The following is a 54,734-nucleotide window of genomic DNA, read 5'->3' as shown; positions in this document are numbered from 1 at the left end:
GGGCACCTCCAGGCAGGGCTTCGACACCGCGCAGGAATCGTGCAAGCGGAGCCTGGACCGGCTCGGGCTGGACTACCTCGACCTCTACCTGATCCACTGGCCGGCACCGAAATTGGGTAAGTACGTGGAGAGTTTCGAGGGCATGAAGGTGGCCCGCGACGAGGGACACGTGCGCTCGATCGGCGTATGCAACTTCACCGAGGACCTGCTGGCAACCGTCATCGAGGAAACCGACGAGGTGCCCGCGGTGAATCAGGTCGAGCTGCACCCGCGCCTCAACCAGGCCGAGCTGCGCCAGGCGCACGCCCAGCACGACGTGACGACGCAGTCCTACAGCCCGCTGGGCGTCGGCCGGCTGATCGAGGAACCGGTGGTGACGTCCATCGCCGCCGAGTACGGCCGCACCCCCGCGCAGGTGCTGGTGCGCTGGAACCTGCAGTTGGACAACGTCGTCGTGTCGCGGTCGTCCAGGCCCGAACGCGTCGCCCAGAACCTGGACGTGTTCGACTTCACCCTGGACCCCGAGCACATGGCGGCCATCGAGGGATTGCACGACGGCACCCGCGTGCTGCACGACCCGATGACCTTCATGGGGACCTGAGCCAGTCCACCGGCGGGCCGTGCGGATGGCATTGGCCGAGCAGCTGCGGATCGCCGTCCGGCCAGACGCGGGCGCGCACCACGAACTTGATCGGTGCGCCCGGGCCGGCGCGCGTGGGCTCCATCGTGAGGTGGGCGAACGGCGCGCGCGCGTCGGCCCGCGCGGCCAGGGCGTGAACGTGGGCCCGCACCGCGCCGCGTTCCTCGGCGGACAGGTACTGCCAGGTGATCGAGTGCCACAAGACCGTCAGCGCACCGTCGGCCGGCGTCAGGCCGGCGACGGCGTCGGCCGCCGTCTTGCGCTCGAGCGCCGCCGGGACCCGGCGGGCGATGTCGATGGCGCCGCGCAGCCGGGCCAGTCGGGCGTCCTGGTCGGGCCACACGTAGCTCAGCACCGTCATCTCCCCGTCGGTGGTCGCGACGTCGATGGGCGCGATGTCATACCCATGGCGCGCCACGATCGGCACGTCGCGGCGGGGCGGCAGCGCGCCGCGCCACGCGTCGTCGATGGTCACCGGCGAGCCGGCCGGTCCCCACTGGCCGCCGGCGAAGAGGTAGCGGTAGCGGTCGGCACGCAGGTTCAGTCCCGCGCTCGAGCCGATCTCGAAAAGCCTTATCGGTAAGCCGAATTCGTGATTGATGCGCAGCAGTCCGCCGATCAGCGCGGCTGATCTGCCCACCTCGTTGGTCTGCGGTGGGTGGGCCAGCGCCGCGCGCAACGCCTCGACGTGACCGGCCGCGGTGTCCAGGATTTCACGCCACGCGCGGTCGGCATCCCACACGCCGCCGGTGCTGGGATAGAAGCGGCGCAACCGCGCCGCCCGGCCGTCGAGCACCAACCGGTGCAACCCGCCGAGCAACCGCAGCGGCACCGCGTCGCGCGACGGGGCGTCCTCGCGCCCGGACAGGACGGTCGCGAACACGCCGCCGGCTTCCACGTCGCCGGCCACCAGTTCGAACAGCTCGCCGTACATCCTCGAACCCGACGACGCGCAGAATTTGCCCTGAGACCGCAAGGTGTGCACCAGGTGCTCGGCCGTCACCTGTCCAGCCCGTCCAGCCCGGCGCCGACGGCGTCGAAGGCGTTGCCCAGGGCGACCGGCAGCGGGACGGATTCGTCGCTCAGCCAGTGCTCGTAGGCCGACAGTGCCACGCCGAGCATCGTCCAGGCGACGGTCTGGGGCAGCAGATCGGTCGTCTTGCAATCCAGGCGGCGGGCCACGAACCCGGCGATCACCTCTCGCCAGCCCGCGTACATCGTCATCGAATACGCTTGCAGCTCAGCGGTTTGCAGGATCACCCGCATGCGCTGGCGGTGCCGGGCCGTCTCGGATTCATCAAAGGTGTTGAACGCCAACAGCGCAGCGCGTAGCGCATCGCCCAGGCGCACGTCGGAATCGACGTTGTCGAGCAGATCACGCAGGTGCGCAAGGTGATTGTCGAAGTCGCCCCAGGGGATGGCGTTCTTGGACGCGTAATACCGGAACAGCGTCCGGCGGGAGATGCCGGCGGCCTGGGCGACATCGTCGACGCTCACGTCGGCGAAACCGCGCGCGCTGAACATGTCGATGGCGACGTCGGTGATGTGGTGCGGGGTGGTCGAGCGGCGCCTGCCCACCCGCGGCTGCGGCATCATCGGACCCCGCCCTTCCATTTCGGCACTCGATGCCATATTCTGACGGCGAGTGTGACTCAGATCCCATCGTTGTCAAGACCGCACGAAAGGCAAGGCCCCGTGGACCACGAGACCGAAACTGACACCCAGCTCGTCACCGAAACCCTGGTCGAAGAGGTATCGATCGACGGCATGTGCGGGGTCTACTGACCGTGCCCGCGCCCGCGCAGGCCCGGACGGCACCCCCGTTCGATCCTGATCGCGGCTGGCGGCTGCACCCGCAGGTGGCGGTTCGGCCGGAACCGTTCGGCGCGCTGCTCTACCACTTCGGTACCCGCAAGCTGTCGTTCCTGAAGAACCGCACCATCCTCACGGTGGTGCAGTCGCTGGCCGACCACCCCGACATCCGGTCCGCCTGCCGCGCGGCGGGAGTTCAGGACGCCGCGCAGGCGCCGTACCTGCATGCGCTGGGTGTGCTCGTCGATTCCAACATGCTGGTGCCCCGGGAGGACAACCAATGACCGCGCCATCGCAGGCACCCGTGCCGCGACTGATCGAGCAGTTCGAGCACGGGCTCGACGCACCCATCTGCCTCACCTGGGAGCTCACGTACGCCTGCAACCTGGCTTGCGTGCACTGCCTGTCCTCGTCGGGCAAGCGGGACCCGCGCGAGCTGTCCACCCGTCAGTGCATGGACATCATCGACGAGCTGGAACGCATGCAGGTGTTCTACGTCAACATCGGCGGCGGGGAACCCACTGTGCGCCCGGACTTTTGGGAGCTGGTCGACTACGCGACCGCCCACCACGTCGGGGTGAAGTTCTCCACCAACGGTGTGCGGATCGCGCCCGAGGTGGCCGCGCGGCTGGCGGCCAGCGACTACGTCGACGTCCAGATCTCGCTGGACGGCGCCACCGCCGAGGTCAACGACGCCGTGCGCGGACCCGGGTCGTTCGACATGGCGGTGCGGGCGCTGCAAAACCTTGCCGACGCCGGCTTCTCCGACGCCAAGATCTCCGTGGTCGTCACCCGGCACAACGTTGACCAGCTCGACGAATTCGCCGCGCTGGCAAGCCGTTACGGCGCCACGCTGCGGATCACCCGGCTGCGCCCGTCCGGGCGCGGCGCCGATGTCTGGGAAGAACTGCACCCCACCGCCGACCAGCAGGTCCAGCTGTATGACTGGCTGGTCGCCAAGGGCGAGCGGGTGCTCACCGGCGACTCCTTCTTCCACCTGGCCCCGCTCGGCGGGTCCGGCGCCCTGGCCGGCCTGAACATGTGCGGAGCCGGGCGCGTCGTGTGCCTGATCGACCCGGTCGGCGACGTCTACGCCTGCCCGTTCGCCATCCACGACCGCTTCCTGGCCGGAAACGTGGTGTCCGACGGGGGATTTGACAACGTCTGGAAGAACGCCCCGTTGTTCCGCGAGCTGCGCGAGCCGCAGTCGGCCGGCGCCTGCGGCAGCTGCGGGCACTACGACAGCTGCCGGGGTGGATGCATGGCCGCCAAGTTCTTCACCGGGCTGCCGCTGGACGGGCCGGACCCCGAATGCGTCCAGGGGCACAGCGCGGCGGCGCTGGCGCACGACCGCGAGACGCCGCGCCCCCGGGCCGACCACTCCCGCGGCAAGCGCATCCGCCAACCGGTGCCGCTCACCCTGTCGCTGCGGCCGCCGGCCATCACGCCGGCGACACCGCCGGCCCGCATGTGTAACGAAAGTCCGGTGTAACCATGGCCGACGCATGGTTTGAAACCGTCGCCATCGCGCAGCAACGCGCCAAGCGCCGGTTGCCGAAATCGGCGTATTCGTCGTTGATCTCGGCCAGCGAAAAGGGAGTCACGGTCTCCGACAACGTGGCAGCCTTCAGCGAACTCGGATTCGCCCCACACGTCATCGGCGCGCAGGAGAAGCGCGACCTGTCGACCAGTGTTATGGGACAAGACATTTCGCTGCCGGTGCTGATCTCGCCGACCGGCGTGCAGGCGGTGCACCCCGACGGTGAGGTCGCCGTCGCGCGGGCCGCCGCCGCCCGCGGCACCGCCATGGGGCTGTCCTCGTTCGCCAGCAAGCCGATCGAAGAGGTCATCGCGGCGAACCCCAAGGTGTTCTTCCAGGTGTACTGGCTGGGTGATCGCGACGCGATCGCCGCGCGGGTCGAGCGCGCCCGGGCGGCCGGGGCCGTGGGACTGATCGTGACCACCGACTGGAGCTTCTCGCACGGCCGGGACTGGGGCAGCCCGTCGATCCCGGAGAAGATGGACTTCAAGACCATCGTCAAGATGAGCCCGGAGGTCATCACCAAGCCGCGGTGGCTGCTGCAGTGGGCGAAGACCATGCGACCGCCGGAGCTGCGCGTGCCCAACCAGGGCCGTCGCGGCGAACCCGGCCCCCCGTTCTTTCAGGCCTACGGGGAATGGATGGGTACGCCGCCGCCGACCTGGGAGGACATCGCCTGGCTGCGGGAGCTGTGGGGCGGGCCCTTCATGCTCAAGGGCGTGATGCGCGTCGACGACGCCAAAAGGGCGGTGGACGCGGGGGTTTCGGCCATTTCGGTGTCGAACCACGGCGGCAACAATCTGGACGGCACCCCGGCCTCGATTCGCGCCCTGCCCGCGGTGGCCGCGGCCGTCGGCGACCAGATCGAGGTGGTTCTCGACGGCGGTATCCGGCGCGGCAGCGACGTCGTCAAGGCGGTGGCGCTGGGGGCGCGCGCGGTGATGATCGGCCGGGCCTACCTGTGGGGTCTGGCCGCGGCCGGGCAACCGGGTGTGGAGAACGTGCTCGACATCCTGCGCGGTGGCATCGACTCGGCGCTGATGGGTCTGGGCCTGTCCTCGGTGCACGACCTCGGACCGGACCACATCCTGGTCCCACCCGGGTTCACCCGGGCGCTGGGCGTGCCCTCAGGCGGCGCTTAGCGCAAGCCCGGTTATCCAGGGCGGATATATCCGGATTAAGTGACGCTCGCGCAAATCGTGATACGGGCGGGGTAACCGTGACGGACGAGCCCACGATTCGAACGCCCGATGAACGACCGAAGAAAAAAAGTCATTTTGAAGCTCCAACAATCGGTGCACGCCAGGTGAATTCGTCCTACCATCACCGAGTGCCCGTACTCGGCGACTTGGGAACCGCGACGTCGAGCCAGCTATCAGACAAGGCGGCCTCGGTAATGGTTCCGCTGGGGTCGACCGAACAACACGGTCCCCACCTGCCGCTGGACACCGACACCCGGATCGCAACGGCGGTCGCCCGCGGCGCTCGAGGCCGTCTCGGCCACGAGTGGCTGGTGGCGCCGCCCCTGGCCTACGGAGCCAGCGGCGAGCACCAGAGCTTCGCCGGAACGATCTCGCTGGGCACCGAGGCGCTGACCACCCTGCTGGTCGAGTACGGCAGGTCAGCGGCCGAATGGGCCCGGCGGATCGTGTTCATCAACGGCCACGGCGGCAATGTCACCGCGCTGCGCAGCGCGGTGGCCCTGTTGCGCACCGAGGGCCGCGACGCCGGCTGGTGCCCCTGCCTGGCCACCGGTGGCGACGCCCACGCCGGCCATACCGAAACATCGGTGCTGCTGCACATCTCGCCGGCCGATGTCCGGACCGATCGGCGGGTGGCCGGCAACACCGCACCGCTGCCCGAGTTGCTCGGGTCGATGCGCCGCGGGGGAGTGGCGGCGGTCAGCCCGGTCGGCGTCCTCGGTGACCCGACCACCGCCACCGCCGCCGAGGGCGAGCGGATCCTCACCGAGATGGTCGACGGCTGTGTCCGGCGAGTCGCCCGCTGGCGCCCCGGGCCCGACGGGATGCTGGCGTGACCGCGCCCCGGCTGCCCAACGGGTTCGCCGTTCAGGTCGATCGCCGGGTGCGGGTGCTCGGCGACGGCTCGGCGCTGCTCGGCGGTTCGCCCACCCGGCTGCTCAAGCTCGCTCCCGCCGCCCAGGACATGCTCTCGGACGGCCGGCTGAAGGTGCGCGATGAGCTGTCCGCCCAGCTGGCCCGCACCCTGCTGGACGCGACGGTGGCGCATCCCCGGCCCGCGGGCGGCCCGTCGCACCATGACGTCACGGTGGTAATTCCCGTGCGGGACAACCCATCTGGTGTGCGACGCCTGGTGAGTTCACTGCGCGGCCTGCGCGTCGTCGTGGTGGACGACGGCTCGTTTCCCCCGATCGTCCCCGACGACTTCGTCGGCGCGCATTGCGACATCGAGGTGCTGCGACACGACCGCAGCAGGGGCCCGGCGGCGGCCCGCAACACCGGGCTCAGGGCGTGCCGGACGGACTTCGTCGCCTTCTTGGACTCCGACGTCGCCCCGCGCCGGGGCTGGCTGGAGGCCCTGCTCGGGCACTTCTGCGATCCCACGGTCGGCCTCGTCGCGCCCCGCATCGTCGGCCTGTCGCACAGCGAGAACGTGGTGGCACGCTACGAGGCGGTGCACTCCTCGCTCGACCTCGGTGAGCGCGAAGCGCCCGTGCTGCCGCACAGCACGGTGTCGTATGTGCCCAGCGCGGCGATCATCTGCCGGTGCTCGGCGATCCGGGAGGTCGGCGGGTTCGACGAGACCCTGCAGTCCGGTGAGGACGTCGACCTGTGCTGGCGGCTCATCGAGGCGGGCGCTCGGCTGCGCTACGAACCGATCGCCCTGGTCGCCCACGACCACCGCACCGAATTGCGGGATTGGCTGGCGCGCAAAGCCTTTTACGGCGGCTCGGCGGCCCCGCTGTCGGTGCGCCACCCGGACAAGACGGCGCCGGTGGTGATCTCCGGCTGGGCGCTGATGACCTGGATCCTGATGGCCTTCGGGTCCACCCTGTCGCGGCTGGCGTCCATCCTGCTCGCCGTGGTGACCGGTCGGCGGATCGCGCGGGCGATGCGCACCGCCGAGACGTCGATGACCGACGTCGCGATGATCGCGGGCCGCGGCCTGTGGTCGGCGGCGCTGCAGCTGGCGTCGGCGCTGTGCCGGCACTACTGGCCACTGGCACTGGTGGCCGCCACCATGTCGCGTCATTTCCGGCGGGTGGTCCTGGTCGCGGCCGTCATGGACGGGGTGGTCGACTGGCTTCGCCGCCGCGACGCCATCGGCGACGATGTCGAACCGATCGGGCTGCCCACCTACCTGTTGCTCAAGCGCGTCGACGACCTCGCGTACGGGCTCGGATTGTGGTGGGGTGTGCTGCGGGAACGCAACGTGCGAGCCCTAAAACCCCAGATCCGGAATTAATCGCACCTTGACCCGCCCTTGAGTAAGGCCGTCTCGCACAGCGACGTGCTGATCGTCGGCGCGGGTAGCGCAGGATCGGTTGTTGCGGAACGTCTTTCCGCCGATCCGCAATGTTCGGTGAGCGTCCTGGAGGCGGGCCCGGCGCTCGACGACCCGGGGCTGCTCGCCCAGACCACCAACGGCTTGCAATTGCCGATAGGCGTCGGCAGCCCGCTGGTCCGGCGGTACCAGACCCGGCTCACCGACGAACCCGCCCGCCAGCACCCCATCGTGCGCGGGGCGACCGTGGGCGGATCGGGCGCGATCAACGGCGGCTACTTCTGCCGGGGGTTACCGCGCGACTTCGAGCGCATGGCCATACCGGGCTGGGGCTGGCCCGACGTGCTGGACAGCTTCCGCGCCATCGAGACCGACCTGGACTTCGACGGTCCGGTGCATGGGCGCAGCGGCCCCATCCGGGTGCGCCGCACGCGCGACATGACCGGGACCACCGAGCGTTTCATCGGCGCCGCCCAGCGCGCCGGGTTCGACTGGATCGCCGACCTCAATGACGCTGCACCAGAACCGGTTTCGGGAATCGGCGCCGTCCCGCTCAACATCGTCGACGGCGTGCGACGGGGTTCCGGGTCGGAATACCTCATCCCGGCGCTGCGCCGGCCGAACCTGACCGTGCATGCGCGGACCCGGGCGGCCCGCCTGCGTTTTTCCGGCACCGCCGCGGTGGGCGTGGACGCGATCGGCCCGCACGGCCGGGTGGCCTTCACCGCCGACCGGGTGGTGTTGTGCGCGGGCGCGATCGAGACGGCGCACCTGCTGATGCTCTCGGGCATCGGTGACGAGGCCATGCTGACCGCCGCCGGCGTGCCGGTGCTGGCGCCGCTGCCGGTGGGGACGTCGTTCAGCGATCACGCCGAATGGGTGCTGCCCACGGATTGGACGGTGGCCCCCGGCCGGCCGGTGCTCGAGGTGGTGCTGTGCACCGCCGACGGTCTCGAGATCCGGCCGTACACCGGTGGATTCGTGGCGATGACCGGTGACGGCACCGCCGGACATGCCGACTGGCCACACCTCGGGGTGGCGCTGATGCAACCAGGCGCGCGGGGGCGCATGATGCTGGTCTCGGCCGATCCCGAGGTGTCGCCGCGCATCGAACACCGCTACGACAGCGAGCCCGACGACGTCGCGGCGCTGCGCCGGGGCAGCGAGCTGGCCCGCGAATTGGCCGGTGGCACAGTCGATGCCACGGCGGTGGTCTGGTCGACCTCGCAACATCTCTGCGGCACCGCACCGATGGGTGCCGACGGCGACCCGCGGGCCGTCGTCGACCCGCGGTGCCGAGTCCTCGGCATCGACAACCTGTGGGTGATCGACGGCTCGATCCTGCCGGCGATCACCAGCCGCGGGCCGCACGCCACGATCGTGATGATCGGGCATCGGGCCGCGCAGTTCGTCCAGTGAAGGCCGGTGGGCGGGCCGCGACGCGGTAACCGAAATCCTCGGCACCGCGGCGGCCCGCCCGAAGAGGCGGCGACTCTCATGCGGTCCACGTAGATGGCCACGACAAGTGGCTGTGCGCGCGCAGATGTGCGTCGCGCGAACAATGCGTCGCAATATTCGTGGACGGCACGACCGCCATCTCATTCCTCGATAGCCCGTGCGTGTCTGTTGTCAGTTACCTCCTTTCGCCGGACTGCGAACGACGTTGGCACGGCGGAGGGGAACGCTGCCGTGCCCACACCAGGGAGGCCGGCCATCGGCCATCGGCGGCACGCGGACGCGTCGAGCGCGTGACGCGCGTCGGCGCGATGGAGACCAGGGTGGACGTGCGGCGCCGCTCACGGCGCGCCGCGGGCAACTCGCAGTTGGGGTATCGAACCGGCACGTTCGGTCGCCGCAGGCGCATCCATTCGGCCTCCACGATCGCCGCCGCCTCACGGATCGCCGCGCATGCCGGCTCGACCCCGCTCGTAACGCCCATCAACACCACATCCACCTCGGGAGTACAGAGATGACTTGTATCTGTCGATATACATCTCTGATACCAGAATCGGCGGGCCGTTGCAAGGCTTTCGGGGCGCCGCCACGCACGTTGAAACCGCTGTCGGACAACGGCATTGGCCGTGCTCGAAAGGGGGCTCAGTGACGTGACAGCAATCGCCGCACCGGCCGCAGCTGACGGCCGTCGCGGCCGGGAGCCCACACCCCGATCGCCAGCGCGGCGACGGCGACGATCGCGGCCATCGTGATGGTGGAGGCGTGCAGGGCCGCCAGGAACGCGGACTTGCTGATGTCGGCCAGCTGCCGGCCCTGCGGTCCGAGCCGCCCGGCGATCTCGACCGCCTTGGCCAGCGAGTCGGTGGCCTGACCCCGGACCGGTGCGGGAAACCCCGACAGCCGCGGTGCGAGCTCGTGCGAGTAGCGACCGGCCAGGATGGAACCGGCCACCGCGATGCCCAGCGCGCCGCCCATCTCGCGGGACGTGTCGTTGACCGCGGAGGCGACGCCCTGCTTCTCGTCGGGAACCGCACCCATGATCGCCGAGGTCGTCGGTGCCGTGCAGATTCCGATACCGGTCGCGAGAATGAGGGTGGGCCAGGCGAATTCGAGGTAGGTGGAGTGCAGGTCCAGCCAGTACATGCACCCGAACCCGACCGCCATCAGCAAGGTGCCGACGAACAACACCAGCCGCAGACCCAGCTTGGGCACATACCAGAACGACAGGGCCGAGAAGATGCCCAGCGGCGCCATGAACGGCCCGAACGCGGTCGCCGTCGCCAGCGCGGAGTAACCCATGATCTGCTGCACGTACTGCATGCCGATGTAGAAGAACCCGAAGGTGGCGCCGAACAGGATGACGATCGCGGTCACCCCGGTGGTGAAGTTCGGGTCGGCGAACAAGCGGACATCCAGCAGTGGTTGCCGGCCGCGGGCCGCCAGGCGCAACTCAAGGGCGCCGAATGCCGCGGCCATGACCGCGCCGACGGCCAACCCGCCCCACACCAGTGGGTCGCTCCACCCGCGCCCGGGCGCCTCCAGGATGGCGGCTACCGCGACGGCGACCGCCACGCCGATCAGGACCGCGCCCGGCGCGTCGACCCGGGGCGCCCCCGCGTCGCGCGACGATGCCACGGTCCAGGCCAGCGCGAAAATCACCAGGCCGGCGATGCCCAGGGACCAGAAGATGGCATGCCAGTCCCAAAAGCGAAGCAGCAGGCCAGAACCGAGCATGCCCAGCACGCCACCGGAACCGGCCGTCCCCGCCCAGATGCCAACGGCCTTGGTGCGCTCGTCTTTTGGATAGGCCACCGTCAGCAGCGACAGCGTGGCAGGCATGACGAACGCGGCGCCGATCCCGGCCACCGCCCGGCCCGCGATGATCTGGGACGGGTTGTGCAGCAGCGCCGGTGCCATCGAGCCGATCGAGAACACCAGCAGGCCGATCAGCAGCGCGCCGCGCCGGCCGTAGCGGTCACCGATCGCGCCGGCCGGCAGCAGCAGGCAGGCCAGCGCCACGGTGTAGCCGTCGACGACCCAGTTCAGTTGCGACGCGGTGGCCGACGTGGCCACCGCCAGGTCGCCGAGCGCGGTGTTCAAGGCCGTCATCGACGCCACGACCAGGGCGACACCCATGCAGGCGACGGCCAGCGTCCAGTTTCGGGCCCGGAAGCTACCGCCGATGGCGATCCCGTCAGTACGCTGGTCATTCCGGACGAGGGTTTCGACCATGCGGCGCGCCTCCTTAAGGGTGGGCCAAGTTTCGAGACCAATAGTCTTGTAGATAGACCGATAGTCTTGTTTTCAAACAGGAGGCCGCAATTACCACCGGGACGTCCGATCCGCGCCCGGCTCGGTCACGAGCCAGGCTGCTGGAAGCCGCCGTCGCGCTGCTGCGCGCCGGGGGTCCCAGCGCGGTGACGGTCGACGCGGTCACCCGCACCGCCAACGTGGCCCGGGCAACCCTGTATCGTCACTTCCCGAGCGGAAACGATTTACTGGCAGCGGCTTTCAACAGCCTGATACCGGCATCACCCACCCCACCGGCCGAGGGTTCGCTGCGCGACCGGCTTGTCGCGGTGGTGCTGGCCCAGGCCGAGGCCGTTGCCCTGGCGCCCACCATGATGACCGCCATGTCCTGGCTCGCGCTGGGTCGCGACCTGGAAGGCATGCCCGAGCCGCGGCGCGCCCACAACGCCGACAGCGCGGCCATCACCACCCTGCGCGAGCGCATCGCCCAGCAGTACGCGGAGCCCTTCGACGCCATCTTCGACAGCCCCGAGGCCGCCCAACTGGGGGAGGTGGACCGGTCGCGGGCGATCGCCCTGCTGATCGGGCCGCTGGTGCTGGGCCGGCTGTCCACCCTGCCCGACTTCGACTACCGGCAATGCGCGCTGGAGGCCGTCGACGGCTTCCTGCACGTTCAGTGCGCCCGATCCGGCGCGGCGAACATCGAATCGGCGGGGGCCTGAGGCCCGGCGTCCCGCCGGCTCAACGCCTCTGACCAGTGCGTTTATGCTACGGTGCTACCGTCTGCCAGGCGGGTGCGGCGGATTCGGACCGGGATCCCGGCCGAATTTTGTTCGGGCCCGATCTTCAGGCATACTGTTCAGGTTGCCTTGAGCCGGGTTTGCGCCTGGTCGGGCATACGACCAGCGTCCAAACGGGCGCGTCCGGTCCCATCCTTTGAGAGCGACGAATTTCGGTCGCGGATGAGGCTGCGTGAGGGTGACACGCCCGACCGCGGGGGCCGGTGGACCACGACAGGTAAACAGCGGCGCAATATCCGGCGCAACGCTCGATCGGCCCAGAGTTGGCCGGCCCGATCGGCGCGCCGGTGGCACCAGGCCCGGGTTTCGGGCCTCAACAGGAGTGAGGGTAGGAGAAGCGTGGCGGGACAGAAGATCCGCATCAGGCTTAAGGCCTACGACCATGAGGCTATTGACGCGTCGGCGCGCAAGATCGTCGAGACCGTCGTCCGCACGGGTGCCAGTGTTGTAGGTCCGGTGCCGCTGCCGACTGAGAAGAACGTGTATTGCGTCATCCGCTCACCGCACAAGTACAAGGACTCGCGGGAGCACTTCGAGATGCGCACGCACAAGCGGCTGATCGACATCCTCGACCCGACGCCGAAGACCGTCGACGCGCTGATGCGCATCGACCTTCCGGCCAGTGTCGACGTCAACATCCAGTAGGAGATCCAGACTCATGGCAAGAAAAGGCATTCTGGGTACCAAGCTGGGCATGACGCAGGTGTTCGACGAGAACAACAGGGTCGTGCCGGTGACGGTCGTCAAGGCCGGCCCGAACGTGGTGACCCGGATCCGTACCCCCGAGCGCGACGGCTACAGCGCCGTGCAGCTGGCCTACGGCGAGATCAGTCCCCGCAAGGTCAACAAGCCGGTGACCGGTCAGTACGCCGCCGCGGGCGTCAACCCGCGCCGGTTTTTGGCCGAGCTGCGACTGGAAAACCCCGAGGCGGCCGCCGAATACGAAGTCGGCCAGGAGCTGACGGCGGAGATCTTCGCCGACGGCGCCTACGTCGACGTTACGGGCACCTCCAAGGGCAAGGGCTTCGCCGGCACCATGAAGCGCCACGGCTTCCGCGGTCAGGGCGCCAGCCACGGTGCCCAGGCGGTGCACCGGCGGCCCGGCTCCATCGGCGGCTGCGCCACCCCCGCCCGGGTGTTCAAGGGCACCCGGATGGCGGGCCGGATGGGTAGCGACCGGGTGACCGTCCAGAACCTGTTGGTGCACAAGGTCGATACCGAGAACGGCGTGCTGTTGATCAAGGGCGCGGTCCCCGGCCGCACCGGTGGACTCGTGGTGGTCCGCAGCGCGGTCAAGCGAGGTGAGAAGTAATGGCATCGGTGAAGATTGACGTCAAGACGCCGGGCGGCAAGGTCGAGGGCTCGATGGAGTTGCCGGCCGAATTGTTCGACGCTCCGGCCAACATCGCGCTGATGCACCAGGTCGTCACCGCACAGCGGGCGGCGGCGCGTCAGGGCACGCACTCGACCAAGACCCGCGGCGACGTCAGCGGCGGTGGCCGTAAGCCGTACCGGCAGAAGGGAACCGGTCGGGCCCGTCAGGGTTCGACGCGCGCCCCGCAGTTCACCGGTGGTGGCATCGTGCACGGCCCCAAGCCCCGCGACTACAGCCAGCGCACGCCCAAGAAGATGATCGCCGCGGCGTTGCGCGGCGCCCTGTCCGACCGGGCGCGCAACGGCCGCATCCACGCGATCACCGAGCTGGTGTCGGGTCAGACGCCGTCGACCAAGAACGCCAGGGCGTTTCTGGGCACGCTGACCGACCGCAAGCAGGTGCTGGTCGTGATCGGCCGCAGCGACGAGGCCGGCGCCAAGAGCGTGCGCAACCTGCCCGGTGTGCACCTGCTGACTCCCGACCAGCTCAACACCTATGACGTGCTGCGCTCCGACGACGTGGTGTTCAGCGTTGAGGCGCTGCGCGCCTATATCGCCGGGGCCACCGGCGGTGCCGACAAGGATGTGGAGGTAACGGCGTAGATGGCGACCATCACTGACCCCCGCGACATCATTCTGGGCCCGGTCATCTCGGAGAAGTCCTATTCGTTGCTCGACGACAACGTGTACACGTTTGTGGTGCACCCCGATTCGAACAAGACGCAGATCAAGATCGCTATCGAGAAGATCTTCTCCGTCAAGGTCGCATCGGTGAACACCGCGAACCGGCAAGGTAAGCGCAAGCGCACCAGGACCGGCTTCGGCAAGCGCAAGAGCACCAAGCGGGCCATCGTCACGCTGGCGCCGGGTAGCAAGCCGATCGATCTGTTCGGGGCACCGGCGTAGCCGCCGCGAGAGGAAGACCTGATTAGACATGGCAATTCGTAAGTACAAGCCGACGAGCCCAGGCCGCCGCGGCTCGAGCGTGTCCGATTTCTCCGAGGTCACTCGTTCCACCCCGGAGAAGTCGCTGGTGCGCCCGCTGCACGGTCACGGTGGCCGGAACGCGCACGGCCGCATCACCACCCGCCACAAGGGTGGCGGCCACAAGCGCGCCTACCGGGTGATCGACTTCCGCCGCAACGACAAAGACGGCGTGAACGCCAAGGTCGCGCACATCGAGTACGACCCCAACCGCACCGCCAACATCGCGTTGCTGCACTTCCTGGACGGCGAGAAGCGCTACATCATTGCGCCGCAGGGCCTTTCGCAGGGCGACGTGGTGGAGTGCGGGCCGAACGCCGACATCAAGCCGGGCAACAACCTGCCGCTGCGCAACATCCCGGCCGGTACCGTGATCCACGCCGTGGAGCTGCGGCCGGGCGGCGGTGCCAAGCTGGCGCGGTCGGCCGGGTCGAGCATCCAGTTGCTCGGTAAAGAGGGCACCTACGCGTCGCTGCGTATGCCCAGCGGCGAGATCCGCCGCGTCGACGTGCGCTGCCGCGCCACCGTCGGCGAGGTCGGCAACGCCGAACAGGCGAACATCAACTGGGGCAAGGCCGGCCGGATGCGGTGGAAGGGCAAGCGCCCCTCCGTCCGTGGTGTGGTCATGAACCCGGTGGACCACCCGCACGGTGGTGGCGAGGGCAAGACCTCCGGTGGTCGCCACCCGGTGAGCCCGTGGGGCAAGCCCGAGGGCCGCACCCGTCACCCGAACAAGGCCAGTAACAAGCTCATTGTCCGACGCCGGCGCACCGGCAAGAAGCACGGTCGCTAGGAAGTCAGGAGTAGCACATGCCACGCAGCCTGAAGAAGGGCCCGTTCGTCGATGGCCACCTGCTCAAGAAGGTGGACACGCAGAACGAGAAGAACACCAAACAGGTGATCAAGACATGGTCGCGGCGTTCGACGATCATTCCTGACTTCATCGGCCACACCTTCGCCGTCCACGACGGACGCAAGCACGTCCCGGTGTTCGTCACCGAGGCGATGGTCGGCCACAAGCTTGGTGAATTCGCGCCCACCCGCACCTTCAAGGGACACATCAAGGACGACCGGAAGGCCAAACGGCGATGACCACAACGGAATTCCCATCGGCGGTGGCCAAAGCACGGTTCGTGCGGGTGTCGCCGAGAAAGGCGCGCCGGGTGATCGACCTGGTGCGCGGCCGCTCGGTGGCCGACGCGCTGGACATCTTGCGCTGGGCCCCGCAGGCGGCCAGTGAGCCGGTGGCCAAGGTGATCGCCAGTGCCGCGGCCAACGCGCAGAACAACAACGGGCTGGACCCGGCGACCCTGGTGGTCGCCACCGTCTACGCCGACGAGGGCCCCACCGCCAAGCGCATCCGCCCGCGCGCCCAGGGCCGCGCGTTCCGGATCCGCAAGCGCACCAGCCACATCACCGTCGTGGTGGAAAGCCGGCCGGGCAAGGACCAGGGGTCGGCGAAGTCGACCCGGGCCCGTCGCGCCGAGGCCAGCAAGGCCGCCGCGAAGGCCCCCGCCAAGAAAGCGCCGGCCAACAAGGCACCCGCCAAGAAGGCGGCCGCCAAAGCGCCCGCGAAGAAGGCCGCCAAGAAAGCCACCGAGAAAGCCGAAGCCAAGACGTCTGAGACCTCTGACGCGAAGGGAGGCTCAGACTAGTGGGCCAGAAGATCAATCCGCACGGTTTCCGGCTGGGCATCACCACCGACTGGAAGTCGCGCTGGTACGCCGACAAGCAGTACGCCGACTACGTCAAGGAAGACGTCGCCATCCGGCGGCTGCTCTCGACCGGCCTCGAGCGGGCCGGGATCGCCGACGTGGAGATCGAGCGCACCCGCGACCGGGTCCGGGTCGACATCCACACCGCGCGCCCCGGCATCGTCATCGGCCGCCGCGGCACCGAGGCCGACCGGATCCGTGCCGACCTGGAGAAGCTGACCGGCAAGCAGGTTCAGCTCAACATCCTCGAGGTGCGCAACCCGGAGTCGCAGGCGCAGCTGGTGGCCCAGGGCGTCGCCGAGCAGCTGAGCAACCGCGTGGCGTTCCGCCGGGCGATGCGTAAGGCGATCCAGTCGGCGATGCGCCAGCCCAACGTCAAGGGCATCCGGGTGCAGTGCTCGGGCCGTCTCGGCGGCGCCGAGATGAGCCGCTCGGAGTTCTACCGCGAGGGCCGGGTGCCGCTGCACACGCTGCGCGCCGACATCGACTACGGCCTGTACGAAGCCAAGACCACCTTCGGCCGGATCGGCGTGAAGGTGTGGATCTACAAGGGCGACATCGTCGGTGGCAAGCGCGAATTGGCCGCGGCCGCTCCGGCAGGCGCCGAGCGTTCGCGCCGCGAGCGTCCGTCGGGCACCCGTCCGCGTCGCAGCGGCGCCTCGGGCACCACGGCCACCAGCACCGAGGCCGGCCGCGCGGCCGCCAGCGCCGAAGAGGGCACTGCGGCCGCGGCGGTCCAGTCCGCACCCGCTGCAGAACCACAAAGCACGGAGAGCTGAATCATGTTGATTCCCCGCAGGGTTAAACACCGCAAGCAGCACCACCCCCGCCAGCGCGGCATCGCCAGTGGCGGCACCGCGGTGAACTTCGGTGACTACGGCATCCAGGCCCTCGAGCACGCCTACGTCACCAACCGGCAGATCGAGTCCGCTCGTATCGCCATCAACCGGCACATCAAGCGTGGCGGCAAGGTGTGGATCAACGTCTTCCCGGACCGGCCGCTGACCAAGAAGCCCGCCGAAACCCGCATGGGTTCGGGTAAGGGTTCGCCGGAGTGGTGGGTCGTCAACGTCAAGCCGGGCCGGGTGCTGTTCGAACTCAGCTACCCCAACGAGCAGACCGCCCGGGCGGCGCTGACCCGCGCGATCCACAAGTTGCCGATCAAGGCCCGCATCGTGACTCGAGAGGATCAGTTCTGATGGCAGTGGGAATTTCGCCTGGCGAACTGCGTGAGCTCACCGAAGAGGAGCTGACCGAGCGGTTGCGCGAATCCAAGGAAGAGCTGTTCAATCTGCGTTTCCAGATGGCGACCGGACAGCTCACCAACAACCGCCGGCTCCGCACGGTGCGTCAGGAGATCGCGCGCGTCTACACCGTGCTGCGCGAACGAGAACTGGGCCTGGCATCCGGGCCCGACGGTAAGGAATCGTGATGGCAGAAGCCAAGAAGGCTGCCCCCAAGAAGGCCGCCGCAACCGAGGCCGCGTCGAAGGACAAGGGCCCCAAGCACACTCCGGCCAACCCGAAGGTGCGGGGACGGCGCAAGGTGCGCATCGGCTACGTGGTGAGCGACAAGATGCAGAAGACCATCGTGGTCGAGCTCGAGGACCGCGTGCGTCACCCGCTGTACGGCAAGATCATCCGGACCACCACGAAGGTCAAGGCGCACGACGAGAACAGCACGGCCGGAATCGGTGACCGCGTCTCGTTGATGGAGACGCGCCCGACGTCGGCGACCAAGCGCTGGCGTCTCGTCGAAATTCTGGAAAAGGCTAAGTAACCCGCCGGCGTATTCGCGTTCGCCGAGCGTAACCTCACTGCGAAAGAACGCCGGAATTTTCGCAGTGGCGTTACGCTCGGCGCATGTCTCCTGACTTCAGCGGCAAGATCGAGCTCGACATCCGGGATTCCGAACCGGACTGGGGGCCCTACGCCGCTCCGACGGCGCCGGCCGACGCGCCCAACGTGCTGTACCTGGTGTGGGACGACACGGGCATCGCGACCTGGGACTGCTTCGGCGGCCTGGTGGAGATGCCGGCCATGTCACGCATCGCCGAGCGCGGCGTCCGGCTCTCGCAGTTCCACACCACCGCGCTGTGCTCGCCGACCCGGGCGTCGCTGCTCACCGGGCGCAATGCCACCACCGTCGGCATGGCCACCATCGAGGAGTTCACCGAGGGCTTCCCCAACGCCAACGGCCGCATACCCTTTGAGACGGGGCTGCTCTCCGAGGCGCTCGCGGAGCAGGGCTACAACACGTACTGCGTGGGCAAGTGGCACCTGACGCCGCTCGAGGAATCCAATCTCGCCGCGACCAAGCGGCACTGGCCGACGTCGCGTGGCTTCGAACGGTTCTACGGATTCCTCGGCGGTGAAACCGACCAGTGGTATCCCGACCTGGTGTACGACAACCACCCGGTGAGCCCCCCGGGCACCCCGGAGGACGGCTACCACCTCTCCAAGGACCTGGCCGACAAGACCATCGAATTCATCCGCGACGCCAAAGTGATTGCGCCCGAGAAGCCTTGGTTCTCCTACGTGTGCCCCGGCGCCGGGCATGCGCCGCACCACGTCTTCAAAGAATGGGCGGACCGTTACGCCGGCCGCTTCGACATGGGCTACGAGCGCTACCGCGAGGTCGTGCTGGAGCGGCAGAAGGCGCTCGGAATCGTGCCGCAAGACACCGAACTGTCACCGGTCAACCCGTATCTGGACGTGAAGGGGCCGGGCGGTGAGCCGTGGCCGCTGCAGGACACGGTGCGGCCCTGGGAATCGCTGAACGACGAAGAGAAGAAGCTGTTCGCCCGGATGGCCGAGGTGTTCGCCGGGTTCCTCAGCTACACCGACGCCCAGATCGGCCGCATCCTGGACTATCTCGAGGATTCGGGCCAGCTGGACAACACCATCATCGTGGTCATCTCCGACAACGGCGCCAGCGGCGAAGGTGGCCCGAACGGGTCGGTCAACGAGGGCAAGTTCTTCAACGGCTACATCGACACGGTCGAAGAGAGCATGAAGCTGTTCGACCACCTCGGCGGCCCCGAGACCTACAACCATTACCCGATCGGCTGGGCGATGGCCTTCAACACCCCCTACAAGCTCTACAAGCGGTACGCCTCCCATGAGGGCGGCATCGCCGACACGGCAATCATCTCGTGGCCCAACGGAATTGCCGCGCACGGAGAGGTCCGCGACAACTACGTCAACGTCTGCGACATCACCCCGACCGTCTACGACCTGCTGGGCATGGCGCCGCCGCAGACCGTCAAGGGCATCGCCCAGAAACCGCTGGACGGCGTGAGTTTCAAGGCGGCCCTTGCCGATCCGGGCGCCGACACGGGCAAAAGCACCCAGTTCTACACCATGCTGGGCACCCGCGGGATCTGGCACCGGGGCTGGTTCGCCAACACCATACATGCGGCGACGCCGGCGGGCTGGTCGCATTTCGACGCCGACCGCTGGGAACTGTTCCACATCGAGGCCGACCGCAGCCAGTGCCACGATCTGGCCGCCGAAAACCCGGACAAACTCGAAGAACTCAAGGCGATGTGGTTCTCGGAGGCGGACAGATACAACGGGCTGCCGCTGGCGGATCTGAATATTCTCGAGACGCTGGGGCGCTCGCGGCCGTACCTGGTCAGCGACCGCAACAGCTACATCTACTATCCCGACTGCGCCGACGTGGGCATCGGTGCCGCCGCCGAAATCCGCGGGCGGTCGTTCTCGGTGCTCGCCGAGGTGACCGTCGACACCACCGGCGCCGAGGGCGTGCTGTTCAAGCAGGGCGGCGCGCACGGCGGGCACGTGCTGTTCATCCAGGACGGCGGGCTGCACTACGTGTACAACTTCCTCGGCGAGCGCCACCAGGAGGTGTCGTCGTCGGACGCCGTGCCGCTGGGCCGACATCTGTTCGGGGCCAGCTATTCACGCACCGGGACGGTCGAGAACAGTCATACGCCGCTGGGCGATGTCACCTTGTTCATCGACGACAATGTCGTCGGCACGCTGCCCGGGGTGACCACCCATCCGGGCACCTTCGGGCTGGCGGGCGCCGGCATTACGGTCGGGCGCAACGGCGGGTCGGGAGTGTCCAGCCGTTACAAGGCGCCGTTCACCTTCACCGGCGGCACCATCACCCAGGTCACCGTCGACCTGTCGGGGCGGCCCTACGTGGACGTGGAAGCCGAAATCGCACTTGCGTTTTCGCGGGACTGATGGGTACCCCGATGACCGCCGGGCCGACGGGGCCGCAGGCACCGGCCGGTGCCCGAGGACGGCAAATCGCCATTGCGTTCGGGATCGTCGCCTCCCTCGTCGTCATCTATGTGCTCTCGCTGATCGCCGTGCACCTGCTGGCCAAATCGGCGCCCGCGCTGCCCGCGGTGGACCTGAGCAAGGTCGAGGCCGAGGACAGCGTCGTGCAGGTGCGGCTGGAGAAGCTGGACACCGTCGCGAACCGGCTGACGGTCAATGTGCTGGTCTACCCCAAAGACACGTTGTACGACAAGAACTTCGGGGTGCTGACGACCGACGCGGCGGTGCGGCTGTATCCCGACAACGACCTCGGTGACCTGCAGTACCCGGTCGGCAAGGCGCCCGCGCAGGTGACCACCACCATCGAGGCGCACGGCGATCCCGCGAACTGGCCGTTCGACTCGTACCGGACCGGGGTCATCTCGGCCGACGTGTTCACCGGGTCGGGCGCGAACAAGGAGAAGACCGCCGCGCGCGTCGAAGCGACCGGGGGGTTGGACGGGTGGGATGCCACCGTCACCCGCGTCCACGACGCCGAAGACAACAACCCGGATCTCAAGGATGACGTGGTCATCACGCTGCACCGGGCCAAGGGGCAGCTGATCTTCGATGTAGGGATCTGCCTGGTCCTGATCTCGTTGCCCGTGTTGGCGTTGTGGGTCGCCATCCCGGTGGCGCTGGGCCGGACGTCGTTCCTGCCGCCGCTCACCACGTGGTACGGCGCAATGCTTTTCGCGATCGTCCCGCTGCGCAACATCCTGCCCGGCAGCCCGCCCTACGGTTCGTGGGTGGACCAGGCGATCGTGCTGTGGGTATTGATCGGGCTGGTCACCGCGCTGACGCTGTTCCTGGTCGGCTGGTGGCGACAGCGCGATCGAAAAACGCCCACCCGGACCTAGTTTCGCTCATTCGGGCCTGGGTGCGTCCACCGAGGTGATCGCGTCGACCGCGCCGGACACCCTCGCCTGGAAATCGGGCGAGAGCGGGATGTAGCCGCTCTTGGCCAGTTCGGTCTGGCCGGGTCCGATGGCCGCCTGCAGAAAAGCCTTGACCGCCTTGGCCACATCGAAGGTGGGGTACTTGGAGCAGACGATCTCGTAGGTCGCCAACACGATCGGGTAGACGTCGGGCTGGGCGGGGTTGTAGAACGACGACAGGTCGAGCACCAGATCGTTGCCGGCGCCGGTGATCTTGGCGCCCTTGATGGTTTTGCCGACGGTGTCGGTGCCGATCCGGACGGGGCGCAACGACCTGCGGCTGGCCGGCGTCTTGATCTCGGCCGCGAACAGCCCCTGCTGGAGCGCGAACGACAGTTCGTTGTAGCCGATCGCCCCCTCGGTGCTCTTCACGGCGGCCGCGATGCCGGTGTTGCCGACGGCGCCGGAGCCGACGCCGCCGTTGAAGGCCTTGCCCGCGCCCTTGGTCCAGGCCCCGCCGGATGCGGACTGCAGGTAGGCCTGGAAGTTGTCGGTGGTGCCCGAACCGTCGCTGCGGTAGATGACGTGGATGTCCTCGGCCGGCATGGAGGCGTTGAGCAAGGTCAGGGCGGGGTCGTCCCAGCGCGTGATGGTGCCGTTGAATATTTTGGCCAGCGTGGGCGCGTCGAGCACCAGCGAGTCGACGGCGGCGAGGTTGTAGGTGATGGCCAGCGGGCCGAACACCACCGGCAGGTTCCAGGCGTCGGCACCGCCGCACCGCTGTCTGGCGGCGGCGTACTGGTCACCCGACAGCGGGGTGTCCGATCCAGCGAAATCCGTTCTTCCGGAAAGGAAGTCGGAGATCCCATTGCCCGACCCGTTGGCGGTGTAGTTCAGGGTCTCCCCGGAGCAGGCCTGGCGATAGGCATCGACGAACCGGGTCATCGCGTTGGCTTGGGCGGTCGAGCCGCTGGCCGCCAGGGCCTGCTTGCCGCCGCAGTCGACCTTGGCCCCGGCGGTATACGGCAGGCTTGCGGGGGAGTTGCTGCATGCCGCGACCAACGTGGCGGCCACCAGAACACCGGTGGCCGGTGCCCAACGCTTGCGCTTCACACGAGACATTTACCGCCACCGGCTTAACAGGCAAACAAACTCCGGATGAAGTGGTGCGCCGGCCGGCCGCGTACCGCTAGTGGGCGCGGTGCGGGCCGCGACGAGCACCGAGGCCCCCGCATCCGTTTCGCTGAGCTGTGCGCGCCGCCGCGGATGCTTGGGGAAATTACCTAAACATGACGAATTTTCTAACTTCCCCCGCGCCGAGCGCGAGTTCGCTAGCATCCGTCCTCGAGTGTCCGAATTCGCCACGGAGGTGTTGACCGATGACCCACCACGCACCGCCCTCGCCACCGCCTCCGGCGCCCTCGGAGCAACCACCCGCGGCGCCCCCGCCGGCGTCCGCGCCCGATCGGCGGAAGCGGCGCAGGATCGTCGCCGTGGCGGCCGTCGCGGGCTTCCTCGCCGTCTACGTGCTGTCGCTGTTCGGGGTGCACCTGCTCGCGAAATCGGGGGGCCCGCTCAAGCCCCCGGACCTCAACGCCACCAATGACACCGTCGTGCTGGTGCGCCTCGAAAAGCTGGACACCACCGCGAACCGACTGACGGTGAAGGTCCTGGTGATCCCCGAGGAGTCGATGTTCGACAAGCGCCTCGAGGTGCTCAAGACCGACACCGCGGTGCGCATGGATCCCCCGAACGACCTCGGCGACCTGCAGTATCCGGCCGGCAAGTCACCGGCGCAGGTGGCGACCACCATCGAGGCGCGCGGCGACCCGAACAACTGGCCGTTCGATTCCTACCGCACCGACGCCCTGTCCGCCGATGTGCTTGTCGGCCAGGGCGATGCGCGCCGCTACATTCCCGCTCGGGTGGAGGTCACCGGCGGCTTGGACGGCTGGGACGTCAGCGTCCAGCGCGTCGGCGAGGCCAGCCAGGACTCCGATCGCGCCGACAACGTCGTCATCACGCTGCATCGGGCCAAGGGGCCGCTGATCTTCGACCTCGGCATCTGCCTGGTCCTGTTCGCGCTGCCCGCGTTGGCGTTCGCCGTGGTCATCCAGATCGCCTTGGGCAGAAGGAAATTCGTGCCCCCGTTCGTCACGTGGTTTGCCGCCATGTTGTTCGCCGTCATACCTATCCGCAACTTCTTGCCGGGGGCGCCCCCGCCGGGAGCGTGGATCGACCAAGTCCTGGTGATCTGGGTGTTGATCGCGCTGGTCGCGGCGATGGCCCTCTACATGCTCACCTGGTACCGGCAATCCGACTGACGCGCCTCGCCGGCGTAGCCTGGCGGGGTGCTCACCGAGCTGGTCGACCTCCCGGGCGGGCCATTCCGCATGGGATCGACCAACTTCTACCCCGAAGAGGCGCCAATCCACACCGTGACGGTGGCTCCCGTCGCGGTGGAACGGCACCCGGTGACCAACGCGCAGTTCGCCGAATTCGTCGCCGCCACCGGGTATGTGACGGTGGCCGAGCAGCCGATCGACCCGGCGCTGTATCCGGGAGCGGACCCCGGCGAGTTAGTCCCGGGCGCAATGGTTTTCCGTCCCACCGCTGGCCCGGTCGACCTGCGCGACTGGCGGCAGTGGTGGCAGTGGGTGCCGGGGGCGAGTTGGCGTCACCCGTTCGGCCCCGACAGCGATGTCGCGGACCGCGGCGATCACCCGGTGGTGCAGGTGGCGTATCCGGACGCGACGGCCTATGCGCGCTGGGCCGGCCGGCGCCTGCCGACCGAGGCCGAATGGGAGTACGCGGCCCGGGCCGGGTCGGCGACCACCTACTCGTGGGGTGAGGAGGCCACCAGCGGGGGCCGGCTGATGGCCAACACCTGGCAGGGCAGCTTCCCGTACCGCAACGACGGGGCGCTCGGCTGGGTGGGGACGTCACCGGTAGGGGCCTTCGCCCCCAACGCTTTTGGTCTCGTCGACATGATCGGCAACGTGTGGGAGTGGACGGCCACCGAATACTCCGCGCATCACCGGCTCGACCTGCCGCCCAAGTCCTGCTGCACCCCGTCGGGGCCCGCCGATCCGTCCGTCAACCAGACGCTGAAGGGCGGCAGCCACCTGTGCGCACCGGAGTACTGCCACCGGTACCGTCCGGCCGCCCGGTCACCGCAATCGCAGGACTCCGCGACGACGCACATCGGGTTTCGCTGCGTGGCCGACTCGTCGCCTAGTTAGCAAATCGGCAACTCTTGGTTGGCCGGTCGCGGCCTGGCCCACTCAACGGGCGAAATGAACGGTGCGTGGCCGTGGGGTGACAGGCGCCTGATGCGTTTCTGGACAGGCGCTTTCGCCGCGCGGTTGCCCGCATCATTCCGCTAGCATCTGACGGCGTGTCGCCCATGTCCGACCGGACGCCGCCCGCGGCGTCGCCGCGGCGCCAGCAAGCCTCGTGGGGTGTCCGCCGTCGTGTTGCTCGCGGCGGCCGGCAATGACCACCGAGGCCCCCACGAAGAAGCGCGAGGCGCCGCGGATCGCGATCGGTGTGTGCATTCTCGCGGGCGTCATCATCGTCTATGTCCTGTCGCTTTTCGGCGTGCATTTTTTGCAGCGATCCGAGGGGCCGCTGCCGCCACTGGACCTGAGCCAGGGCGGCGGGGACGCCACGATCGTGCAGCTGCGCCTCGAAGAGCTGAAGCCGGTGGCCAACCGCCTGTCCGTCGAGGTGCTCGCCTATCCCGGAGTTGCCCAGTACGACAACCGCTTTGACGTACTGGCCAACGACGTCGCGGTGCGTCTTTATCCCACAAGCGATCTGGGGGATCTGCAATACCCCAAGGGCAAAGCGCCGGACCAACTGAGCACCACGATCGAGGCGCACGGCGATCCCGGAAACTGGCCGTTCGACTCCTACCAGACCGAGCCGATCGCCGCCGACGCGTTCGTGGGCACCGGCGAGGGCCGCAGGAAGGTCCCCGCCCGCGTCGAGGTGACCGGCGCGCTGGACGGCTGGCAGGTGAGCGTCAACCGCATGCACGACCCCAGCGCGCTGCCCACCTCGCGCGCGACCGACAGCGGCAACGTGGTGATCACCCTGAAACGGGCCAAGGGGCCGCTGATCTTCGACCTGGGCATCTGCCTGGTGTTGGTCAGCCTGCCCACCCTGGCCCTGCTGGTCGCCATTCCGATGGCGCTGGGGAGAAGGAAGTTCCTGCCGCCGTTCGCCACCTGGTACGCCGCGAACCTGTTCGCCATCGTCCCGCTGCGCAACATCCTGCCCGGGGCGCCGCCGCCCGGGTCGTGGATCGACCAGGCGATCGTGCAGTGGGTGCTCATCGCGCTGGTCACGGCCATGACGCTGTACATCGTCGCGTGGATCCGGCAGGGCGACTGACCATACGTGTCGGGGCCCGATGGCATAATCGAACGTATGTTCGAGTGGTGGTATGCCTCGCGGGAGACGCCGGAGTCGGCGGCGCTGCTGGCTCGGGTGCGCGAGGCGGGGTGCGCGGAGGCGCGGGCGGCCGCGGAGCGGTTGGTGGCCGTCGGTGAGCTGCTGGTGTTGCGCTGCCGCGAGTCGGGGGAGCGCGCGGATTGGGCGGCGGACGCGTGGGAGGCGGTGGCCGCGCAGGTGGGTGCGGCGTTGGGGTGCAGCGTGGCGATGGGCCATAGCTATGTGCGGTATGCGATGGCGATGCGGGATCGGTTGCCGCGGGTCGGTGCGGTCTTTCGGGCCGGGCACATCGATTACCGGGCGTTTCAGACGGTCGTGTTTCGCACCGACTTGATCACCGATGAGGAGGTGCTGGCCCGCGTCGACGCGCAGGTTGCCGCACTGGTGTCGCGGCGGCCGTCGCTGACCCGGGGAGCGCTGGGCGCCGCGGTGGACCGGCTGGTCGCCGTGGTCGATGCCGACGCGGTGCGCCGGGCCAAGGACGCACTGCGCGATCGCTACGTGGATGTGCTGTCCAACGAGTCGGGGATGGCATATGTGACCGGCAGCGTCCTGGCCACCGACGGGCTGGCCCTGGATCGGCGCCTCGATGCGCTGGCCGCCACGGTGTGTGAGGCGGATCCGCGCACGGTCACGCAGCGGCGCGCGGATGCGTTGGGGGCGTTGGCCGCCGGCGCTTCGCGTTTGATGTGTGGTTGCGGGAGTGCCGACTGCGCGGCGGCTGCGCCGAACGGGGTCAAGAGCAACGTGGTGATCCACGTGATCGGCGAGCAGGCCAGCCTCGAGGGCACGGCGCCGACGCCGGCGGTGGTGCCGGGGGTGGAAGGGCTCATCCCGGCCGAAGTAATCGCGCAGTTGGCCACCTCGGCGCGGCTGATGCCGCTGATCGCCCCGAGCGGCGCCGAAACCCGTTACACCCCCTCGGCCGCGCTGGCCGATTTCGTGCGCTGCCGGGATCTGACGTGTCGGGCCCCGGGCTGCGACCGGCCGGCCGGCGAGTGCGATCTCGACCATACGGTCCCGTACGCCGACGGCGGCGCGACGCACGCCTCCAACCTCAAGGCGCTGTGCCGCGGCCACCATTTGATGAAGACGTTTTGGGGCTGGCGCGACCGCCAACTGCCCGACGGCACGGTCATCTGGACGCTGCCCGACGGGCACACCTACGTCACCACCCCGGGCAGCGCGCTGCTGTTTCCCCAGCTGTGCGCCCCCACCGGTGATGTTCGAGTGACGGCGACACCGCCGCCCGACTACTGCACCGAACGCGCCGCCATGATGCCCAGACGCCGCCGCACCCGGGCACAAGACCGCGCCCATCGCGTCGCCGCCGAACGGCGGCACAACCACGACGCCCGCCTGGCCCGGCCCACCCCGCCGGCCGGCCACGCCTGGCCCACCACCCACGGGTTCGACGGGGACCCGCCACCCTTTTAGGTGCAGAATCGACCCATCTCGACCGCCTTGGCGCAGAATTTGGCTCTGAGCTGGTCGTCCCCTAGACTCTAGGGGTTGCCTTGGGCAGACCTCGGCCGGTGCGAATCGGCCCCGCGTGCCCTTCGGTGACAAAGACCGCGCACGTCAGGTTTTTTGGTGGGTCATGCCCGCCGAATGCCCGCCCAGGTGGGTTCTCCTGCCGTGCACACGCAACCAGGTCAGGAGATCGAGTGATTCAGCAGGAATCGCGACTGAAGGTCGCCGACAACACCGGCGCCAAGGAGATCTTGTGCATCCGTGTGCTCGGCGGCTCGTCGCGACGCTACGCCGGCATCGGTGATGTCATCGTCGCCACCGTCAAGGACGCCATCCCCGGCGGCAACGTCAAGCGCGGAGACGTCGTCAAGGCCGTCGTGGTGCGCACGGTCAAGGAGCGCCGCCGTCCCGACGGCAGCTACATCAAGTTCGACGAGAACGCCGCGGTGATCATCAAGCCCGACAACGACCCGCGCGGGACGCGCATCTTCGGGCCGGTGGGCCGCGAGCTGCGCGAGAAGCGGTTCATGAAGATCATCTCGCTTGCCCCGGAGGTTTTGTAAATGAAGGTCCGCAAAGGCGACACCGTCCTGGTCATCGCCGGCAAGGACAAGGGCGCCAAAGGCAAGGTGCTGCAGGCTTACCCGGAACGCGACCGAGTGCTGGTCGAGGGCGTCAACCGGATCAAGAAGCACACCGCGATTTCGACCAACCAGCGCGGAGCGCAGTCGGGCGGCATCGTCACGCAGGAAGCCCCCATCCACGTCTCCAACGTGATGGTCGTCGACTCGGACGGTAAGCCCGCCCGCGTCGGTTACCGGGTCGACGAGGAGACCGGCAAGCGGGTTCGTATCTCCAAGCGCAACGGCAAGGACATCTGATGAGTACTGCAGAAAAGGTTCAGCCGCGCCTGAAAGAGCGCTACCGCAGCGAGATTCGCGATTCGCTGCAGCAGCAGTTCGGCTACGGCAACGTCATGCAGATCCCGACGGTGACCAAGGTCGTCGTCAACATGGGCGTCGGCGATGCGGCGCGCGACGCGAAGCTGATCAACGGCGCGGTCAGCGACCTGAGCCTGATCACCGGGCAGCGCCCCGAGATTCGTCGCGCGCGCAAGTCCATCGCGCAGTTCAAGCTGCGTGAGGGCATGCCGATCGGTGCGCGGGTCACCCTGCGCGGCGACCGGATGTGGGAGTTCCTGGACCGCCTCACCTCGATCGCGCTGCCCCGTATCCGCGACTTCCGTGGGCTGTCGCCCAAGCAGTTCGACGGTGTCGGCAACTACACCTTCGGGCTCGCCGAGCAGTCGGTGTTCCACGAGATCGACGTGGACAAGATCGACCGGGTCCGCGGCATGGACATCAACGTCGTCACCTCGGCGACGACCGACGACGAAGGACGAGCGCTGTTGCGGGCCCTCGGCTTTCCGTTCAAGGAAGAACCTCAAAGGGGAAATTGAGCGATGGCAAAGAAGGCACTGGTCAACAAGGCCGCTCGCAAGCCGAAGTTCGCGGTGCGCGGCTACACCCGTTGCAACAAGTGCGGCCGCCCGCGCGCGGTCTTCCGCAAATTCGGCCTGTGCCGGATCTGCCTGCGCGAGATGGCGCACGCGGGCGAACTGCCCGGCGTGCAGAAGAGCAGCTGGTAACAGCCCCAACCACTAAGACCAACCCAGAAAAGGTGCGCGACAGGCCCGGACCGGGAACCATCGCGAGGAAGGTACCAACGCTGTCATGACGATGACGGACCCGATCGCAGACTTCTTGACACGTCTGCGCAACGCCAATTCGGCGTATCACGACGAGGTGACGCTGCCGCACTCCAAGATCAAGGCGAACATCGCCCAGATCCTCAAGAGCGAGGGCTACATCACCGATTACCGGACCGAGGATGCTCGGGTCGGCAAGTCGCTGATCGTTCAGCTCAAGTACGGGCCGAGCCGGGAGCGCAGCATCGCCGGCTTGCGCCGCGTGTCCAAACCCGGTTTGCGGGTGTATGCGAAATCCACCAATCTGCCGCGCGTGCTCGGTGGCCTGGGTGTGGCGATCATCTCCACCTCCTCGGGCCTGCTGACCGACCGCCAGGCAGCCCGACAGGGCGTGGGCGGCGAAGTCCTCGCGTACGTCTGGTAAGGGCGGAGGTAACGAAAGACTATGTCTCGCATTGGTAAGCAGCCGGTTCCGGTCCCGTCGGGAGTCGACGTGACGATCGATGGCCAGAAGGTGTCGGTGAAGGGGCCCAAGGGCGCCCTGGATCTGACGGTGGCCGAGCCGATCACCGTGTCGCGCAACGACGATGGCGCGATCGTGGTCACCCGTCCCAACGACGAGCGGCGCAACCGCTCGTTGCACGGGCTGTCGCGGACCCTGGTGTCCAACCTGGTCACCGGCGTGACGCAGGGATACACCACCAAGATGGAGATCTTCGGCGTCGGTTACCGGGTGCAGCTCAAGGGTGCCAACCTCGAGTTCGCGCTGGGCTACAGCCACCCCGTGGTGATCGAGGCTCCGGACGGCATCACGTTCGCCGTCCAGTCGCCGACGAAATTCACCATCACCGGGATCGACAAGCAAAAGGTCGGCCAGATCTCGGCGAACATCCGCCGTCTGCGCCGCCCCGACCCGTACAAGGGCAAGGGCGTGCGCTACGAGGGTGAGCAGATCCGCCGCAAGGTCGGAAAGACAGGTAAGTAATCATGGCGCAAACACAAGCTGGCACCGCCGCGCGAAAGCCGGTGGGGCAGAGCGTATCCGCGACTCGGCGCGTCTCTCGGCTGCGCAGGCACGCACGGCTGCGCAAGAAGATCGCCGGCACCGGCCAGCGGCCGCGGTTGGTGATCAACCGGTCCTCGCGACACATTCACGTGCAACTGGTCAACGACGAGAACGGCACCACGGTGGCGGCCGCGTCGTCGATCGAGGACGACGTGCGCAGCCTGCAGGGAGACAAGAAAGCCCGCAGCGTGCGGGTGGGCCAGCTGATCGCCGAGCGCGCCAAGGCCGCCGGCATCGACAGCGTGGTCTTCGACCGTGGCGGATACACCTACGGCGGACGGATCGCGGCGCTGGCCGATGCCGCACGCGAGAACGGATTGCAATTCTGATGACGAAGAGCTTGAACACGATTGGAAGGACCGCATAATGGCGGAGCAGCCGACCGGCGGACAAGGCGCCGGCGACAGCCGTGACTCGCGCGGCGACCGCGACAGCCGCGGTCGACGCGGCGACGGCGGTCGTGGTGGCCGCGACCGCGACGGCGACAAGAGCAACTACCTGGAGCGGGTTGTCGCGATCAACCGCGTCTCCAAGGTGGTCAAGGGTGGACGGCGATTCAGCTTCACCGCACTGGTGATCGTCGGTGACGGCAACGGCATGGTCGGTGTCGGCTACGGCAAGGCCAAGGAAGTTCCCGCGGCCATCGCCAAGGGCGTCGAGGAGGCCCGCAAGGGCTTCTTCCGGGTGCCGCTGATCCGCGGGACCATCACCCACCCGGTTCAGGGTGAGGCGGCGGCCGGCGTGGTGCTGCTGCGCCCGGCCAGCCCGGGTACCGGGGTGATCGCCGGTGGCGCCGCGCGCGCGGTGCTGGAATGCGCCGGCGTACACGACATCCTGGCCAAGTCGCTGGGCAGCGACAACGCGATCAACGTAGTTCACGCGACGGTCACCGCCCTCAAACTGCTGCAGCGCCCCGAGGAGGTGGCCGCTCGCCGTGGCCTGCCCATCGAGGACGTTGCGCCGGCCGGAATGCTCAAAGCCCGTCGGGAAAGTGACGCGATGGCCAGCGCGGCGGCTCGCGAGGCCCAGACCTCGGGGGCACAACCATGAGCAGTCAACTGAAGATCACCCAGGTGCGCAGCACCATCGGGGCCCGCTGGAAGCAGCGTGAGTCCCTGCGCACCCTGGGCCTGCGGCGGATCCGCCACTCGGTGATCCGCGAGGACAACGCGCAGACCCGCGGACTGATCGCGGTGGTCAGCCACCTCGTCGAGGTGGAGCCCGCCGAGGCGTCGACCGCGGGTACCGGAGGTAGCAAGAAATGACGATCAAGCTGCACGATCTCAAGCCGGCGCGCGGGTCGAAGACCGCGCGCACCCGGGTCGGTCGCGGTGAGGGCTCCAAGGGCAAGACCGCCGGTCGCGGTACCAAGGGCACCAAGGCACGCAAGAACGTGCCGGCCACCTTCGAGGGTGGCCAGATGCCGATCCACATGCGGCTGCCCAAGCTCAAGGGATTCCGCAACCGGTTCCGCACCGAGTACGAGATCGTCAACGTCGGCGACCTCAACCGGCTTTTCCCGCAGGGTGGTTCGATCGGCGTGGACGAGCTGGTGGCCAAGGGCGCGGTTCGCCGCAACTCGTTGGTCAAGGTCCTCGGCGACGGCAAGCTGACGGTCAAGGTCGAGGTGTCCGCGCACAAGTTCAGCGGCAGCGCGCGCGAGAAGATCACCGCAGCGGGCGGTTCGGCCACCGAGCTGTCCTAGCTAGCTCAGCTGCGGAATCACTTCTGCGGCAAGGCGTTCCATCTGCTCGCGGTTCTCGCCGGCGTCGATGCCGACGGGATTGAGTAACACCATCTGCGCCCCGGCGTCGATGACCTCGCGCAGCCCGCGCACCACGTCGTCGGGTGTGCCGGACACCGGCACGTCCGCCACGCCGGGCATCCGCCCATAGATGCGGTCCAGGCCGGCGAGCACGCGTTCGCGGGCTGTGGCGGCGTCGTCGTCGATCATCAAATAGACCCGTTTGCCGATGGTGAAGGTCGCGGGGTCCTTGTGTTGCTCGTCGAGTTCGCGCCGCACGACGTTCACGGCGCCGGCGAACGCCTCGGTGGTCGACGAGCCGGCGCCCAAAAATGAGTCGCCGTGTCGCACCGCGCGGGCCAGGGCCTTGGGCGCCAGGCCCCCGAACCAGATCGGCGGGTGCGGGCGCTGCACCGGCTTGGGCGATATCGGCAGGTCGTCGACGTCGCGGAACCGACCGTGAAACGTCACCCGCGGCTCGTCGGACCAGGCCGCCTTCATCAGCTCCAGGCCCTCGGTGAAATACGAGACGAAGGTGTCCCCGTCGACGCCGAAGGCGGCGAATTTCCGTCGACCACCCCCGGGCGCGACACCAATGTCCAAGCGGCCGTGGCTGAGTCGGTCGACCGCGGTGGCGGCCGAGGCCAGCTGCAGCGGGTCGTGCAGCGACGTCACCAGGACGCCGACGCCCAGGCGCAGCCGCTCGGTGCAGGCCGCGCAGTAGGCCAGCAGTTCCAGCGGAGCCAGCAGCGGTGCGGGCCCGATGATCTGTTCGAGCAGCCAACCGCCCTCGAACCCGAGGTCCTCGGCGCGCGCGAGGAAAGCGCGCAGCCCCGCCGCGTCGAAGTCGTCGTAGTCGAACTGCGGAATCGCGATGGAAAACCTCACCCGACCACCGTACGGGCGCGCATCGGTAGTCTGCAGACATGTTCGCTTTCCTGCCTTCGATTCCCGGCGTCGACGATGTTCGGGCGCTGGCCGGGCGGGTCGACACCGCCCGCCATCACGGCGTGCCCAACGGCTGCGTGCTCGAATTGGACCTGCGCTCGATGCCGCCGGAGACGTCGGGCTTCGACCCGCTGGGCCTCATCAGCGGGGGCAGCCGGCAGGTCGCGCTGCGCGACGTGGTGGCCGCCATCTACCGGGCGGCCGAGGATCCGCGGGTGGCCGGGCTGATCGCCCGTGTGCAACTGACGGCGTCGCCGGCGGCGGCGGTGCAGGAACTGCGCGAGGCCGTCGTCGCTTTCACCGCCGCCAAGCCGTCACTGGCCTGGGCCGAGACCTACCCGGGCACCCTGTCGTACTACCTGGCGTCGGCGTTCGGCGAGGTGTGGATGCAGCCGGCGGGGAGCGTCGGGCTGATCGGCTTTGCCAGCAATGCCACCTTCCTGCGCGACGCGTTGGACAAGGCCGGCATCGAAGCACAATTCGTCGCCCGCGGCGAATACAAGTCGGCGGCAAACCGTTTCACCGAGCACGGCTTCACCGAGGCCCACCGCGAGGCCGTCACCCGGATGCTGGAGAGCCTGCAGGAGCAGGTGTGGGAAGCGGTCGGCAAATCGCGCAAACTCGACGCCGCCGCGCTGGACGCGCTGGCCGACCGCGCCCCGCTGTTGCGCGAGGACGCCGTGTCCTCGGGCCTGGTCGACCGGATCGGTTTCCGGGACGAAGCCTACGACCGCATCGCGGAAATGGTTGGCGTGAAAGATGTTTCGGAGGACGACGCGCCCCCGCGGCTGTACGTGTCGCGCTACGCCGGCGCGGCCCGGTCGCGGCTGACGCCGCCGGTCCCCCCGGTTCCCGGGCGGCGCACCAAACCGACGGTCGCCGTGATCAACGTGGACGGCACGATCGTGGACGGGCGTGGGGGACCGCAGTTCCTGCCGTTCGGTGCCTCCACCGTGGGCAGCGACACCATCGCCCCGGCGCTGCGGGAAGCCGCCGCCGACGATTCGGTGTCCGCGATCGTGCTGCGGGTGAACAGCCCCGGCGGCTCGGTCACGGCGTCGGAAACGCTGTGGCGAGAGGTGAAAATGGCGCGCAAGCGCGGCAAGCCGGTGGTGGCGTCGATGGGTGCGGTCGCCGCATCCGGCGGCTACTACATCGCGGCCGCCGCCGACGCGATCGTGGCCAGCCCCGCGACCATCACCGGTTCGATCGGCGTGATCACCGGCAAGCTGGTGATCCGCGATCTGCTGCAGCGCCTGGGCGTCGGGCTGGATACCGTGCGCACCAACGCCAATGCCGATGCCTGGTCGATCGAGACGCCGTTCACCCCCGAGCAGCGCGCCCACCGCGAGGCCGAGGCCGACCTGGTGTACGCCGACTTCCTGGAGCGGGTCGCCGACGGTCGCAATCTGACCACCGAGGCGGTCGATCGCGTGGCCCGGGGCCGGGTGTGGACCGGTGCCGACGCGCGCGAGCGGGGTCTGGTCGACGAACTGGGCGGTTTCCGAACCGCTTTGCGCCGGGCGAAAGTGCTTGCGGGACTGGACGAGGACGCCGACGTGCGCCTGGTCACCTTCCCGGGCGGCTCGCTGCTGGACATGCTGCGGCCGCGAGCCTCCTCGCAGCCGGCCGCCGCGTCGCTGCCCGACGCGCTGGGGGCGCTGCTGGGCCGCACCATCGGCGGCATCCTGGACAACGTGGAACGGTCCTGCAGCGGCGCCAGCGCGCTGTGGCTGGGTCCCTGGCGCCTCTAGAGGTCGGGCCGGTCTAGCCCGCCAGCCTGGCGCTGATGAAGACGATCTGGCCGAGCGGATCGTCGTTCTCGGGCGCGGGCGGTTCGATGCCGTTGCGCCGGAACAGTTCCGTCCGGGTGACGCCCTCGGCCTTCCATCCGATGCCGGACAGATAGTCGATGACGTGGTTGCGCTCGCCGGCGTAGACCAGCGACGCCATGTCGATGTCGACGCCGTGCTCCCGGAACGAACCGGACATCTCCCGCACCCGTTCCGCATCGAAATCGACGATGCCGGGCACGAATTCGGTGGCAATGGTGCTGCCGGGTGCGCTGAGCGCGGTGATGTTGTCGAACAGCCGGTCCTGGGCGTCGGGCGGCAGGTAGATCAGCAGGCCCTCGGCCAGCCAGGCCGTCGGCGCCGCGGTGTCGAACCCCGCCGCCTTCAGCGCGGTCGGCCAGTCCGCGCGCAGATCGATGGGAACGGTGCGCCGGGGCGCGGTCGGCTCGGCGCCCACATCGGCCAGCGTGCTGCTCTTGAATTCGATCACCCTCGGCTGGTCGATCTCGTAGACCACCGTGCCGGCCGGCCAGGGCAACCGGTAGGCGCGCGAGTCCAACCCGGAGGCCAAGATCACCACCTGACGCACTCCGCCGCCGGTTGCGTCGACGAAGTAATCGTCAAAGTACTTGGTGCGTACGGCCATTCCGTCGACCATGGACTGGAAGCGCACGGGCGTGGCGTTCTCGATCGCATCCAGGTCGAGGTCGCCGTCCATCATCTTGGTGAAGAAATCCACCCCGACCGCGCGCACCAGCGGCTCGGCGAACGGATCGTTGATCAGACCGCGGGGATCCTTGGACGCCATGGCCCGCCCGGCCGCGACCATGGTCGCGGTCGCGCCGACGCTGGAGGCCAGATCCCACTCGTCATCGTGAGTGCGTGACATGGCAGCAGCCTACTTGAGCCTGGCGGCGACGTAATTCAGGTCGCCGAAGGCCGCGACCACCTCTTCGGGAAACTCGAAGCCGTTGTGGGCGTAGAGGTCCCGGACGGGGTGGGCCGTCACATCCCAGCCGTGCCCGGTCAGGTAGTCGACGACGACGCTGCGCTCACCCCGGTAGAACAGGTCACCCGCGTCGAGGTCGAACCCGGCGCGCCGCCATCGCTCGGTGATGCGCTGCATGCGTTCGTCGGTGAACGCATTGGGGTCAGGCACGTGTTCGGTCGCCAGCCGGCTGCCGGGCGCGCTGAGCTCGGCGATGTCGTCGAACAGCCGGTCCTGCGCCTCGGGCGGCAGGTAGGGCAGCAGCCCTTCGGCGCTCCACGCGGTCGGTTGGGTGACGTCAAATCCGCTCTGCCGCAACGCTGCGGGCCAGTCCTCGCGCAGGTCGATGGCGACGGTTCGCCGCTCGGCGGTGGGGACCGCGCCGAGGCCTGTCAGGGTGTCGGTCTTGAACGCGATGACCTGTGGCTGGTCGATCTCGTAGACCACGGTGCCCGCGGGCCACGGCAGGCGGTATGCCCTGGTGTCCAGGCCGGAGGCCAGGATCACCGCCTGGCGCACACCGTCTTCGGTGGATTTGATGAAGAAGTCGTCGAAAAACCGTGTCCGCACGGTCATCTGCTCGGCCCTGGTCTTGCGGTTCATCAGCGGGTCGTCGGCGAAATCAACGTCTCCGTCGAGTATGCGGATGAAGGGGTCGAGCCCGACGGCGCGGACCAGGGGATCGGCGAATTTATCGTCGAGCAGGGGGTTCGGCCCCTGCGAAGCCACGGCGCGGGAAGCGGCGACCATCGTGGCCGTCGCCCCCACGCTGGACGCCAGGTCCCAGCTGTCGCCCTCGGTTCTTCCGGCGTCGGTGGTCATCGTCTCGCCTCCTATTTCTCGCCGAGCGTGCCGCTGGTGTACAGCATCTCGCCCATGCGCGTGTCGTCGTCGGTGAGCGGGTCGAGCCCGTTGGCCGCGAAAAGTTCCGTGATGCTGGCGCTGTTCAGCCGCCAGCCGCGGTCGGCCAGGTATCCGGCCGCCTCGTTGCGGTCGCCGAAGTACACCAGTCCCGCCATGTCCAGCTCGAAACCGTGCGCACGCCAACGCTCGGAGATCGTCTGCATGCGTTCCTTCATCTTCTCTTCGTGACCGGGCTCGGGGTTGGGCGCGCTCTCGGTGGCCAGCCGGCTGCCCGGGGCGCTGAGTTCGGTGATGGTGTCCAGCAGGCGATCCTGCGCCTCGGGCGGCAGGTAGCCGAGCAGGCCCTCGGCGCTCCACGCGGTCGGCTGGGCCGGGTCGAATCCGGCGTTGCGCAGCGCGGTGGGCCAGTCGTCGCGCAGATCGACGGCCACCACCCGCCGCTCGGCGGTGGGCTGCGCGCCCAGCTCGGCCAGCGAGCGGGTTTTGAATTTGATCACCTGCGGCTGGTCCACCTCGTAGACCACCGTCCCGGCCGGCCACGCCAACCGGTACGGGCGCGCGTCCAGCCCGGACGCCAGGATCACCGCCTGCTTGATGCCGGCGTTCGTCGCGTCCAGGAAGAACTCGTCGAAGAACTTGGTGCGCACGGCCATGTTGTCGGCCATCCGCGACATCGCCCCGGCGGATCCGGCGGCGCCGTCGTGGACGTCGTTCAACTCGGCGGGGTCCAGCTCGCCGCTGGCCAGCCGGGAGAGCAGGTCCACGCCGACCAGCTTCACCAGTGGTTCGGCGAAGGGGTCGTTGATCAGCGGGCGCTCGGCGCGGGTGGCCATGGCGCGGGCCGCCGCGACCATGGTCGCGGTCACGCCGACGCTGGACGCCAGATCCCACGTGTCGCCTTCGTACCTGGTGGAGGTCATATTGTGTGCCCCTATCGGAGGTAGTCAATCTAATATTTAGCCGATATAACAAGCTTCTCCCACTGTACGCTTCCCCGGATTCGCGGCAACCTTGAGCGATGACGTACGCGGCGGCCGGTCATCGGGCCCGATGAAGGCGCTCGTCTACGGTGTGGAACCGGAGCCCTTCGAGGTGCCCCGTGACGCCAACCCGCTGACCCAGAACCTGGCCCGCACCCCGACCGCCCTGCGCGACGTGCCGGATCCCCGACCGCCGCACGAAGACTGGGTGATCACCCGGCCGCGGCTGACGGGGATCTGTGGGTCGGACTCCAAGCAGATCCTGATGGATTTCGGCGAGGGCGACGGTGACAACGCCATGGCCGCGTTCTGCTCATTCCCGCAAGTCATGGGTCACGAGGTGGTCGCCGACGTGGTCGCGCTGGGCCCCGGGGCCCGGGGATTGCAGGTCGGCCAGCGGGTGGTGCTCAACCCGTGGCTGTCCTGCGGGCCGCGTGGCATCCAACCGCCCTGTCCCGCATGCGAAGCCGGCGACTACAGCCTGTGCTGGAGCTTCGCCGACGGCGACATCAAGCCCGGCATCCACACCGGGGTCTCGGCCGACGTGACCGGCGGCTACGCCGAATTGATGCCCGCGCACGACAGCATGCTGTTCGCGGTCCCGGACTCGATTCCCGACGAGATGGCCGTGTTCGCCGACCCGTTCTCGGTGTCGCTGCACGCCATCACCCGCCACCCGCCACCCCGCTCGGGCGCCGCGCTGGTGTACGGGGCGGGTTCGCTGGGATTGTGTGCGGTCGCGATCCTGCGGACGCTGTATCCCGACGTGGCCATTGCGGTGGTGGCGCGCTTCGCCGCGCAGGCCGAACTGGCGCGCCGGTTCGGTGCCGCGAAAGTCCTTGCGCACGAGCGGCGTTCGGTCCTCATCGAGGAGATCGCCGCCTGGGGTGGTGGCCGGCTACGCCAGCCGTTGCGGGGTTTGCCGATGGCGCACCCCGGCGCGGTCGACGTCGTCTACGACACGGTGGGCAAGCCCGAGACGTTCGAGGTCGGGGTCCGGGTGCTGCGATCGCGCGGGACGCTGGTCAAGGCCGGCGTCCACGCCCCCGGCCGCTGGGAGGATAGCCCGCTTTACTTCAAGGAGATCTCGTTCGTCGGCTCCAACGCCTTCGGCGTCGAGGAGGTGGACGGGCACCGCAGGCACGCCATCGCGCACTACCTCGCCCTGGCCGCCGCGGGGCGGGTGGACCTGCGTCCCATGCTCACCCACACCTTCGGGTTGGGGCAGTGGCGCGAGGCTTTCCACGCGATCGCAAACCAGGGCGAGAGCGGCGCGGTGAAGGTCGCGATCGATCAGCGTTAGGTGTTGGCGCGCAGATAGCTGTACACGGACGCGAAATTGCGGTTGACGTCCTCGGGGATAGCCACCGGACCGCCGAGAGCCCTTGCACCCCAAACGATTTGAGCCGTGCGTTCGACCAGCGCGGTGATATGCAACGCCTTGTCGGGTCGCGGCCCCACCGCCACCAGGCCGTGGTTGGCGATCAACGCTGCGCCGCGGCCCTCGAGCGCCTTCACGGCGTTGACGCCGACGTCGGGCGTGCCGGACGCGGCGTAGTCGGTGCACCGGACGTCGCCGCCGCAATACACCGCGAACTCGTCGATACACGCCGGGATCGGCTCGTGGGCGATTGCGAACATGGTGGCCCACACCGGATGGCTGTGGATGACGCTGCCGATGTCGTCGAAGGCGCGATAGCAGGCCAGGTGCAGCTGCATCTCCGACGACGGTGCGCGGCCCTGCGCCGCCTGCAGGACCGAGCCGTCCGCGTCGACCAGCACCAGGTCGTCGAGGGTCATGTCGCGGTAGTCCACCGACGACGGGGTGATGACGATGTGGCCGTCGGCGCGGCGCGCGGAGATGTTGCCCGCCGTCCCCTCGACCAGGCCGCGGCGCAGCATGTCTTTGGCGGCGTCCAGCACCGCGGTTTCCGGATTGTCGACGAACTTCATGCCCCCAGCACCTCCGGGTTGACGATATGGGCGGGTGCGTTGCCGGCCAGCAGCGCTTCCAGGCCGTCGGCCACCATCTGCGCCTGCCGCGCCTCGGTGTCGAAGGTGGCGCCCCCGATGTGCGGCGTCAGCACGACGTTTCCCATGCCGACCAACGGGTGATCGGTGGGCAGCCATTCGCCGGCGAAGTGGTCGAGCCCCGCGGCGCCCACCTTGCCCGCGATCAGGGCGTCGACCAGCGCGTCGGTGTCGTGCAGCTGGGCGCGGGCGGTGTTGAGGAAGACCACGCCGTCGCGCATGGCCGCGAACTCCCGCGCGCCGATCATGCCGGCCGTGTCGTCGGTGACCGGGGCGTGTAGCGATACCACGTCGGCCTCCGCCAGCAACTCGTCGAGGCTGTGCCGGGCCTCGGGGTTGTAGGGGTCGTGCGCGATGACGCGCAGGCCCAGTCCGGACAGCCGCCACTGCGTGGCGCGGCCGACGGCGCCCAGGCCCACCAGCCCGGCGGTGAGCCCGGCGATCTCCGCGGCGCGGAAGCGTTGGTAGGGGATGCTGCCGTCGCGAAAGATGTTGCCGCCGCGCACATCCGCGTCCGCGGTGAGCACGTGGCGGGTGACGGCCAGCAACAGGGCCACCGTCATCTCCGCGACGGCATCGGCGTTGCGGGCCGGGGTGTTCAGCACGGGAATGCCGGCGGCGGTGGCACCGGCGATGTCGACATTGTTGGGGTCGCCGCGGGTGGACGCGATCACCCGCACACCGAGGTCGAACACCGGGCCGCGCACCGAATCGCTTTCCACCACCACGATTTCGGCGCCCTCGTCGGTGATCCGCTCGGCCAGCTGCTCGGCGCTGTAGATGCGCAGCGGGGTCTGCTCGATCCAGGGGTCGTAGACGACGTCGGCCAGCTCGCGCAGTGTGGCGAAGCCCGGCCCCCGCATCGGGGCGGTCACCAAGGCGCGCGGTTTGGACGTCACGAGTGCCAATGCTGGCGTACGGTGACGCCCGTGTCACGCAAAGACGTCACAATCGGCATCGACGTCGGCAGCACCGCGGTCAAGGCGATAGCCGCCGACGCCGACGGCAACGTGACGGCGCGCGTGCGCATCCCGCACGAGCTGCGGGTACCGGCACCCGACCGGCTCGAGCACGACGCCGAGGCGGCGTGGCGGCGTGGGCCGTCGGCGGCTTTGGACGAACTGGTCGGCCAGCGCGGACTCGCGGCGGTGGCCGTCTCGGCGATGGTCCCGTCGATGACGGCCGTCGACGGCACCGGCACACCGATCACCCCGGGACTGCTGTACGGCGACGCACGGGGCCGCACGCCCGGCGGTGCCGCGCAGCCGCTGCCCGCGCTGGGCGAGGCCGCCGAGTTCTTGCGCTGGACGGCCGCCCAGGCTCCGGGCGCCGCCGGCTACTGGCCCGCGCCGGCGGTGGCCAACCATGCGCTGTCGGGCGAGGCGGTCATCGACATCGCCACCGCCGCCACGGCGTTTCCCTTGTTCGACGGGACCGGCTGGAATCGGGAGGCGTGCGCCGAGCGGGGCGCGGACGTCGGGCAGCTGCCCCGGGTGGAGAGCATGGGCGCCGTCGTCGGGCAGGTGCACGGCACCGAGGCCGCGCTGGCCACCGGCGCCATCGACGCGCTGTGCGAACAGATGGTCGCCGGCGCCGACCACGACGGCGACGTGCTGGTGATGTGTGGCACCACGCTGATCGTCTGGACGACCATTCCCGAGGCCCGCCAGATGCCCGGGCTGTGGACCATCCCGCACACCACGCCCGGGAAGAGCCAGATCGGTGGGGCCAGCAACGCCGGCGGGCTGTTCCTGGGCTGGGTGGATCGCGTTGTGGCGCCGGCCGACCCGGCGGACGTGCAGCCCGGACGCGTCCCGGTGTGGTCGCCCTACCTGCGGGGTGAGCGCACCCCGTTCCACGACCCGGACCGCCGGGGCGTGCTCGAGGCCCTCGATCTGACCCACGACGCCGCCGCGCTGCGGCGGGCCGCCTACGAGGCGTCCGGCTTCGTGGTCCGCCAACTCATCGAACTGTCCGGGGCGCCGGTGGCGCGCATCGTGGCCACCGGCGGCGGCACCCGGGTGGGCCCGTGGCTGCAGGCCATCGCCGACGCCACCGGGCGACCGGTCGAGGTGTCCGGGGTGCCGGAAGGGGCCGCGCTGGGGGCGGCCTTCTTGGCGCGGATGGCGGCCGGCCTGGAGACGACGATCGCCGATGCCGCCCGATGGGTGCGCACCGAGCGCATCGTCGAGCCCGACCCCGCCTGGGCGGACCCGGTCGGGGATCGCTACCAGCGCTTCCTGGAGTTGGGAAACCGAAGATGTAGCGCGGTGGTACCACCGGCGATCTAGGCTGGTGCAATGACCGACCAGGACCGCAAAGCCGCCCGCCGCGAAATCGCCGACGCATTGTTGAAAGCCCTCGAACGACGGCACGAAGTACTCGACCTGATCGTCGAGGCCGACAACAACTCCGAGGCGGTCAAGGCCATCGCCGGATTGCTCGGCACGTCGAACACGGGCGCCGAAGCGGTATTTGGCTTGTCCTTCGACCGGCTCACCAAGGACTCGCGCAAGACGATCCAGGCCGAACTCGAGGACCTGAACAAGCAGCTGAGCTTCACCCTGGGCGAGCGACCGGCGAGCTCGGGGGACACCCTCGAACTCCGGCCGTTCTCCGCGAGCGAGGACCGCGACATCTTCGGCGTGCGCACCCAGGACATGGGTGGTGCCTCGGGTGACGGATCCGGTGGGCAGGCGGGCAACCTCGACGACGAGATCGGTGCCGCGCTGCGCCGGGTCGACGACGAAGAGGCCGCCTGGTTCGTGGCCATCGACAACGGCGAGAAGGTCGGCATGGTGTTCGGCGAGCTGGTCCGCGGCGAGGTCGACGTGCGGATCTGGATTCACCCGGATCACCGCAAGCGGGGTTACGGCACTGCCGCGCTGCGCAAGTCGCGCTCGGAGATGGCCTGGTGTTTCCCGGCGGTGCCGATGGTGGTGCGGGCGCCGGCGGCCAACCCCGGCTGAGCGTCAGGGCAGGACGGCGTCGACCGCGATGCTGTGCTGCAGCGACTCCAGGCTGTCGCCCGGTGCGACGGGCAGGCCGGCCTCGGCGAACATGTCGGCGCGGGTGCGCGTCGACACCCGCCAGCCGAGGTCGCTCAGATACTGTGCCGCGGGGGTCCGCTCGCCGCGGTAGACCAGCGTCGACACGTCGACGTCGAAGCCGTATTGCCCCCAGCGCCTGGCCATCGCCTTCGCGCGCCTTTCCAGCAGGTCCCCTGTGCCGCCGTCGTGGTATTCGGTCGCCAGCCGGCTGCCCGGCGCGCTGAGCGTGGTGATGGCGTCGAACAGGCTGTCCTGCGCGTGGGGCGGCAGATACATCAACAACCCCTCGGCGCTCCAGGCGCTCGGCCGTGACTCGTCGAAACCCTTGTCCCGCAACGCGCTCAGCCAGTCCTCGCGCAGGTCGGCCGACACGGTGCGCCGTTCCGCGGTGGGCCGGACGCCCAATGCGGCCAGCGTCGTGGACTTGAACTCGATGACGGCGGGCTGGTCGACTTCGTAGACGACGGTGCCCGCCGGCCAGGCCAGGCGGTACGGGCGGGAATCCAGGCCGGAAGCCAGGATGACGGCCTGGCGGATGCCGGAAGCCGTTGCGTCGGTGAAGAAGTCGTCGAAGTGGCGGGTGCGCACGGCCATCATGTTGACCATGCGTTCCAGGTTGAATTCGGCCTCCAGGTCGGCGTCGGCGTCGATACCGCCGGTCTCGTCGGTGATGTCACCGTCGAGCACCCGGATGAAGAACTCCGCACCCACCGCGCGGACCAGCGGGTCGGCGAACGGATCGTCGATCAGCGCGTCGGCCCGCCGACCGGCCAACGCCCGGCAAGCGGCGACCCAGGTGGCCGTGGCGCCCACGCTGGACGCGAGATCCCAACTGTCGCCGTCTGATCGCTTGCTGTCGGTCTCGGCCATCGCTAGCGCAGGGTGGCGGTCACGGCGACGATGTTGCGGAACTGCGCCATCGCCTCGTCGTCGCGGAATTTCAGTCCGTAGTCGCCGAACAGCTCGCGGCGCGGCCGGGCGGCCACCTCCCAGCCCTTACCGGCGAGGTAGTCGACGACGTTGCTGCGCTCGCCGTCGAAGAACAGTCCCGACAGGTCGATGTCGCAGCCGACCTTGGCCCAGCGGTCGTTGAACTCTTGGGCGCGTTGCGACATCGTCGTGCCTGCGGTGTCCGGGTGATATTCGGTGGCCAGCCTGCTGCCGGGGGCGCTGAGCTCGGTGATGTTGTCGAAGAGCCGGTCCTGGGCGTCGGGCGGCAGGTACATCAGCAGTCCCTCGGCGCTCCACGACGTCGGCTGTGTCACGTCAAAGCCGTTGTCGCGCAACGCGGCCGGCCAGTCCTCGCGCAGATCGATGCTGACCGTGCGCCGCTCCGCGGCCGGACTGGCACCCAGCTCGGCCATCGTCGTGCTCTTGAACTGCACGACGGCAGGCTGATCGACCTCGTAGACCACGCTCCCGGACGGCCAGCTCAACCGGTAGGCGCGGGAGTCGAGGCCGGCGGCCAGGATCACCGCCTGGCGGACCCCGTCGCGGGCGGCGTCGAGGAAGAAGTCGTCGAAGAAGCGGGTGCGCACGGCGATCGAGTCGGTCTCGAGCCCGAGGTCCTTGCCCTCGTCGCCCTCGGACGCGGTGAGCTCGCCGTCGACCAGGCGCCGGAAGAAATCCAGCCCGACCGCGCGCACCAGGGGCGCGGCGAAGGGGTCGTTGATGATCGGATTGGAACCCTCGCTGGCCAGTGCGCGGGCCGCGGCGACCATGGTGGCCGTGGCACCGACGCTCGAGGCCAAGTCCCAGCTGTCTTGGTCAGTGCGTGTCATGCTGCTCCCAAGTTATTTAGCAAATGCAACGAGTCAGGGGAACTCTACGCCTCACGGCTTACGGCTTCCTGTGTTTTTCTCCCGCGTGGCGGCGGCGGCGCAAACGCCCGGTTAACCGCGTCGCGAGCGGTCGTTCAGGGGGGCGCAGTAAAGGCCCTGACCAGACCTGCCCGTACCAGCTGTTAGTCTCGTACACGGTTTGACGCGCTGTAGATTAGTCGGCCGTACGTCCTGGCCTGCGGGTGTTGGGCGCGTGATGCAGGAAACCCCCGGCTGCGCAGGAGGAAGAGTTGCTTTCCGCTTTCATCTCATCGCTGCGGACAGTCGACCTGAGACGGAAGATCCTCTTCACGCTTGGCATCGTCGTCTTGTATCGGGTCGGCGCCGCATTACCGTCCCCTGGCGTCAACTATCCGAACGTCCAGCAGTGCATCAAAGAGGCCAGCGGTGGCGCGGCCGGACAGATCTACTCGCTGATCAACCTGTTCTCCGGTGGTGCCCTGCTCAAACTCACCGTGTTCGCGGTGGGGGTGATGCCCTACATCACGGCCAGCATCATCGTGCAGCTGCTCACGGTGGTCATCCCGCGGTTCGAGGAACTGCGCAAGGAAGGCCAATCCGGCCAGGCCAAGATGACGCAGTACACGCGTTACCTGGCCATTGCGCTGGCCATCCTGCAGGCCACCAGCATCGTGGCCCTGGCCGCCAACGGCGGGCTGCTGCAGGGCTGCTCGCTGGACATCATCGCCGACCAGAGCATCTTCACGCTGGTCGTGATCGTGCTCGTGATGACCAGCGGCGCGGCGCTGGTCATGTGGATGGGTGAGCTGATCACCGAGCGCGGCATCGGCAACGGCATGTCGCTGCTGATCTTCGTCGGCATCGCGGCACGTATCCCCGCCGAGGGCAAGACGATCCTGGACAGCCGCGGCGGGATGATCTTCGCCGCCGTCCTGGTCGCTGCGCTGGTCATCATCGTCGGCGTCGTGTTCGTCGAGCAGGGGCAGCGCCGGATCCCGGTCCAGTACGCCAAGCGCATGGTCGGCCGGCGCATGTACGGCGGAACCTCGACATATTTGCCGCTCAAGGTCAACCAGGCCGGCGTTATCCCGGTGATCTTCGCGTCCTCGCTGATCTACATCCCGCACCTGATCACCCAGCTGATCCGCAGCGGCAGCGGCGGTGTGGGCAACAGCTGGTGGGACAAGTTCGTCGGCAGCTACCTGTCCGACCCCAGCGACCCGGTGTACATCGGCATCTACTTCGGCCTCATCATCTTCTTCACGTACTTCTACGTGTCGATCACCTTCAATCCCGACGAGCGTGCCGACGAGATGAAGAAGTTCGGCGGGTTCATCCCCGGCATCCGGCCGGGCAAGCCGACCGCCGATTACTTGCGTTTCGTGCTGAGCCGCATCACCCTGCCGGGTTCGATCTACCTCGGCGCAATCTCGGTGTTGCCCAACTTGTTCTTGCAGATCGGCAACGGCGGAGCGGTTCAGAATCTGCCGTTCGGCGGTACCGCGGTGTTGATCATGATCGGCGTGGGCTTGGATACGGTCAAGCAGATCGAGAGTCAGCTCATGCAGCGCAACTATGAAGGGTTCCTCAAGTGAGAGTGGTTTTGCTCGGACCGCCGGGGGCGGGCAAGGGAACGCAGGCCCAGAAGCTCTCCGAAAAGCTGGGAATCCCGCACATCTCCACCGGTGAGCTGTTCCGCAGCAACATCGAGAACGGAACCAAACTGGGCCTGGAGGCCAAGCGCTACCTGGACGCCGGTGACCTGGTGCCCTCCGAGTTGACCAACCAGCTCGTCGACGACCGCCTGAGCGATCCCGACGCGGCCAAAGGGTTCATCCTGGACGGCTTCCCGCGGTCGACCGAGCAGGCCAAAGCGCTGCACGACATGCTGGGGCGGCGGGGCACCGACATCGACGCGGTGCTGGAATTCCGGGTCTCGCAGGAGGAGTTGCTGGAACGGCTCAAGGCGCGTGGCCGGGCCGACGACACCGACGACATCATCCTGAACCGGATGAAGGTCTACCGCGACGAGACCGCACCGCTGCTGGAGTACTACAGCGACGAGCTCAAGACGGTCGACGCCGTCGGCACCCAGGACGAAGTGTTCGCCCGCGCGCTGCAGGCGCTGGGCAAGTAGGGATGAACCCGCTGGCGCGGCTGCGCAGCCGCAAGGTGGTGCCGCAGCGCAGCGCCGGTGAGCTCGACGCCATGGCCGCGGCCGGCGCGGTGGTCGCGGCGGCGCTGCAGGCGGTGCGGGCGGCAGCGGTTGCCGGGGTCTCCACGCTGAGCCTGGACGAGATCGCCGAATCGGTGATCAGGGACGCCGGCGCAGTGCCGTCGTTCCTGGGTTATCACGGCTATCCCGCGTCGATCTGCTCCTCGGTCAACGAGCGGGTCGTCCACGGCATACCGTCGGCCGCCGAGATCCTGGCGTCCGGTGACCTGGTGTCCATCGACTGCGGCGCGGTGCTCGACGGCTGGCACGGGGACGCCGCGATCACCTTCGGCGTCGGGACGCTGGACGCCGCCGACGAAGCGCTGTCTCAGGCGACCAGGGAATCGCTGGAGGCCGGGATCGCGGCGATGGTCCCCGGTAACCGGCTGACCGACGTCTCGCACGCCATCGAGATGGGCACGCGCGACGCCGAGGCCCGGTATTCGCGCGCCTTCGGGATCGTCGAGGGCTACGGCGGCCATGGGATCGGCCGGCAGATGCACATGGACCCGTTTCTGCCCAACGAGGGTTCGCCCGGCCGGGGCCCGGTGCTGGCGGCCGGGTCGGTGCTGGCCATCGAACCGATGCTGACGCTGGGGACCGGCAAGACGGTGGTGCTCGACGACCAGTGGACGGTTACCACCACCGACGGGTCGCGCGCGGCACACTGGGAACACACCGTCGCGGTGACCGACGCGGGGCCGCGCATCCTGACCCTCGCATGAACTAGCCGCGATCGCCAGCGCGGCGAAGCCGGGCGTGGCGGGTCGGGGCCATTGAACCGAGCCCCTGCTCCGCTCGTTTCCCCGGCAGGAGGTGATCGAGTGGCTCGTGTGGCTGGCACGTGGCGCGCTTCCGGGGCTGCCGAGGCCGCCCTGATGAAGGCGCTCTATGACGAACACGCCGCAGTTCTGTGGCGCTATGCGCTGCGGCTGACGGGGGACGCGAGCCAGTCCGAGGATGTGGTCCAGGAGACGCTGCTGCGGGCATGGCAGCACCCCGAGGTCGTCGGGGACACCGAGCGCTCGGCGCGGGCCTGGTTGTTCACGGTGGCCCGCAACATGATCATCGACGACCGGCGCAGCGCGCGGTTTCGCAACGTCGTCGGTTCCACAGACGTATCGGGTGCGCCCGAACAGTCCACGCCGGATGAGGTCAATGCGGCGCTGGACCGGTTGCTGATAGCGGACGGGATGGCCCAGTTGTCCGCCGAGCACCGAGCAGTGATCGAACGGTCCTACTACCGCGGATGGACCACCACGCAGATCGCTGCGGACCTCGGCATCGCCGAGGGAACAGTGAAGTCGCGACTACACTATGCCGTGCGGGCGTTGCGACTCACTCTGCAGGAACTTGGAGTTACCCGATGAGGGGCTCCGAATGCTTGAGGGGTGACGGAGATGGATGAAATGAGGACGCCGGTGCAGGATGTCGGCCCTCCCGAAGACCGCTACGCGATGTGGGATGCCGCATACGTGTTGGGATCGTTGTCGGCCGCGGAACGCCGCGAATTCGAGACGCATATGGCGCGCTGCCCGGCTTGCCGGGAGGCCGTCGCCGATCTCAGTGGCGTGCCGGCCCTGCTGTCACAGCTTGACCGTGCCGAGGTGGCCGCGATCGACGAATCCGGTCCGGCCCCGGAGATGTCTCCACAGTTGCTGCCGTCCCTGCTGGCGACGGTTCGTTGGCGGCGGCGCCGCACCCGGGTGGTGACCTGGGTGGCGTCGGCGGCGGCGGCCGCGGTGCTGGCCATCGGGGTGTTCGTCGGTCTCGAGGGGTGGTCGTCGACTCCGTCCCAGCAGGTGACCGCTTCGTCGGAGCCGATGGCTCAGGTGGGCACCACCCTGCTCACGTCGACGGTCGCGGTCAGCAGCCAGCACTGGGGGACGTCCATCAACCTGCGCTGCGTGTGCCTGGCACCGCTCAACGCGCACCACGACACGCTCGCCATGGTCGTGGTGGGTCGCGACGGCAGCCACACGCGGTTGGCGACATGGGTGGCCGTGCCCGGCCACACCGCGTCACCGGCGGGCGCCATCTCGACCCCGGTCGACCAGATCGCCGCCGTGCAGGTGGTTGCCGCCGACAGCGGCCAAGTGCTCCTGCAACGCTCGCTATAGGGGATCGCGTGTTCGGCGCCGCGCGTTCGCTCCGGGTGCTCGTGGTGGGCGCCGGTGTCGCCGGCATCTCCGTCGCTCGGGGCTTGCTGCGCGACGGACATGCCGTCACCGTCTTCGAGCAGCGGCCCGATGTGCGCGCGGCCGGCGGTGCGGTGACGATCTGGTCCCACGGCGAGACGGTCCTGCGTCAGCTGGGCGTCGACATGGACGGTGCCGGCCGGCCACTGGCCACCGTGCGGGCGGTGACGCCCGCGGGTCGCAGGGTCGGCACCCTCGACGTGACCGCGATGGTGCGGCGACTGGGTGCGCCCATCCGGATGGTTCCGCGTCGCGTCCTGCTGGATCGGCTCCTCGAGGGGTTTCCGGTCGAGCGCATCCGGTGTGACTCCCGCGCGATCGGGTTGGCGACGACGGTGGACGGGGTCAGCGTCGAGTTCGACGACGGCACGGTCGCCGAGGGGGACGTGCTGATCGGTGCCGACGGTCTGCACTCGCTGGTGCGCGAACATGTTGGCGCACGAGGCGCAACGCCCACCGGCTGGTGCAGTTGGCAGGGTCTGGCCACGCTGCCGGAGATCGCGGATTCCGATGCCGCACTGATGATCATCGGCGGGCGCGGGAACCTCGGCCTGTGGCCGGCCGGCGGCTCCGACGTGCAGTGGTGGTTCGACCTGCCCTGGTCGTCCGACTTCGTCAGGCCGCAGCGTCCGATCGAGATGATGCGGTCGCACTTCTCGGGATGGTCCGACTCGGTCGATCGGGTGCTCGCCACCCTGACCGACGACGATCTGGCCCGCTCGCCCTTCCCGCATTTCCGGCATCCGATTCCGCACGCGGGTCAGGGCCCGGTGACGCTCCTCGGCGACGCCGCGCACACGATGCCGCCCACCCTGGCGCAGGGCACCAACCAGGCGTTGCTCGACACCATGGTGCTGTGCAAGGCGCTGTCGGACCTCCGAGGTGCGACAAATCTTCGCGGCGACGATGTTTCGCGCGCCCTGCGGTGCTACGAGAAGACCCGGCGGCGCAGGGTCATGGCCGTGTCGTGGGCGGCGTCGCTGCCGGTGTCGCACGGTGAGCGCGTGCTCAGGCCGGCCGCACTGATCTCGGACCGGCTACAGACCTCGGCGCTGACGACGTTTCTGCGCTGCACGAGTCATCGCCGGATGTCCGCTCACATCAGCCGAAACTTGGGGGTAATGGCGAAGATCCCGTCAAGCCCGTGACGGAAAAGGCCGAATCCGTAAGGGTGCGGGGCGATTTCGATGCGCCCTCGCGCTGGCTTTGGTTGTTCAAGTGGTGTGTGCTGGCCCTGCCGCACTACCCCATCCTGATTCTGCTCTACCTGGTGTATCCGTTCTCGACCGTCGCCGCGGGCGTGGTCATCCTGTGCACCGGGCGGTATCCGCGGCCGCTCTTCGACTTCAACGTCGGGGTGTTGCGCTGGTCGTGGCGCGTGATGAACTACCGGTTCCCGATGAACAGCACCGACAGGTACCCGCCGTTCACGCTCGCGGCCCGGCCCGACTACCCGGGTGATCTTGCGGTCGACTATCCGGCACGCCTGAAAAAGTGGGCGGTGCTGGTGAAGTGGCTGCTGGCGATCCCTCAGGTTCTGCTGTGCTGGTCGATGGAGGCGCCGCTACAGGTGCTCTGCGTCATCGGCGCGGTGACGTTGTTGTGCACCGGAACTATCCCGCAGGGCATCTTCGATCTGCTGATGGGCATCGTGCGCTGGCGCTATCGGGTGGCGGTGTACGTGTCGTTGATGCGCGACGAATATCCGCCGTTCCGAATGGATCTGGGCGGCCGATGACGCTTCGGCAATGCCTGTTCCCGTATGTCTATCGATTCGGCCAGCCGGTTTTCGACCGGTTGTTCTACCACCGGTACCGGCGGGCCGCCCTGAGCAACGCGACCGGCCGGCTGTTGATGCTCGGCCTGGGGCCGGGAAACGACCTGAGGTTTCTGCCCACGGCGGTGACGTCGGTCGCCGCCGTGGAACCCGGCGCGCCGTTTCGGCGGATGGCGCGCCGGCTCGCCGAACGCTGTGGCATCGCCGTCGACATCGTCGAGGGGGTGGGTGAGTCAATTCCCTTCCCGGACAACTCTTTCGATTCCGTACACATCGGGCTGGTGTTGTGCTCGGTCGACGATGTGGCGGCCACCCTCCGCGAGATCCGGCGGGTCCTGGTCCCCGGGGGCAGGCTGGTGGTCCTCGAGCACGTGCGCGGGGACGGCGCGACGGGCCGGTTCCAAGACCTGATCGCCAGGCCCTGGTCGTGGCTGGCCGGCGGCTGCGAGCCGAACCGGCGAACCCTCGACGCGATTGCCGCGGCCGGGTTCGACACCACCGCGCTGCGCAGCATTCCGCGAACGCCGGTGCCCTTCCCGTGCAAACCCCATCTGCAGGGATTCGCCGTCCTCACTCGACGGTGACCGCCTCGATGATGGACAGGCGCGCCGCGCGGCGCGCCGGCGGCACCGAGCCGAGCAGGCTGATCGTCAGCGCCCCGAGGGTGAAGGCGAGCGCGAGCGGGCTCAGCCGAAAGCCGACGGCGAAATTCATGATGTCCCCGCTGATGCGGCTGAATAGCCACTGGTCGGTCAATCCGAGCGCAAGCCCCAAAACGCCGCCCACAATCCCGATTCCGGCCGCCTCGGCCAGCACCATCCGCAGGGTGAACCGCCGGCTCGAGCCCATCGCCCGCAGCACGCCGATTTCGCGGCGGCGTTCGATCACCGACAGCGTCAACGTGTTGAGCAGGGCGACCGCGGCCACCGCCACGACGATGATCCACACCGCGTTGGCGATGAACATGCTCTGGTGCAGCGGGGCCTGCAGCCCCGCCAACGCCGCGGCACCGTCGTACACGTGGTCCGGCGCCGGCACCGCCGCGCGAACGCCGGCCAGCAAGCGCTGCCGGCTCACGCCGGGCGCCGCGTCGACCTGCAGCGTCGTTGCCGCCGGGCGATCGAACCACGCCCGCAGGTGATCCAGGTCGATCCCGACCGTGCCGATGACCGTCGAGAAGAACGGCACCAGGGCCAGCACGGTCGTCTCCCGTGGGCCGTGCGGCGTCTGCAGCCGCAACTGGTCACCGGCCCGGGCGTGCAGGATCGCGCCCAGATTCTGCGTGAGCACCACGCCCCGGCCACCGAGCACCTCGGAACGCACTCGTTCATCGAGCGCGCGGAACAGCGCATCGTGACTGCCGGTGGAGAACCCGTCGAGCAGCACCCGGGTGCCGCCGACGACGGCGAAACCGAACGCGCCCTCGGTCACTCGTGCCACGCCCGGGAGGGCGGTGATCTTGCCCGAAAGGCCTTGTGGCAGCGCGTCGGTGGGGTAACTGTCCGGGGGGTCGGCGCTCACCCAGACGTCGGTGTCGGCGACCGGCGAGAAGATGGCCCGGGCGGATCGGATCATGTCGGCGTTCGTACCGGTGATCACGACGGTGGTGAGCACCCCGATGAGCACGGTCATCACCGTCGCCCACACGCGCCGCGGCGCCCGCTGAATCGTCGCCGCCGCGAGTGCCCCGAACGATCCGAACGTGCGCGCCGTGGCCGCCGCCGCGTTGACGATGGGCCTGGTGAGCGCGAATCCCAGGGCGATCTGCGCGCCCAACAAGGCGGCCATCGCGACGACGGCGTAGCTGCCGCGCTGACCGGTGACGAGCACCGTCGCCGCCGCGATCACCGCAACGGCACCGACCCCACAGCCGATGCGCAACCACCGGGGCACGACGTCGGCCGCCGAAGCCCCGACCGGCGCCAGCGCCTCGATGGGCGAAACCTTGTACACCTGACGGGCCGCCATCGTCGAGGCCGCCACGCTGGTGAGCACGGTCACGGCCAGCGCCAGCGGCAGCGCATAACCGGGCAACCAGTATTCGACGCGGGCTTCGAGCCCTTGGGTCATCGCGGGGGGCAGTCGGCGAATCGCTATGCGGCCCGCCATGATTCCCATCGCGGACCCGATGGCCCCGCCGATCAGCCCGAGAATCGCGGCCTCGGCGAGCATGTCGCCGACAATGGCGACGCGCCGACCGCCGATGGCCCGCAGCATCGAGATGACGGGCCGTCGCTGGGTGATCGCCATCGTCATCGTGGTGTAGATCAAAAACGCGCCGACCACCAACGCGACCGCGGCGCCCAGCAGGGCCATGTAGTTCATCAGCCTGACCCCGTCACCGGCCCGGGCCGCCCGGAAGCTGGGGGCCGCCACGATCGCGCGACCGTTCACCGCGCCGGTGACCGCGGCGCGAACGGCTCCGAGGTCGGCGCCGGGGGTGGTGGTGATCAGTATCGAGTCGAGTTGACCGGTGCGGCCGGTGGCGTTCTGCGCCAAGGCAAGTGGGGCCAGCACGTAGTGCCCGCCGTTGAGGTTCGCGTACTGCTTGCCCGCGAGCACGTCGGTGACCGTGACCGACGCCGAACCCAGTTGGAATTCCTGACCTTTCGCATAGCCGACGCCGGGCCCGACCTGAACGCCGGACGGCGTCGAGGACAGCGCCTGCACGGGCCGGGAGACCGCGTCCTTGAGCGCGCCGCCCAGGGCGGCGGTCCTTGCATCCGCGCCCAGCAGCAGCACGAGGCCCGACGGCGTGGTCGCCGACGCCCGAATCATCGGCGCCGCGGTGGCCACGCCCGGGACGGCGGCCACCTCGGCTGCGATCTTGTCGGGGAATCCGGCGTCGGTAATGCCGGACACCTCGAGCGCCGCAACGCCCGCGATCCCGTCGGACAGCCGGCTGACCGACCCGGTGATCGACCCGAAGATGCCGAATACCGCCACCAAATACATTGCAGACACGGCCATTACGGCGATCGATGCGACCGTGCGGCGCCTGTGCACGGTGAGCTCGCGCAGGCTGAATACCCGCAGCCTGCTCGCCGTGGCGGTGATGGCGGATCCGGGTTTCACCCGGCGACCGCCATCACGTCCGAACCGACCCGGCCGTCCTGCAGGGTGATCACCCGGTCGGTGGCCGCGGCCGCGTCGGCGTTGTGGGTCACCATCACCACCAGCCGGTCGCGAGCGTCCTCGTGCGCCACCTCGGCCAGCAGCGCCAAAATGGACGCTCCCGTCGCCGAGTCCAGGTTGCCCGTCGGCTCGTCGGCGAGAATCAGCGGGGGATTCATCATCAACGCGCGCGCGACCGCGACCCGCTGCATCTGGCCGCCGGACAGCTCGGCGGGCCGGTGCCGGGTCCGGTCGCCGAGCCCGACGCGCTCGAGCAACCGGATCGCCTCCGGCTTGGCGCTGCCGAGCCGGACACCGTCGAGCAGTTTGGGAATGGCCACGTTCTCCCACGCCGACAGCGTCGGCAGCAGGTTGAAGAACTGAAAGATGAAGCCCACCCGGTGGTGGCGGAACCGCGACTGTTGCTCGTCGCCGAGTCGCCCGATCTCTTCGCCGTCGAACGTGATCGACCCGGAATCGGGGGAATCCAGCGCCCCGAGCAGATGCAGCAGCGTGCTTTTCCCGGCGCCCGAGGGCCCGACGATCGACACGAACTGCCCGTCCGCGAGCCGCAGGCTGACCTCGTCGAGTGCCCGCACCGTGTGACCGCCGACCCGGTACTCGCGCACCACGTTGCGCAGTTCGATGGTCATCTCAACACCACGATGGCGACCGGCGAACGGTTCATGGCGGCAATGAACCAGCCGGGCATCTACCTCGTTTCTTCGCAAAAGGGCAAATATCACGGCCCTTTGCGGCGTCAGGAGAACGTCAGCGCATGCTCGGCAGGTACCGGGTGGCCGACCACATCGTCGGGCACCTCGCGGCAATCGGAGTCGACCACCTCTTCGGTGTGGACGGCGCCAACATCGAGGACGTGTACGACGCCGCCCACTTCCGGCCCGGCATCGACGCCGTCCTGGCCAAGCACGAGTTCTCCGCGGCCACCATGGCCGACGGGTACAGCCGCGGCGGGGCCGGCCTGGGTGTGGTGGCCGCGACCTCGGGCGGGGGAGCGCTGAACCTGGTCGCCGGGCTGGGCGAGTCGCTCGCCAGCCGGGTGCCGGTGCTGGCGTTGGTCGGTCAGCCCGCCACCGCCATGGACGGCCAGGGCAGCTTCCAGGACACCAGCGGCGCAAACGGATCGCTGAACGCCGAGGCGCTGTTCTCGGCGGTGTCGCTGTTCTGTCAGCGGCTGCGGACACCCGCCGACATCGTCGCGTCGCTGCCTCGCGCGATCGCCGCGGCACGCACCGGCGGCCCCGCGGTCCTGTTGCTGCCCAAGGACATTCAGCAAGC

Annotated in this window: 63 protein-coding genes (2 of these 63 only partly in view); 49 read left to right on the top strand and 14 right to left on the bottom strand. The window is 68.8% G+C overall.

Annotated elements, in window-relative coordinates; genetic code table 11:
* Nucleotides 1-601, top strand: partial view of an aldo/keto reductase gene (locus tag AC5Y5B_RS01385; protein WP_500002904.1) — the 3' portion only. It extends 260 nt beyond the left edge of the window; 601 of the gene's 861 nt are visible here — the last part of the coding sequence; the start codon falls outside the window, past its left edge; the stop codon is at nucleotides 599-601.
* On the opposite strand, the gene AC5Y5B_RS01380 is transcribed toward AC5Y5B_RS01385, so the two are convergent.
* A complete protein-coding gene (locus AC5Y5B_RS01380; protein ID WP_500002901.1) occupies nucleotides 588-1,643 on the bottom strand; it encodes a DUF2332 domain-containing protein in 1,056 nt (351 codons plus the stop codon). The two genes, AC5Y5B_RS01385 and AC5Y5B_RS01380, sit on opposite strands and share 14 nt — an antisense overlap.
* On the bottom strand, nucleotides 1,640-2,236 hold the full coding sequence (gene mftR, locus AC5Y5B_RS01375; RefSeq protein ID WP_165821786.1) for a mycofactocin system transcriptional regulator MftR: 597 nt from the start codon (nucleotides 2,234-2,236) through the stop codon (nucleotides 1,640-1,642). Before mftR ends, AC5Y5B_RS01380 begins: the two co-directional genes overlap by 4 nt.
* Nucleotides 2,237-2,335: 99 nt before the next feature.
* Here mftR and mftA point away from each other — a divergent pair, with 99 nt between their 5' ends.
* From mftA to mftG, 7 genes are all read left to right on the top strand, one after another.
* Complete coding sequence (gene mftA, locus AC5Y5B_RS01370; protein ID WP_007773607.1) at nucleotides 2,336-2,425, top strand: mycofactocin precursor MftA; 90 nt, start codon at nucleotides 2,336-2,338, stop codon at nucleotides 2,423-2,425.
* Nucleotides 2,410-2,736, top strand: a complete 327-nt coding sequence (mftB, locus tag AC5Y5B_RS01365; RefSeq protein WP_205869075.1) for a mycofactocin biosynthesis chaperone MftB — start codon at nucleotides 2,410-2,412, stop codon at nucleotides 2,734-2,736. The genes mftA and mftB overlap by 16 nt, the downstream gene beginning before the upstream one ends.
* On the top strand, nucleotides 2,733-3,944 hold the full coding sequence (mftC, locus tag AC5Y5B_RS01360; RefSeq protein WP_500002897.1) for a mycofactocin radical SAM maturase: 1,212 nt from the start codon (nucleotides 2,733-2,735) through the stop codon (nucleotides 3,942-3,944). The genes mftB and mftC overlap by 4 nt, the downstream gene beginning before the upstream one ends.
* A 2-nt stretch (nucleotides 3,945-3,946) precedes the next feature.
* Nucleotides 3,947-5,134, top strand: coding sequence for a pre-mycofactocin synthase MftD (mftD, locus tag AC5Y5B_RS01355; protein WP_500002896.1), 1,188 nt, complete (start codon nucleotides 3,947-3,949; stop codon nucleotides 5,132-5,134).
* 164 nt (nucleotides 5,135-5,298) lie between these two features.
* On the top strand, nucleotides 5,299-6,030 hold the full coding sequence (gene mftE, locus AC5Y5B_RS01350; RefSeq protein WP_500002893.1) for a mycofactocin biosynthesis peptidyl-dipeptidase MftE: 732 nt from the start codon (nucleotides 5,299-5,301) through the stop codon (nucleotides 6,028-6,030).
* A complete protein-coding gene (mftF, locus tag AC5Y5B_RS01345; protein ID WP_112632693.1) occupies nucleotides 6,027-7,439 on the top strand; it encodes a mycofactocin biosynthesis glycosyltransferase MftF in 1,413 nt (470 codons plus the stop codon). The genes mftE and mftF overlap by 4 nt, the downstream gene beginning before the upstream one ends.
* Nucleotides 7,440-7,457: 18 nt before the next feature.
* The gene (mftG, locus tag AC5Y5B_RS01340) at nucleotides 7,458-8,897 is read left to right on the top strand and encodes a mycofactocin dehydrogenase MftG (RefSeq protein ID WP_500002891.1); all 1,440 of its coding nucleotides are present in this window, start codon (nucleotides 7,458-7,460) and stop codon (nucleotides 8,895-8,897) included.
* Between the two features lie 678 nt (nucleotides 8,898-9,575).
* Here mftG and AC5Y5B_RS01335 read toward each other — a convergent pair.
* Nucleotides 9,576-11,165 (bottom strand): MFS transporter, encoded by a 1,590-nt coding sequence (locus tag AC5Y5B_RS01335; RefSeq protein WP_112632691.1) that lies wholly within the window; start codon nucleotides 11,163-11,165, stop codon nucleotides 9,576-9,578.
* Between the two features lie 140 nt (nucleotides 11,166-11,305).
* Here AC5Y5B_RS01335 and AC5Y5B_RS01330 point away from each other — a divergent pair, with 140 nt between their 5' ends.
* The 14 genes from AC5Y5B_RS01330 to AC5Y5B_RS01265 all read left to right on the top strand — a co-directional run bounded on the left by AC5Y5B_RS01330 (nucleotide 11,306) and on the right by AC5Y5B_RS01265 (nucleotide 21,208).
* On the top strand, nucleotides 11,306-11,905 hold the full coding sequence (locus AC5Y5B_RS01330) for a TetR/AcrR family transcriptional regulator (protein ID WP_205869080.1): 600 nt from the start codon (nucleotides 11,306-11,308) through the stop codon (nucleotides 11,903-11,905).
* Nucleotides 11,906-12,322: 417 nt separating this feature from the next.
* Nucleotides 12,323-12,628 carry a 30S ribosomal protein S10 gene (gene rpsJ / locus AC5Y5B_RS01325; protein WP_003873519.1) on the top strand — a complete coding sequence of 102 codons (306 nt, stop codon included), beginning with the start codon at nucleotides 12,323-12,325 and terminating at the stop codon, nucleotides 12,626-12,628.
* 13 nt (nucleotides 12,629-12,641) lie between these two features.
* Nucleotides 12,642-13,295: a 50S ribosomal protein L3 gene (rplC, locus tag AC5Y5B_RS01320; protein ID WP_066869357.1), complete on the top strand. Its 654-nt coding sequence runs from the start codon at nucleotides 12,642-12,644 to the stop codon at nucleotides 13,293-13,295.
* Nucleotides 13,295-13,960 (top strand): 50S ribosomal protein L4, encoded by a 666-nt coding sequence (rplD, locus tag AC5Y5B_RS01315; protein ID WP_500002888.1) that lies wholly within the window; start codon nucleotides 13,295-13,297, stop codon nucleotides 13,958-13,960. The genes rplC and rplD overlap by 1 nt, the downstream gene beginning before the upstream one ends.
* Nucleotides 13,961-14,263: a 50S ribosomal protein L23 gene (gene rplW / locus AC5Y5B_RS01310; protein ID WP_007773589.1), complete on the top strand. Its 303-nt coding sequence runs from the start codon at nucleotides 13,961-13,963 to the stop codon at nucleotides 14,261-14,263. It begins immediately after the preceding gene.
* 28 nt (nucleotides 14,264-14,291) lie between these two features.
* The gene (gene rplB, locus AC5Y5B_RS01305; RefSeq protein WP_007773586.1) at nucleotides 14,292-15,134 is read left to right on the top strand and encodes a 50S ribosomal protein L2; all 843 of its coding nucleotides are present in this window, start codon (nucleotides 14,292-14,294) and stop codon (nucleotides 15,132-15,134) included.
* A 17-nt stretch (nucleotides 15,135-15,151) separates the two neighbouring features.
* Complete coding sequence (rpsS, locus tag AC5Y5B_RS01300; RefSeq protein ID WP_007773585.1) at nucleotides 15,152-15,433, top strand: 30S ribosomal protein S19; 282 nt, start codon at nucleotides 15,152-15,154, stop codon at nucleotides 15,431-15,433.
* Nucleotides 15,430-15,996, top strand: a complete 567-nt coding sequence (gene rplV, locus AC5Y5B_RS01295; protein WP_112632688.1) for a 50S ribosomal protein L22 — start codon at nucleotides 15,430-15,432, stop codon at nucleotides 15,994-15,996. Before rpsS ends, rplV begins: the two co-directional genes overlap by 4 nt.
* A complete protein-coding gene (rpsC, locus tag AC5Y5B_RS01290) occupies nucleotides 15,996-16,835 on the top strand; it encodes a 30S ribosomal protein S3 (protein WP_500002885.1) in 840 nt (279 codons plus the stop codon). The genes rplV and rpsC overlap by 1 nt, the downstream gene beginning before the upstream one ends.
* A gap of 3 nt (nucleotides 16,836-16,838) precedes the next feature.
* On the top strand, nucleotides 16,839-17,255 hold the full coding sequence (gene rplP / locus AC5Y5B_RS01285) for a 50S ribosomal protein L16 (protein WP_007773582.1): 417 nt from the start codon (nucleotides 16,839-16,841) through the stop codon (nucleotides 17,253-17,255).
* Nucleotides 17,255-17,488 carry a 50S ribosomal protein L29 gene (gene rpmC, locus AC5Y5B_RS01280; RefSeq protein ID WP_055401869.1) on the top strand — a complete coding sequence of 78 codons (234 nt, stop codon included), beginning with the start codon at nucleotides 17,255-17,257 and terminating at the stop codon, nucleotides 17,486-17,488. Before rplP ends, rpmC begins: the two co-directional genes overlap by 1 nt.
* On the top strand, nucleotides 17,488-17,835 hold the full coding sequence (gene rpsQ, locus AC5Y5B_RS01275) for a 30S ribosomal protein S17 (protein WP_067833783.1): 348 nt from the start codon (nucleotides 17,488-17,490) through the stop codon (nucleotides 17,833-17,835). The genes rpmC and rpsQ overlap by 1 nt, the downstream gene beginning before the upstream one ends.
* 83 nt (nucleotides 17,836-17,918) lie before the next feature.
* Complete coding sequence (locus tag AC5Y5B_RS01270; protein WP_500002880.1) at nucleotides 17,919-20,270, top strand: arylsulfatase; 2,352 nt, start codon at nucleotides 17,919-17,921, stop codon at nucleotides 20,268-20,270.
* 11 nt (nucleotides 20,271-20,281) lie between these two features.
* Complete coding sequence (locus AC5Y5B_RS01265; RefSeq protein ID WP_112632710.1) at nucleotides 20,282-21,208, top strand: DUF4436 domain-containing protein; 927 nt, start codon at nucleotides 20,282-20,284, stop codon at nucleotides 21,206-21,208.
* A gap of 6 nt (nucleotides 21,209-21,214) precedes the next feature.
* Here the strand turns inward: AC5Y5B_RS01265 and pstS are convergent, their stop codons facing one another.
* Entirely contained in the window at nucleotides 21,215-22,348 is a 1,134-nt protein-coding gene (pstS, locus tag AC5Y5B_RS01260) for a phosphate ABC transporter substrate-binding protein PstS (RefSeq protein WP_500002875.1), read from the bottom strand.
* Nucleotides 22,349-22,605: 257 nt separating this feature from the next.
* On the opposite strand from pstS, the gene AC5Y5B_RS01255 reads away from it, so the two are divergent.
* From AC5Y5B_RS01255 to rplO, 14 genes are all read left to right on the top strand, one after another.
* Entirely contained in the window at nucleotides 22,606-23,550 is a 945-nt protein-coding gene (locus AC5Y5B_RS01255) for a DUF4436 domain-containing protein (protein ID WP_500002873.1), read from the top strand.
* Between the two features lie 27 nt (nucleotides 23,551-23,577).
* Nucleotides 23,578-24,468, top strand: a complete 891-nt coding sequence (locus AC5Y5B_RS01250) for a formylglycine-generating enzyme family protein (RefSeq protein WP_500002871.1) — start codon at nucleotides 23,578-23,580, stop codon at nucleotides 24,466-24,468.
* Between the two features lie 253 nt (nucleotides 24,469-24,721).
* Complete coding sequence (locus AC5Y5B_RS01245; RefSeq protein ID WP_500002869.1) at nucleotides 24,722-25,624, top strand: DUF4436 domain-containing protein; 903 nt, start codon at nucleotides 24,722-24,724, stop codon at nucleotides 25,622-25,624.
* Nucleotides 25,625-25,660: 36 nt separating this feature from the next.
* Entirely contained in the window at nucleotides 25,661-27,121 is a 1,461-nt protein-coding gene (locus AC5Y5B_RS01240) for an HNH endonuclease signature motif containing protein (protein ID WP_500002867.1), read from the top strand.
* Between the two features lie 230 nt (nucleotides 27,122-27,351).
* Complete coding sequence (gene rplN / locus AC5Y5B_RS01235) at nucleotides 27,352-27,720, top strand: 50S ribosomal protein L14 (protein ID WP_003403649.1); 369 nt, start codon at nucleotides 27,352-27,354, stop codon at nucleotides 27,718-27,720.
* Nucleotides 27,721-28,038, top strand: a complete 318-nt coding sequence (gene rplX, locus AC5Y5B_RS01230; protein WP_066999320.1) for a 50S ribosomal protein L24 — start codon at nucleotides 27,721-27,723, stop codon at nucleotides 28,036-28,038.
* Nucleotides 28,038-28,616 carry a 50S ribosomal protein L5 gene (rplE, locus tag AC5Y5B_RS01225; RefSeq protein ID WP_112632679.1) on the top strand — a complete coding sequence of 193 codons (579 nt, stop codon included), beginning with the start codon at nucleotides 28,038-28,040 and terminating at the stop codon, nucleotides 28,614-28,616. The genes rplX and rplE overlap by 1 nt, the downstream gene beginning before the upstream one ends.
* Before the next feature lie 3 nt (nucleotides 28,617-28,619).
* Complete coding sequence (locus AC5Y5B_RS01220; protein WP_003873499.1) at nucleotides 28,620-28,805, top strand: type Z 30S ribosomal protein S14; 186 nt, start codon at nucleotides 28,620-28,622, stop codon at nucleotides 28,803-28,805.
* Between the two features lie 85 nt (nucleotides 28,806-28,890).
* Complete coding sequence (rpsH, locus tag AC5Y5B_RS01215; protein WP_065056829.1) at nucleotides 28,891-29,289, top strand: 30S ribosomal protein S8; 399 nt, start codon at nucleotides 28,891-28,893, stop codon at nucleotides 29,287-29,289.
* A gap of 21 nt (nucleotides 29,290-29,310) precedes the next feature.
* The gene (gene rplF / locus AC5Y5B_RS01210; protein ID WP_112632678.1) at nucleotides 29,311-29,850 is read left to right on the top strand and encodes a 50S ribosomal protein L6; all 540 of its coding nucleotides are present in this window, start codon (nucleotides 29,311-29,313) and stop codon (nucleotides 29,848-29,850) included.
* Nucleotides 29,851-29,891: 41 nt separating this feature from the next.
* Nucleotides 29,892-30,260 (top strand): 50S ribosomal protein L18, encoded by a 369-nt coding sequence (rplR, locus tag AC5Y5B_RS01205; protein ID WP_112632709.1) that lies wholly within the window; start codon nucleotides 29,892-29,894, stop codon nucleotides 30,258-30,260.
* A gap of 37 nt (nucleotides 30,261-30,297) precedes the next feature.
* On the top strand, nucleotides 30,298-30,981 hold the full coding sequence (gene rpsE / locus AC5Y5B_RS01200; protein WP_112632677.1) for a 30S ribosomal protein S5: 684 nt from the start codon (nucleotides 30,298-30,300) through the stop codon (nucleotides 30,979-30,981).
* Nucleotides 30,978-31,196 carry a 50S ribosomal protein L30 gene (rpmD, locus tag AC5Y5B_RS01195; protein ID WP_112632676.1) on the top strand — a complete coding sequence of 73 codons (219 nt, stop codon included), beginning with the start codon at nucleotides 30,978-30,980 and terminating at the stop codon, nucleotides 31,194-31,196. The genes rpsE and rpmD overlap by 4 nt, the downstream gene beginning before the upstream one ends.
* On the top strand, nucleotides 31,193-31,636 hold the full coding sequence (rplO, locus tag AC5Y5B_RS01190; RefSeq protein ID WP_066869416.1) for a 50S ribosomal protein L15: 444 nt from the start codon (nucleotides 31,193-31,195) through the stop codon (nucleotides 31,634-31,636). Before rpmD ends, rplO begins: the two co-directional genes overlap by 4 nt.
* Here the strand turns inward: rplO and AC5Y5B_RS01185 are convergent, their stop codons facing one another.
* On the bottom strand, nucleotides 31,637-32,563 hold the full coding sequence (locus AC5Y5B_RS01185) for an LLM class flavin-dependent oxidoreductase (protein ID WP_500002862.1): 927 nt from the start codon (nucleotides 32,561-32,563) through the stop codon (nucleotides 31,637-31,639).
* Between the two features lie 38 nt (nucleotides 32,564-32,601).
* Here AC5Y5B_RS01185 and sppA point away from each other — a divergent pair, with 38 nt between their 5' ends.
* Complete coding sequence (gene sppA / locus AC5Y5B_RS01180) at nucleotides 32,602-34,377, top strand: signal peptide peptidase SppA (protein ID WP_112632674.1); 1,776 nt, start codon at nucleotides 32,602-32,604, stop codon at nucleotides 34,375-34,377.
* A 13-nt stretch (nucleotides 34,378-34,390) separates the two neighbouring features.
* On the opposite strand, the gene AC5Y5B_RS01175 is transcribed toward sppA, so the two are convergent.
* From AC5Y5B_RS01175 to AC5Y5B_RS01165, 3 genes are read right to left on the bottom strand one after another with little or no spacing between them, the layout of a single operon-like run.
* The gene (locus AC5Y5B_RS01175) at nucleotides 34,391-35,305 is read right to left on the bottom strand and encodes a class I SAM-dependent methyltransferase (RefSeq protein WP_500002859.1); all 915 of its coding nucleotides are present in this window, start codon (nucleotides 35,303-35,305) and stop codon (nucleotides 34,391-34,393) included.
* Nucleotides 35,306-35,314: 9 nt separating this feature from the next.
* On the bottom strand, nucleotides 35,315-36,226 hold the full coding sequence (locus tag AC5Y5B_RS01170) for a class I SAM-dependent methyltransferase (protein WP_500002858.1): 912 nt from the start codon (nucleotides 36,224-36,226) through the stop codon (nucleotides 35,315-35,317).
* An 11-nt stretch (nucleotides 36,227-36,237) separates the two neighbouring features.
* Nucleotides 36,238-37,188: a class I SAM-dependent methyltransferase gene (locus tag AC5Y5B_RS01165; RefSeq protein WP_500002856.1), complete on the bottom strand. Its 951-nt coding sequence runs from the start codon at nucleotides 37,186-37,188 to the stop codon at nucleotides 36,238-36,240.
* Between the two features lie 130 nt (nucleotides 37,189-37,318).
* Between AC5Y5B_RS01165 and AC5Y5B_RS01160 the strand changes: the two genes are divergently transcribed.
* Complete coding sequence (locus AC5Y5B_RS01160; protein WP_500003790.1) at nucleotides 37,319-38,551, top strand: zinc-dependent alcohol dehydrogenase; 1,233 nt, start codon at nucleotides 37,319-37,321, stop codon at nucleotides 38,549-38,551.
* Here AC5Y5B_RS01160 and AC5Y5B_RS01155 read toward each other — a convergent pair.
* Together AC5Y5B_RS01155 and AC5Y5B_RS01150 are read right to left on the bottom strand one after the other, a co-directional pair.
* Nucleotides 38,548-39,201 (bottom strand): L-fuculose-phosphate aldolase, encoded by a 654-nt coding sequence (locus AC5Y5B_RS01155; protein WP_112632669.1) that lies wholly within the window; start codon nucleotides 39,199-39,201, stop codon nucleotides 38,548-38,550. The genes AC5Y5B_RS01160 and AC5Y5B_RS01155 overlap by 4 nt on opposite strands.
* Complete coding sequence (locus tag AC5Y5B_RS01150) at nucleotides 39,198-40,178, bottom strand: NAD(P)-dependent oxidoreductase (RefSeq protein WP_500002853.1); 981 nt, start codon at nucleotides 40,176-40,178, stop codon at nucleotides 39,198-39,200. The genes AC5Y5B_RS01155 and AC5Y5B_RS01150 overlap by 4 nt, the downstream gene beginning before the upstream one ends.
* A gap of 30 nt (nucleotides 40,179-40,208) precedes the next feature.
* On the opposite strand from AC5Y5B_RS01150, the gene AC5Y5B_RS01145 reads away from it, so the two are divergent.
* Both AC5Y5B_RS01145 and AC5Y5B_RS01140 read left to right on the top strand, forming a co-directional pair.
* Nucleotides 40,209-41,570 carry a xylulokinase gene (locus AC5Y5B_RS01145; RefSeq protein ID WP_500002851.1) on the top strand — a complete coding sequence of 454 codons (1,362 nt, stop codon included), beginning with the start codon at nucleotides 40,209-40,211 and terminating at the stop codon, nucleotides 41,568-41,570.
* 9 nt (nucleotides 41,571-41,579) lie between these two features.
* On the top strand, nucleotides 41,580-42,248 hold the full coding sequence (locus AC5Y5B_RS01140) for a GNAT family N-acetyltransferase (RefSeq protein WP_500002849.1): 669 nt from the start codon (nucleotides 41,580-41,582) through the stop codon (nucleotides 42,246-42,248).
* Nucleotides 42,249-42,251: 3 nt separating this feature from the next.
* Here the strand turns inward: AC5Y5B_RS01140 and AC5Y5B_RS01135 are convergent, their stop codons facing one another.
* Nucleotides 42,252-43,199, bottom strand: a complete 948-nt coding sequence (locus tag AC5Y5B_RS01135) for a class I SAM-dependent methyltransferase (protein WP_500002845.1) — start codon at nucleotides 43,197-43,199, stop codon at nucleotides 42,252-42,254.
* Between the two features lie 2 nt (nucleotides 43,200-43,201).
* Nucleotides 43,202-44,110, bottom strand: a complete 909-nt coding sequence (locus tag AC5Y5B_RS01130; protein WP_500002842.1) for a class I SAM-dependent methyltransferase — start codon at nucleotides 44,108-44,110, stop codon at nucleotides 43,202-43,204.
* 290 nt (nucleotides 44,111-44,400) lie between these two features.
* Here AC5Y5B_RS01130 and secY point away from each other — a divergent pair, with 290 nt between their 5' ends.
* The 8 genes from secY (at nucleotide 44,401) to AC5Y5B_RS01090 (ending at nucleotide 50,905) form a co-directional block, all read left to right on the top strand.
* Nucleotides 44,401-45,726, top strand: coding sequence for a preprotein translocase subunit SecY (secY, locus tag AC5Y5B_RS01125; protein ID WP_112632664.1), 1,326 nt, complete (start codon nucleotides 44,401-44,403; stop codon nucleotides 45,724-45,726).
* Nucleotides 45,723-46,268, top strand: a complete 546-nt coding sequence (locus AC5Y5B_RS01120; protein ID WP_112632663.1) for an adenylate kinase — start codon at nucleotides 45,723-45,725, stop codon at nucleotides 46,266-46,268. The genes secY and AC5Y5B_RS01120 overlap by 4 nt, the downstream gene beginning before the upstream one ends.
* A 2-nt stretch (nucleotides 46,269-46,270) precedes the next feature.
* Nucleotides 46,271-47,071, top strand: a complete 801-nt coding sequence (map, locus tag AC5Y5B_RS01115) for a type I methionyl aminopeptidase (RefSeq protein ID WP_112632662.1) — start codon at nucleotides 46,271-46,273, stop codon at nucleotides 47,069-47,071.
* A 99-nt stretch (nucleotides 47,072-47,170) separates the two neighbouring features.
* On the top strand, nucleotides 47,171-47,716 hold the full coding sequence (locus tag AC5Y5B_RS01110) for a sigma-70 family RNA polymerase sigma factor (RefSeq protein WP_112632661.1): 546 nt from the start codon (nucleotides 47,171-47,173) through the stop codon (nucleotides 47,714-47,716).
* A 30-nt stretch (nucleotides 47,717-47,746) separates the two neighbouring features.
* Nucleotides 47,747-48,466 carry an anti-sigma factor family protein gene (locus AC5Y5B_RS01105; protein ID WP_112632660.1) on the top strand — a complete coding sequence of 240 codons (720 nt, stop codon included), beginning with the start codon at nucleotides 47,747-47,749 and terminating at the stop codon, nucleotides 48,464-48,466.
* 8 nt (nucleotides 48,467-48,474) lie between these two features.
* Nucleotides 48,475-49,692: an FAD-dependent oxidoreductase gene (locus AC5Y5B_RS01100; RefSeq protein ID WP_500002827.1), complete on the top strand. Its 1,218-nt coding sequence runs from the start codon at nucleotides 48,475-48,477 to the stop codon at nucleotides 49,690-49,692.
* Nucleotides 49,693-49,715: 23 nt separating this feature from the next.
* A complete protein-coding gene (locus AC5Y5B_RS01095) occupies nucleotides 49,716-50,282 on the top strand; it encodes a DUF4389 domain-containing protein (RefSeq protein ID WP_500003788.1) in 567 nt (188 codons plus the stop codon).
* Nucleotides 50,279-50,905: a class I SAM-dependent methyltransferase gene (locus AC5Y5B_RS01090; protein WP_500002825.1), complete on the top strand. Its 627-nt coding sequence runs from the start codon at nucleotides 50,279-50,281 to the stop codon at nucleotides 50,903-50,905. The genes AC5Y5B_RS01095 and AC5Y5B_RS01090 overlap by 4 nt, the downstream gene beginning before the upstream one ends.
* Here the strand turns inward: AC5Y5B_RS01090 and AC5Y5B_RS01085 are convergent.
* Together AC5Y5B_RS01085 and AC5Y5B_RS01080 are read right to left on the bottom strand one after the other, a co-directional pair.
* Nucleotides 50,892-53,396, bottom strand: coding sequence for an ABC transporter permease (locus tag AC5Y5B_RS01085; protein ID WP_500002823.1), 2,505 nt, complete (start codon nucleotides 53,394-53,396; stop codon nucleotides 50,892-50,894). The two genes, AC5Y5B_RS01090 and AC5Y5B_RS01085, sit on opposite strands and share 14 nt — an antisense overlap.
* Entirely contained in the window at nucleotides 53,393-54,088 is a 696-nt protein-coding gene (locus AC5Y5B_RS01080) for an ABC transporter ATP-binding protein (RefSeq protein WP_112632656.1), read from the bottom strand. Before AC5Y5B_RS01080 ends, AC5Y5B_RS01085 begins: the two co-directional genes overlap by 4 nt.
* A gap of 125 nt (nucleotides 54,089-54,213) precedes the next feature.
* Here AC5Y5B_RS01080 and AC5Y5B_RS01075 point away from each other — a divergent pair, with 125 nt between their 5' ends.
* A protein-coding gene (locus tag AC5Y5B_RS01075) for a thiamine pyrophosphate-binding protein (RefSeq protein ID WP_500002821.1) crosses the window boundary here: on the top strand, nucleotides 54,214-54,734 show its 5' end (the start). It continues 1,222 nt past the right edge of the window; only the first 521 of its 1,743 coding nucleotides appear in the window; its start codon is at nucleotides 54,214-54,216; the stop codon falls past the right edge of the window.

The sequence above is a fragment of the Mycobacterium sp. NGS33 genome, from assembly GCF_059812885.1.
Note: the sequence above shows the minus strand (reverse complement) of the source record. Positions and strands in the feature narration are given on the sequence as shown.

Coding starts and splice junctions, on each gene's coding strand:
- mftR (WP_165821786.1), bottom strand. CDS start 2,236: ATGATGCCGCAGCCGCGGGTGGGCAGGCGCCGCTCGACCACCCCGCAC.
- mftC (WP_500002897.1), top strand. CDS start 2,733: ATGACCGCGCCATCGCAGGCACCCGTGCCGCGACTGATCGAGCAGTTC.
- mftD (WP_500002896.1), top strand. CDS start 3,947: ATGGCCGACGCATGGTTTGAAACCGTCGCCATCGCGCAGCAACGCGCC.
- AC5Y5B_RS01335 (WP_112632691.1), bottom strand. CDS start 11,165: ATGGTCGAAACCCTCGTCCGGAATGACCAGCGTACTGACGGGATCGCC.
- rplC (WP_066869357.1), top strand. CDS start 12,642: ATGGCAAGAAAAGGCATTCTGGGTACCAAGCTGGGCATGACGCAGGTG.
- rplD (WP_500002888.1), top strand. CDS start 13,295: ATGGCATCGGTGAAGATTGACGTCAAGACGCCGGGCGGCAAGGTCGAG.
- rplW (WP_007773589.1), top strand. CDS start 13,961: ATGGCGACCATCACTGACCCCCGCGACATCATTCTGGGCCCGGTCATC.
- rplB (WP_007773586.1), top strand. CDS start 14,292: ATGGCAATTCGTAAGTACAAGCCGACGAGCCCAGGCCGCCGCGGCTCG.
- rpsS (WP_007773585.1), top strand. CDS start 15,152: ATGCCACGCAGCCTGAAGAAGGGCCCGTTCGTCGATGGCCACCTGCTC.
- rplV (WP_112632688.1), top strand. CDS start 15,430: ATGACCACAACGGAATTCCCATCGGCGGTGGCCAAAGCACGGTTCGTG.
- rplP (WP_007773582.1), top strand. CDS start 16,839: ATGTTGATTCCCCGCAGGGTTAAACACCGCAAGCAGCACCACCCCCGC.
- rpmC (WP_055401869.1), top strand. CDS start 17,255: ATGGCAGTGGGAATTTCGCCTGGCGAACTGCGTGAGCTCACCGAAGAG.
- rpsQ (WP_067833783.1), top strand. CDS start 17,488: ATGGCAGAAGCCAAGAAGGCTGCCCCCAAGAAGGCCGCCGCAACCGAG.
- AC5Y5B_RS01270 (WP_500002880.1), top strand. CDS start 17,919: ATGTCTCCTGACTTCAGCGGCAAGATCGAGCTCGACATCCGGGATTCC.
- AC5Y5B_RS01265 (WP_112632710.1), top strand. CDS start 20,282: ATGACCGCCGGGCCGACGGGGCCGCAGGCACCGGCCGGTGCCCGAGGA.
- pstS (WP_500002875.1), bottom strand. CDS start 22,348: ATGTCTCGTGTGAAGCGCAAGCGTTGGGCACCGGCCACCGGTGTTCTG.
- AC5Y5B_RS01255 (WP_500002873.1), top strand. CDS start 22,606: ATGACCCACCACGCACCGCCCTCGCCACCGCCTCCGGCGCCCTCGGAG.
- AC5Y5B_RS01245 (WP_500002869.1), top strand. CDS start 24,722: ATGACCACCGAGGCCCCCACGAAGAAGCGCGAGGCGCCGCGGATCGCG.
- AC5Y5B_RS01240 (WP_500002867.1), top strand. CDS start 25,661: ATGTTCGAGTGGTGGTATGCCTCGCGGGAGACGCCGGAGTCGGCGGCG.
- rplX (WP_066999320.1), top strand. CDS start 27,721: ATGAAGGTCCGCAAAGGCGACACCGTCCTGGTCATCGCCGGCAAGGAC.
- rplE (WP_112632679.1), top strand. CDS start 28,038: ATGAGTACTGCAGAAAAGGTTCAGCCGCGCCTGAAAGAGCGCTACCGC.
- AC5Y5B_RS01220 (WP_003873499.1), top strand. CDS start 28,620: ATGGCAAAGAAGGCACTGGTCAACAAGGCCGCTCGCAAGCCGAAGTTC.
- rpsH (WP_065056829.1), top strand. CDS start 28,891: ATGACGATGACGGACCCGATCGCAGACTTCTTGACACGTCTGCGCAAC.
- rplF (WP_112632678.1), top strand. CDS start 29,311: ATGTCTCGCATTGGTAAGCAGCCGGTTCCGGTCCCGTCGGGAGTCGAC.
- rpsE (WP_112632677.1), top strand. CDS start 30,298: ATGGCGGAGCAGCCGACCGGCGGACAAGGCGCCGGCGACAGCCGTGAC.
- rpmD (WP_112632676.1), top strand. CDS start 30,978: ATGAGCAGTCAACTGAAGATCACCCAGGTGCGCAGCACCATCGGGGCC.
- rplO (WP_066869416.1), top strand. CDS start 31,193: ATGACGATCAAGCTGCACGATCTCAAGCCGGCGCGCGGGTCGAAGACC.
- sppA (WP_112632674.1), top strand. CDS start 32,602: ATGTTCGCTTTCCTGCCTTCGATTCCCGGCGTCGACGATGTTCGGGCG.
- AC5Y5B_RS01175 (WP_500002859.1), bottom strand. CDS start 35,305: ATGTCACGCACTCACGATGACGAGTGGGATCTGGCCTCCAGCGTCGGC.
- AC5Y5B_RS01170 (WP_500002858.1), bottom strand. CDS start 36,226: ATGACCACCGACGCCGGAAGAACCGAGGGCGACAGCTGGGACCTGGCG.
- AC5Y5B_RS01165 (WP_500002856.1), bottom strand. CDS start 37,188: ATGACCTCCACCAGGTACGAAGGCGACACGTGGGATCTGGCGTCCAGC.
- AC5Y5B_RS01160 (WP_500003790.1), top strand. CDS start 37,319: ATGAAGGCGCTCGTCTACGGTGTGGAACCGGAGCCCTTCGAGGTGCCC.
- AC5Y5B_RS01155 (WP_112632669.1), bottom strand. CDS start 39,201: ATGAAGTTCGTCGACAATCCGGAAACCGCGGTGCTGGACGCCGCCAAA.
- AC5Y5B_RS01140 (WP_500002849.1), top strand. CDS start 41,580: ATGACCGACCAGGACCGCAAAGCCGCCCGCCGCGAAATCGCCGACGCA.
- AC5Y5B_RS01135 (WP_500002845.1), bottom strand. CDS start 43,199: ATGGCCGAGACCGACAGCAAGCGATCAGACGGCGACAGTTGGGATCTC.
- AC5Y5B_RS01130 (WP_500002842.1), bottom strand. CDS start 44,110: ATGACACGCACTGACCAAGACAGCTGGGACTTGGCCTCGAGCGTCGGT.
- map (WP_112632662.1), top strand. CDS start 46,271: ATGAACCCGCTGGCGCGGCTGCGCAGCCGCAAGGTGGTGCCGCAGCGC.
- AC5Y5B_RS01105 (WP_112632660.1), top strand. CDS start 47,747: ATGGATGAAATGAGGACGCCGGTGCAGGATGTCGGCCCTCCCGAAGAC.
- AC5Y5B_RS01090 (WP_500002825.1), top strand. CDS start 50,279: ATGACGCTTCGGCAATGCCTGTTCCCGTATGTCTATCGATTCGGCCAG.
- AC5Y5B_RS01080 (WP_112632656.1), bottom strand. CDS start 54,088: ATGACCATCGAACTGCGCAACGTGGTGCGCGAGTACCGGGTCGGCGGT.